Annotated in this window: 46 protein-coding genes and 1 tRNA gene; 33 read left to right on the top strand and 14 right to left on the bottom strand. The window is 65.5% G+C overall.

Going from position 1 to position 45,777, the window contains the following annotated elements:
• On the top strand, nt 1-2,119 hold a 2,119-nt coding region (locus E4L96_RS06005; protein WP_307721628.1), incomplete at its 5' end, for a putative bifunctional diguanylate cyclase/phosphodiesterase.
• A 101-nt stretch (nt 2,120-2,220) separates the two neighbouring features.
• On the opposite strand, the gene E4L96_RS06000 is transcribed toward E4L96_RS06005, so the two are convergent.
• Nucleotides 2,221-3,849, bottom strand: a complete 1,629-nt coding sequence (locus E4L96_RS06000; protein ID WP_135206310.1) for an electron transfer flavoprotein-ubiquinone oxidoreductase — start codon at nt 3,847-3,849, stop codon at nt 2,221-2,223.
• Nucleotides 3,850-4,062: 213 nt separating this feature from the next.
• Here E4L96_RS06000 and E4L96_RS05995 point away from each other — a divergent pair, with 213 nt between their 5' ends.
• Together E4L96_RS05995 and E4L96_RS05990 are read left to right on the top strand one after the other, a co-directional pair.
• Nucleotides 4,063-4,839: an SDR family oxidoreductase gene (locus E4L96_RS05995; RefSeq protein ID WP_135206305.1), complete on the top strand. Its 777-nt coding sequence runs from the start codon at nt 4,063-4,065 to the stop codon at nt 4,837-4,839.
• 71 nt (nt 4,840-4,910) lie between these two features.
• Nucleotides 4,911-5,300 (top strand): acyl-CoA thioesterase, encoded by a 390-nt coding sequence (locus E4L96_RS05990; RefSeq protein WP_135206309.1) that lies wholly within the window; start codon nt 4,911-4,913, stop codon nt 5,298-5,300.
• 57 nt (nt 5,301-5,357) lie between these two features.
• Here the strand turns inward: E4L96_RS05990 and E4L96_RS05985 are convergent, their stop codons facing one another.
• The 3 genes from E4L96_RS05985 to E4L96_RS05975 form a co-directional block, all read right to left on the bottom strand.
• Nucleotides 5,358-5,987 (bottom strand): phage tail protein, encoded by a 630-nt coding sequence (locus E4L96_RS05985; RefSeq protein WP_229414248.1) that lies wholly within the window; start codon nt 5,985-5,987, stop codon nt 5,358-5,360.
• A gap of 90 nt (nt 5,988-6,077) precedes the next feature.
• Nucleotides 6,078-6,806, bottom strand: a complete 729-nt coding sequence (locus E4L96_RS05980; protein WP_167758612.1) for a PEP-CTERM sorting domain-containing protein — start codon at nt 6,804-6,806, stop codon at nt 6,078-6,080.
• A gap of 197 nt (nt 6,807-7,003) precedes the next feature.
• Nucleotides 7,004-7,564 (bottom strand): LuxR C-terminal-related transcriptional regulator, encoded by a 561-nt coding sequence (locus E4L96_RS05975; RefSeq protein WP_135206303.1) that lies wholly within the window; start codon nt 7,562-7,564, stop codon nt 7,004-7,006.
• A gap of 116 nt (nt 7,565-7,680) precedes the next feature.
• Here E4L96_RS05975 and E4L96_RS05970 point away from each other — a divergent pair, with 116 nt between their 5' ends.
• From E4L96_RS05970 to E4L96_RS05960, 3 genes are all read left to right on the top strand, one after another.
• On the top strand, nt 7,681-8,376 hold the full coding sequence (locus E4L96_RS05970) for a CoA transferase subunit A (RefSeq protein ID WP_135206302.1): 696 nt from the start codon (nt 7,681-7,683) through the stop codon (nt 8,374-8,376).
• 29 nt (nt 8,377-8,405) lie between these two features.
• On the top strand, nt 8,406-9,056 hold the full coding sequence (locus E4L96_RS05965) for a CoA transferase subunit B (protein ID WP_135206301.1): 651 nt from the start codon (nt 8,406-8,408) through the stop codon (nt 9,054-9,056).
• A 149-nt stretch (nt 9,057-9,205) separates the two neighbouring features.
• A complete protein-coding gene (locus tag E4L96_RS05960) occupies nt 9,206-9,937 on the top strand; it encodes a CPBP family intramembrane glutamic endopeptidase (RefSeq protein ID WP_167758611.1) in 732 nt (243 codons plus the stop codon).
• Here E4L96_RS05960 and E4L96_RS05955 read toward each other — a convergent pair.
• The 5 genes from E4L96_RS05955 to E4L96_RS05940 form a co-directional block, all read right to left on the bottom strand.
• Entirely contained in the window at nt 9,934-11,235 is a 1,302-nt protein-coding gene (locus tag E4L96_RS05955; RefSeq protein WP_135206299.1) for a dicarboxylate/amino acid:cation symporter, read from the bottom strand. The genes E4L96_RS05960 and E4L96_RS05955 overlap by 4 nt on opposite strands.
• A 145-nt stretch (nt 11,236-11,380) precedes the next feature.
• On the bottom strand, nt 11,381-13,531 hold the full coding sequence (locus E4L96_RS05950) for a TonB-dependent receptor plug domain-containing protein (RefSeq protein ID WP_167758610.1): 2,151 nt from the start codon (nt 13,529-13,531) through the stop codon (nt 11,381-11,383).
• An 11-nt stretch (nt 13,532-13,542) separates the two neighbouring features.
• A complete protein-coding gene (locus tag E4L96_RS23560) occupies nt 13,543-14,277 on the bottom strand; it encodes a hypothetical protein (protein WP_167758609.1) in 735 nt (244 codons plus the stop codon).
• A gap of 86 nt (nt 14,278-14,363) precedes the next feature.
• Nucleotides 14,364-15,680: a M56 family metallopeptidase gene (locus tag E4L96_RS05945; RefSeq protein WP_229414246.1), complete on the bottom strand. Its 1,317-nt coding sequence runs from the start codon at nt 15,678-15,680 to the stop codon at nt 14,364-14,366.
• The gene (locus E4L96_RS05940) at nt 15,677-16,051 is read right to left on the bottom strand and encodes a BlaI/MecI/CopY family transcriptional regulator (protein WP_135206297.1); all 375 of its coding nucleotides are present in this window, start codon (nt 16,049-16,051) and stop codon (nt 15,677-15,679) included. Before E4L96_RS05940 ends, E4L96_RS05945 begins: the two co-directional genes overlap by 4 nt.
• 150 nt (nt 16,052-16,201) lie before the next feature.
• On the opposite strand from E4L96_RS05940, the gene E4L96_RS05935 reads away from it, so the two are divergent.
• Genes E4L96_RS05935 through bla form a run of 3 tightly spaced genes read left to right on the top strand, consistent with a single transcriptional unit; the run spans nt 16,202 to nt 18,454 of the window.
• On the top strand, nt 16,202-16,903 hold the full coding sequence (locus E4L96_RS05935; protein ID WP_167758608.1) for an SIMPL domain-containing protein: 702 nt from the start codon (nt 16,202-16,204) through the stop codon (nt 16,901-16,903).
• Nucleotides 16,904-16,922: 19 nt separating this feature from the next.
• Nucleotides 16,923-17,594 carry a purine nucleoside phosphorylase YfiH/LACC1 family protein gene (locus E4L96_RS05930; RefSeq protein WP_135206295.1) on the top strand — a complete coding sequence of 224 codons (672 nt, stop codon included), beginning with the start codon at nt 16,923-16,925 and terminating at the stop codon, nt 17,592-17,594.
• On the top strand, nt 17,591-18,454 hold the full coding sequence (bla, locus tag E4L96_RS05925; RefSeq protein ID WP_135206294.1) for a subclass B3 metallo-beta-lactamase: 864 nt from the start codon (nt 17,591-17,593) through the stop codon (nt 18,452-18,454). Before E4L96_RS05930 ends, bla begins: the two co-directional genes overlap by 4 nt.
• Nucleotides 18,455-18,476: 22 nt before the next feature.
• Here bla and E4L96_RS05920 read toward each other — a convergent pair whose 3' ends face one another.
• The gene (locus E4L96_RS05920; protein WP_135206293.1) at nt 18,477-19,763 is read right to left on the bottom strand and encodes a metal-dependent hydrolase family protein; all 1,287 of its coding nucleotides are present in this window, start codon (nt 19,761-19,763) and stop codon (nt 18,477-18,479) included.
• Between the two features lie 168 nt (nt 19,764-19,931).
• Between E4L96_RS05920 and E4L96_RS05915 the strand changes: the two genes are divergently transcribed.
• Nucleotides 19,932-21,170 (top strand): MFS transporter, encoded by a 1,239-nt coding sequence (locus tag E4L96_RS05915; protein ID WP_181017592.1) that lies wholly within the window; start codon nt 19,932-19,934, stop codon nt 21,168-21,170.
• Between the two features lie 9 nt (nt 21,171-21,179).
• Nucleotides 21,180-21,314, top strand: a complete 135-nt coding sequence (locus E4L96_RS24550; RefSeq protein WP_267874315.1) for a hypothetical protein — start codon at nt 21,180-21,182, stop codon at nt 21,312-21,314.
• Nucleotides 21,315-21,323: 9 nt separating this feature from the next.
• Here E4L96_RS24550 and E4L96_RS05910 read toward each other — a convergent pair whose 3' ends face one another.
• Entirely contained in the window at nt 21,324-22,118 is a 795-nt protein-coding gene (locus E4L96_RS05910) for a 3-hydroxybutyrate dehydrogenase (RefSeq protein ID WP_135206291.1), read from the bottom strand.
• Nucleotides 22,119-22,227: 109 nt separating this feature from the next.
• On the opposite strand from E4L96_RS05910, the gene E4L96_RS05905 reads away from it, so the two are divergent.
• The 8 genes from E4L96_RS05905 (at nt 22,228) to E4L96_RS05870 (ending at nt 31,438) form a co-directional block, all read left to right on the top strand.
• Nucleotides 22,228-23,100 carry an alpha/beta fold hydrolase gene (locus E4L96_RS05905; protein WP_135206290.1) on the top strand — a complete coding sequence of 291 codons (873 nt, stop codon included), beginning with the start codon at nt 22,228-22,230 and terminating at the stop codon, nt 23,098-23,100.
• A 28-nt stretch (nt 23,101-23,128) separates the two neighbouring features.
• Complete coding sequence (locus E4L96_RS05900) at nt 23,129-23,479, top strand: RidA family protein (protein ID WP_135206289.1); 351 nt, start codon at nt 23,129-23,131, stop codon at nt 23,477-23,479.
• Nucleotides 23,480-23,485: 6 nt separating this feature from the next.
• Nucleotides 23,486-25,714, top strand: coding sequence for a RelA/SpoT family protein (locus E4L96_RS05895; RefSeq protein ID WP_135206288.1), 2,229 nt, complete (start codon nt 23,486-23,488; stop codon nt 25,712-25,714).
• 195 nt (nt 25,715-25,909) lie between these two features.
• Nucleotides 25,910-26,713 (top strand): MlaE family ABC transporter permease, encoded by an 804-nt coding sequence (locus tag E4L96_RS05890; RefSeq protein WP_229414244.1) that lies wholly within the window; start codon nt 25,910-25,912, stop codon nt 26,711-26,713.
• Nucleotides 26,714-26,765: 52 nt separating this feature from the next.
• Entirely contained in the window at nt 26,766-27,725 is a 960-nt protein-coding gene (locus E4L96_RS05885; protein ID WP_135206287.1) for an MlaD family protein, read from the top strand.
• Nucleotides 27,722-28,360 carry a hypothetical protein gene (locus E4L96_RS05880; RefSeq protein ID WP_135206286.1) on the top strand — a complete coding sequence of 213 codons (639 nt, stop codon included), beginning with the start codon at nt 27,722-27,724 and terminating at the stop codon, nt 28,358-28,360. Before E4L96_RS05885 ends, E4L96_RS05880 begins: the two co-directional genes overlap by 4 nt.
• A gap of 70 nt (nt 28,361-28,430) precedes the next feature.
• Nucleotides 28,431-29,927, top strand: a complete 1,497-nt coding sequence (locus E4L96_RS05875; RefSeq protein ID WP_229414243.1) for an ATPase domain-containing protein — start codon at nt 28,431-28,433, stop codon at nt 29,925-29,927.
• The gene (locus E4L96_RS05870; protein ID WP_135206284.1) at nt 29,927-31,438 is read left to right on the top strand and encodes a hybrid sensor histidine kinase/response regulator; all 1,512 of its coding nucleotides are present in this window, start codon (nt 29,927-29,929) and stop codon (nt 31,436-31,438) included. The genes E4L96_RS05875 and E4L96_RS05870 overlap by 1 nt, the downstream gene beginning before the upstream one ends.
• Here the strand turns inward: E4L96_RS05870 and E4L96_RS05865 are convergent.
• Both E4L96_RS05865 and E4L96_RS05860 read right to left on the bottom strand, forming a co-directional pair.
• Nucleotides 31,435-32,349: an NAD(P)/FAD-dependent oxidoreductase gene (locus E4L96_RS05865; RefSeq protein WP_135206283.1), complete on the bottom strand. Its 915-nt coding sequence runs from the start codon at nt 32,347-32,349 to the stop codon at nt 31,435-31,437. The genes E4L96_RS05870 and E4L96_RS05865 overlap by 4 nt on opposite strands.
• Nucleotides 32,350-32,440: 91 nt before the next feature.
• The gene (locus E4L96_RS05860; protein WP_135206282.1) at nt 32,441-33,361 is read right to left on the bottom strand and encodes a cation diffusion facilitator family transporter; all 921 of its coding nucleotides are present in this window, start codon (nt 33,359-33,361) and stop codon (nt 32,441-32,443) included.
• A 114-nt stretch (nt 33,362-33,475) separates the two neighbouring features.
• Here E4L96_RS05860 and E4L96_RS05855 point away from each other — a divergent pair.
• The 13 genes from E4L96_RS05855 (at nt 33,476) to E4L96_RS05795 (ending at nt 44,641) form a co-directional block, all read left to right on the top strand.
• Nucleotides 33,476-33,552 (top strand) — tRNA-Val (locus E4L96_RS05855).
• A 295-nt stretch (nt 33,553-33,847) separates the two neighbouring features.
• Entirely contained in the window at nt 33,848-35,755 is a 1,908-nt protein-coding gene (thrS, locus tag E4L96_RS05850) for a threonine--tRNA ligase (protein WP_135206281.1), read from the top strand.
• Nucleotides 35,756-35,803: 48 nt separating this feature from the next.
• On the top strand, nt 35,804-36,355 hold the full coding sequence (gene infC / locus E4L96_RS05845) for a translation initiation factor IF-3 (RefSeq protein WP_370660726.1): 552 nt from the start codon (nt 35,804-35,806) through the stop codon (nt 36,353-36,355).
• 101 nt (nt 36,356-36,456) lie between these two features.
• Nucleotides 36,457-36,657 (top strand): hypothetical protein, encoded by a 201-nt coding sequence (locus E4L96_RS05840; RefSeq protein WP_135206279.1) that lies wholly within the window; start codon nt 36,457-36,459, stop codon nt 36,655-36,657.
• Complete coding sequence (locus E4L96_RS05835; protein ID WP_135206278.1) at nt 36,644-36,829, top strand: hypothetical protein; 186 nt, start codon at nt 36,644-36,646, stop codon at nt 36,827-36,829. The genes E4L96_RS05840 and E4L96_RS05835 overlap by 14 nt, the downstream gene beginning before the upstream one ends.
• A gap of 139 nt (nt 36,830-36,968) precedes the next feature.
• Nucleotides 36,969-37,166 carry a 50S ribosomal protein L35 gene (rpmI, locus tag E4L96_RS05830; protein ID WP_026354218.1) on the top strand — a complete coding sequence of 66 codons (198 nt, stop codon included), beginning with the start codon at nt 36,969-36,971 and terminating at the stop codon, nt 37,164-37,166.
• Nucleotides 37,167-37,187: 21 nt separating this feature from the next.
• Nucleotides 37,188-37,547, top strand: coding sequence for a 50S ribosomal protein L20 (gene rplT / locus E4L96_RS05825; RefSeq protein ID WP_135206277.1), 360 nt, complete (start codon nt 37,188-37,190; stop codon nt 37,545-37,547).
• A gap of 131 nt (nt 37,548-37,678) precedes the next feature.
• A complete protein-coding gene (gene pheS, locus E4L96_RS05820) occupies nt 37,679-38,695 on the top strand; it encodes a phenylalanine--tRNA ligase subunit alpha (protein ID WP_135206276.1) in 1,017 nt (338 codons plus the stop codon).
• A 37-nt stretch (nt 38,696-38,732) separates the two neighbouring features.
• Entirely contained in the window at nt 38,733-41,156 is a 2,424-nt protein-coding gene (pheT, locus tag E4L96_RS05815) for a phenylalanine--tRNA ligase subunit beta (protein ID WP_135206275.1), read from the top strand.
• 91 nt (nt 41,157-41,247) lie between these two features.
• The gene (locus E4L96_RS05810) at nt 41,248-41,595 is read left to right on the top strand and encodes an integration host factor subunit alpha (RefSeq protein WP_135206274.1); all 348 of its coding nucleotides are present in this window, start codon (nt 41,248-41,250) and stop codon (nt 41,593-41,595) included.
• Nucleotides 41,596-41,612: 17 nt separating this feature from the next.
• The gene (locus E4L96_RS05805; protein ID WP_135206273.1) at nt 41,613-42,038 is read left to right on the top strand and encodes a MerR family transcriptional regulator; all 426 of its coding nucleotides are present in this window, start codon (nt 41,613-41,615) and stop codon (nt 42,036-42,038) included.
• Nucleotides 42,039-42,226: 188 nt separating this feature from the next.
• Nucleotides 42,227-42,859, top strand: a complete 633-nt coding sequence (locus E4L96_RS05800) for a response regulator (protein WP_135206272.1) — start codon at nt 42,227-42,229, stop codon at nt 42,857-42,859.
• 228 nt (nt 42,860-43,087) lie between these two features.
• On the top strand, nt 43,088-44,641 hold the full coding sequence (locus E4L96_RS05795) for a CHASE3 domain-containing protein (protein ID WP_135206271.1): 1,554 nt from the start codon (nt 43,088-43,090) through the stop codon (nt 44,639-44,641).
• Here the strand turns inward: E4L96_RS05795 and E4L96_RS05790 are convergent.
• A complete protein-coding gene (locus tag E4L96_RS05790) occupies nt 44,541-45,344 on the bottom strand; it encodes a Crp/Fnr family transcriptional regulator (protein ID WP_135206270.1) in 804 nt (267 codons plus the stop codon). The genes E4L96_RS05795 and E4L96_RS05790 overlap by 101 nt on opposite strands.
• Nucleotides 45,345-45,567: 223 nt before the next feature.
• Between E4L96_RS05790 and E4L96_RS05785 the strand changes: the two genes are divergently transcribed.
• Nucleotides 45,568-45,777: response regulator transcription factor (locus tag E4L96_RS05785; protein WP_135206269.1), on the top strand; the 210-nt coding region annotated here is incomplete at its 3' end.

Below are 45,777 nucleotides of genomic sequence, written 5' to 3'. Positions count from 1 at the left end.
GTTCCAGCCCCCGGTGGGTCCGGGTGGCCGCCCCCCGGTGCTCAGCGACACCGACAGCGCGCTCTCGCCCGAACGGCTGCAACGCCTGCGCGAGCATGCCTGGTACAACGACTTGTTCCTGCTGGCTCCCGTCGGCTACTTCGTGATCGGGCTCGATGGCGTGGTCCTGCAAGCCAATATCGCGGGCGCCGAAATGTTCGCCATCGACCGCCGCACCGCGCCGGGCCGCAACTTCCGCACCTTCGTCGCCCCGCGCTTCCGCGAGGATTTCGACGGCTTCCTCAGCCAGGCCGTGAACAGCCGCGAGACCGTGCAGGTGCGCCTGGAGCTGGAACGCAGCCGTCCGGGCTGCGCCTTTCCCGCCACGCTGCTGGGCAGCGAGGATGGCAGCGCCCAGGCCTGCCGCGTGATCGTGGAATACGCGATGGGTCGGCTGGACGCGCTGGAACGCAGCGAGGCGCGCCTGCGCCGCATCGTCCACAGCGCGGTGGAAGGCGTGTGGGAGGTGGATGCGGATTCCATCACCAGCTTCGTCAACCCCGCCATGGCCGCGATGCTCGGCTATGGCATCGAGGACATGCTGGGCCGCCACCTGATGGAGTTCATCGACGAGGAAGGCCGCGCGCTGATGGAGCGCTATGTGGCGCGCCGCCGCCAGGGCGTGGCGGACCGCTATGAATTCAAGTTCGTGGGCCGCGACGGCGCGCCGGTATGGACCGCGCTGTCCACCAGCCCGATCTTCGATCACGCGGGCGCCTACCGCGGCGCGCTGGCGCTGGTCACCGATATCTCGGGCCGCCGCCGCAACGAGGAGCTGACCTGGGCCCAGGCCAGCTTCGACGCGCTCACCGGCCTGCCCAACCGCCACGTGTTCGCGGACCGCCTGCAGCAGGAAGTGCGGCGTACCGGCCGTGGGCGCGGCATGCTGGCGCTGCTCTACGTGGAGGTGGACCGCCTGCGCGACATCCACGACGGCCATGGCCCCGAGGCGCGCGACCGCGTGCTGCAGGAGGCCTCGCGCCGCATTGCCGCCTGCGTGCGCGCGTCGGACACCCTGGCGCGGCTGGAGGACGACACCTTCGCCGTGCTGCTGCCGGGCCTTGAACAACCGGCCACGGTGGAGCGGGTGGCGCAGGACATCGTGCAGCGCATCGGGCACGGGATGCCGCTGGCGGAAGGCCAGGCCGACCTCGCGCTGTCGGCCAGCATCGGCATCGCCGTCTGCCCCAAGGACTCGGGCCACGCCGAGGAGCTGCAGGCGTTTGCCGAACGCGCCATGCGCAATGCCCGCCGCGGCGGCGGCAACCGCTATTGCTACTACACGCCGGAGCTGCAGGCCAGCGCGCAATCGCGCCAGGCGCTGGCCGCCGGGCTGCGCGAGGCGATCGAGAAGGAGCAGTTCGAGATGATGTACCAGCCCATCGTCTCGCTGGCGACGGGCGAGGTGCACAAGGCCGAGGCCCTGCTGCGCTGGCGCCACCCGACCCGCGGGCTGCTGGAACCGGCGGAGTTCATCCCGTACGCCGAAGCGAGCGGGATGATCGTGCGGATCGGCGACTGGGCCTTCCGCCAGGCGGCGCGCCAGGCGGGCGAATGGCGCGAACGCATCGGGGACGGCATGCAGGTCACGGTGAATGCCTCCAGCGCCCAGCTGCGGCCGGGCATCGAGCCCTCGCGCGGGTGGCTGGGTTTCATGCGCGAGCTGGGGCTGGCGCCGGAGGCGATGGCCATCGAGGTCAAGGAATCAGCCTTGCAGCAGGACGCGAACGAGCGCCTGCGCCAGCTGCGCGAAGAGGGCATGCAGCTGCTGCTGGACGATTTCGGCACCGGGCTGTCCTCGCTGTCCAAGCTCACCGCCGGGGGGCTGGACTACGTGAAGATCGACCGCACCTTCGTTTCGCGGGTGGAGGAGGAGGGCAGCGAGCTGGCGCTGTGCGAAGCCATCATCGCGGCGGCGCACCGGCTCGGGCTCAAGGTCGTGGCGGAAGGCGTGGAGACGCGCGTGCAGTGCGCGCTGCTGACCGATGCGGGCTGCGACTATGCGCAGGGCTATCTGTTCTCGCCGCCGGTGCCCGCGCCCGAGCTGGAGGAGCTGGCGCGGGCGCGCATGCTGCACTGAGCGCGGGCTGCGGGGCCGAAAAAAAGCCGGCGGTGTGGGAACACCAGCCGGCTTTTCGTTTGCGGAGAATATGCAACCATTTGGTTGCATATTCATGCGAGTCACATATTCGGGTAGTTCGGCCCGCCGCCGCCTTCCGGCGTCACCCACACGATGTTCTGCGTCGGGTCCTTGATGTCGCACGTCTTGCAGTGCACGCAGTTCTGCGCGTTGATCTGCAGGCGGTCCTTGCCATCGTCGGTCTTCACGAACTCGTACACGCCCGCCGGGCAGTAGCGCTGCTCGGGGCCGGCGTACTGCGCCAGGTTCACGCCGACCGGCACGCTGTCGTTCTTGAGCGTCAGGTGGATCGGCTGGTCTTCGGCGTGGTTGGTGTTGGAGATGAACACCGACGACAGGCGGTCGAAGGTCAGCTTCCCGTCCGGCTTCGGATAGACGATCGGGCGGAAGTCCGCGGCCGGCTTCAGGCAGGCGTGGTCCGGCGTGGCATGGCGCAGCGTCCACGGCGCCTTCCCGCGCAGGATCACCTGGTCGATGAAGGTCATCACCGAGCCCACGATCAGGCCCTTGCTCATCCACGGCTTGACGTTGCGGGCGATCTGCAGCTCCTCCTTGAGCCAGGACTGTTCGAACGCTTCCGGATACGACACCAGCTCGTCCTGCTGGCGGCCGGCGCCCAGCGCGGCGAAGGCCGATTCCGCGGCCAGCATGCCGGTCTTGATGGCGGCGTGCGAGCCTTTAATGCGGCTCATGTTGAGGAAGCCCGCGTCGCAGCCGATCAGCGCCCCACCCGGGAACACCAGCTTGGGCAGCGACTGCAGGCCGCCCGCGGTGATCGCGCGCGCGCCGTACGAAATGCGCTTGCCGCCTTCGAAGAAGCCGCGGATGTCCGGGTGCGTCTTGAAGCGCTGGAATTCCTCGTACGGCGAGAGGTAGGGGTTCTCGTAATTGAGTCCGACCACGAAGCCCACCGCGACCTGGTTGTTCTCCAGGTGGTACAGGAAGGAGCCGCCGTAGTCCTTGGTGCTGAGCGGCCAGCCGGTGGTGTGGATCACCAGGCCTTGCTTGTGCTTCGCGGGGTCGATCTCCCACAGCTCCTTGATGCCGATGCTGTACGACTGCGGGTCCTTGTCCTTGTTGAGGTCATACTTGACCATCAGCTGCTTGCCCAGGTGGCCGCGCGAGCCTTCCGCGAACAGGGTGTACTTGGCGTGCAGCTCCATCCCGAGCTGGAAGTCGGGGCCCGGCGTGCCATCGCGGTGCACGCCCATGTTCCCGGTCGCGACGCCGCGCACGGCGCCCGTGTCGCTGTACAGGATTTCGGCGGCGGGGAAGCCGGGGAAGATCTCCACACCCAGGGCCTCCGCCTGCTGGCCGAGCCAGCGCACCACGTTCCCCAGCGAGACGATATAGTTGCCATGATTGGTCAGGCAGTTGGGCACCAGCGCGTCCGGCGTCTTGTAGGCCTTGTCTTCGGTGAGGAACAGCACGCGGTCTTCGGTGACCTCGGTGTTGAGCGGTGCGCCTTTCTCTTTCCAGTCCGGGATCAGCTCCGTCAGCGCGCGCGGATCCATCACCGCGCCGGACAGGATGTGCGCTCCGACCTCGCTGCCTTTTTCGAGCACGCACACCGAAACCTCCTGGCCCTTTTCGGCGGCCAGCTGTTTCAGTTTGATCGCTGCCGACAGGCCGGCGGGGCCGCCGCCGACGATGACAACGTCGTACTCCATCGATTCGCGCGGGCCGAATTCTTCGACCAGTTTGTTAGGCTCAGTCATGTGGATGATTGGGGGACAAAATAAAGCACGAGTGTGCGGGTTTTTGCCACGGATTGCAACTTCGCTCACGCGCAATCGACTAGATGCGGCAATCTAATGTGGCGATTTGTGTAAGATAGCCATTCGTGCTGAGTGAACGCGATGATCTGACCAAAGGGGGCGAGCGTGGGCATTGAAGTCAACTTCGAAGGCAAGATAGCGCTGGTGACCGGCGCATCCAGCGGGCTGGGAGCGCGCTTTGCGAAGGCGCTGGCCGGCGCGGGCGCGCAGGTGGTGCTGGCCTCGCGCCGCGTAGACCGGCTCAAGGAGCTGCGCGCGGAAATTGAAGCATCGGGCGGGGCGGCCCACGTGGTGACGCTGGACGTGACGGACCTCGCCAGCATCAAGGCCGCCATCGCCCATGCGGAGACGGAGGCCGGGCCGATCGACATCCTGGTCAACAACAGCGGCGTATCGATGACCCAGCGGCTGCTGGATGTGACCATCGAGGACTACGCCTACATCATGGACACGAACCTGCGCGGTGCCTTCTTCGTGGCCCAGCAGGTGGCCAAGCGCATGATCGCGCGCGCCAAGGGCGACCCGCGCAAGCAGCACCGCATCGTCAACATTGCCTCGGTGGCGGGGCTGCGCGTGCTGCCGCAGATCGGCGTGTACTGCATGAGCAAGGCGGGCGTGGTGCAGATGACCAAGGCGATGGCCGTCGAGTGGGGCAAGTACAATATCAACACCAACGCGATCTGCCCTGGCTACATCACCACGGAGATCAACGAGGACTACTTCGCGACCGAGCAGGGCAAGCGTCTGATCGAGATGCTGCCGCGGCGCCGGGCCGGCAAGCCGGAAGACCTGGACGGGCTCCTGCTGCTGCTGGCGGCGGAGGAGTCGCACTTCATCAATGGCGCCATCATCACCGCCGATGACGGGATGACGGCGCAGTAAAGGCTTTTTCAGTGACAGCAGCAGGCAACGACAGCTCCCAACTCGACACCCAACTCAAGCACGTGCACACCATGCGCATGGACATCCGCTGGGGCGACATGGACATGATGGGCCACGTGAACAACACGGTCTACTTCCGCTACATCGAATCGGCGCGCATCGCCTGGCTGGAAGCGGCGGGCGGTCCGCCGCACCCGGACGGCACCGGGCCGGTGATCATCAACGCGCATTGCACCTTCCTGCGCCAGCTGACCTACCCGGGGCAGATCGAGGTGAAGACCTACGTCGGCCGGCCAGGTCGTTCCAGCTTCGAGATGACCCATGAGATCCGCGCCATCGGGGCGGACGGGCAGGCCGGCGCGGTGCTCAACGCCACCGGCGGCGCCAAGATCGTGTGGGCCGACATCAAGGCCGAAAAGTCGGTGCCGCTGCCGGACTTCGTGCGCAGCGCGCTCGCTTAGTAGCCCCCGCATGAAAAAAGCCGCCCGGTAGAGCGGCTTGGCCGGGGCTGCGCCGTCTTAATCCCGCGACGGGAAAATGCCCTCCAGTGCGATCGCGCACGTCATCACGAGGTAGGGCGGCATGTTGGACACTGGCTGACTGCCGCCGACGATGCTGCTGGGCGTGGCCGCCATTGTGGTCGGGCTGTTGGCGGCATCCGTGTACAGCGGCGTGCGGCTCTTGGCGGCTGGGACCAGGCCTGCCGGCGAGATCGAGGTGGCATCGCTGTTGCTGGCAGCCGGGGCAACCATGTGCTGGTGCGCCGGCATGTTGGCGGTGGTGATCGTGGTGTTCTCGGTGCCGCTCATTTCGCCGATCGTGCGAGGCGCCAGTCCCGGGCCCTGGCCGGAGCTGAGCATCACGCGGCCGCGCATGTCCGGCAGCGCAAAGGTGGTCTGGCCGTTCCCGCCGTAGGTGGTGCCAATCAGTGCAAACAGTGCGGTGTTCTGGGCGATCGATAGCAGCTGGCCGTTCAGCGCGGCCCAGCCGCGCGGGACGAAGTTGTACGGGAAGCAGGAAATCTGCCCGATGAAAGGCTCGGCCTGGGCTGCGGCCGGCAGAGGTACGGCGCTGGCGGCGGCGAGGGCGCCGGCGATCATCGAGTGGAGGGCGAAGCGGCGTGCGACAGTGTGTGCGAAGAAGCGCATTCTGAAATCTCCGTTTTTCATATGAAGGGTGCGTCCCGGACCGGCGCGGCCCGGATCTGGTGCGGTGATGCGTGCGGGTCCCTGGCGCGTTCAGGTGCGGCGCGTGCGGCGGCGTAGGGCGCCCGCCGCGAGCGCGCCGCCGGCCAGCAGGGCCAGCGTGCCCGGTTCCGGCACATCGGTAGGCGGCTCGCGCTGGTCGATCGCGACCACCAGGTCGTCCACGTTGGTCGGGAACAGGCTGCCGTCGTCGGTGAAAAACTCCAGCGAGGCATTGCTGATGTTGACCGCCGTGGACACGAAGCCCAGGAAGTAGATATGTCCGCCGTCGTTGGTGGTCCCGGCCTCGGTGGCTGCATTGCCGACCGTGTTGCCGTCGATGACCAGGCGGATGTCGTCAGCCTGGATGCCGCTCGTGCCGATCACGAACAGTCCGAACGCCTGCGCAGGCGTGGTGAAGTGGATGGCCAGCCGGTCGCCGGTCTCGAAGGCGCCGTCCGGATTGTTCAGGCCCAGGTAATTGGTCCCCGAAGTCGTGCCGTACGTGTCGAGCACCGCCGGCTGGTCTCCATACGCGGTGCTCGGGCCCGTGAGGGTGAAGGTGTAGCCGGACGGCCCGGTCCCGGCACCGTAAGTGGTGCCCGCCGCGATGGCTTCGAAATCGGTGGTGGTGCGTGTCCAGCCCGCGATCGCGGTGTTGAACGCGGCCTGGCTCTGGTACCCCACCAGCGCCGCCTGCGCCGGAGCGGCGCCCAGCATCAGCGCGCCCGCAGCCATCCCTGCCAGGACGGCCCGCTGCGGCAGGCGGACACGCTTTGACATCCCATATGTCATGGTCGTTCTCCTTCTTGTATGCGCCACAAGGCGGGCGCGGCCGAAGGGGAGGCTTGCATAAAACATGCCTCAGGTATGCACAAACAGGAAATCTGCGCCTTATCAAAGGCTTAGTAGGAACGCGTCAAACCCACGTGTCCGAAACTGTAAGATTAACCGACAATTAATCTTGGCAAGTTTGCATTTCAGCGGGAAACACCCATGAGCTTATTGACAAGTTCCGACGAGGTTGACGCCTGGAACTTTTTCATCAGCTTGGCGCGGTGCATCTCGACCGTGCGCGGCGACAGGGAGGTCTCGCGGGCGATCGCCTTGCTGGTGCGTCCCTCGACCAGGAAGGCGGCGATCTCGCGCTCGCGCGGCGTCAGCGCGGCCGATACCGGGCGCTTGGCGCTGACGTCTTCGAAGGTCCAGACGCCCGCGCCGAGGGGCTGTTGCGGATCCAGCGCGCGGCCGCTGACGTGGCACCAGAACAGCTCCCCGCTGGCGCGCCGCATGATGCGCTCGTCCGAATACACGCCCTTGGCATTCATGATCGGCACGATGCGGTCGCCGGTGCGCAGGAACTCGTCCATGGTGGGGTACAGGACCTGGAAGGACTGGCCATCGAGCGCGCCGCGGGCGTAGCCGAACATGGCGTCCAGCGTATGGTTGGAGGATTGGATAACGCGGTTCTCCGATATGCACATGCCCACCGGCGCATGCTGGAAGATGGTCTCGTAGTCGATCGGGCGCGCTGTGGTCATCGAAAAGGATGCAAGTAGTTCTACGGTATTGTGCAACGGTGGTCCGTATTTTATGCTGAGACTCTTCTCAGCTGTAAGCTCCATAAACTCAATAAACGAGAGACAAGGGACGGGTAATGAACAAAGTCTATCCTGATGCAGCGTCGGCGCTGGCCGGCGTGGTGGCAGACAACCAGACCATCGCCGTGGGCGGCTTCGGCCTGTGCGGCATTCCGGAAGCGCTGATCGCGGCGTTGCGCGATTCGGGCGTCAAGGGCCTGACCGCCATCTCCAACAACGCCGGTGTGGACGACTTCGGCCTCGGCCAGCTGCTCACGACCCGCCAGATCAAGAAGATGATCTCGTCCTACGTGGGCGAGAACAAGGAGTTCGCGCGCCAGTACCTGGCCGGCGAGCTGGAACTGGAATTCACCCCGCAAGGCACGCTGGCCGAGAAGCTGCGCGCCGGCGGCGCCGGCATCCCGGCCTTCTTCACCAAGACCGGCGTGGGCACCATCGTCGCCGAGGGCAAGGAAGTGCGCGAGTTCGACGGCGAGCAGTATGTGATGGAGCGGTCCCTGGTGGCCGACGTGTCGCTGGTGAAGGCCGCCGTGGCGGACAAGGCGGGCAACTGCATCTTCCGCAAGACCGCGCGTAACTTCAACCCGAACGTCGCCATGGCGGGCAAGGTCTGCATCGTGGAAGTGGAAAAGCTGGTGGAGATCGGCGAGATCGATCCGGATGCCGTGCACCTGCCGAGCATCTTCGTGCACCGCATCGTCGTCAACGCAAACCCGGAAAAGCGCATCGAACAGCGCACCGTGCGTTCCTGACCCTCACCACAGAATCGGAGACTACTGACATGGCATGGACTCGTGACGAAATGGCCGCGCGCGCGGCGCAAGAGCTGCAGGACGGCTTCTACGTCAACCTGGGCATCGGCTTGCCGACCCTGGTGGCGAACTACGTCCCGGAGAATATCGAGGTGTTCCTGCAGTCCGAGAACGGGCTGCTGGGCATCGGCCCCTTCCCGCGTGACAGCGAGGTGGATGCTGACCTGATCAACGCGGGCAAGCAGACCGTGACGGCGCTGCCCGGCGCGGCCTTCTTCTCGTCGGCCGACTCGTTCGCGATGATCCGCGGTGGGAAGATCAACCTGGCGATCCTGGGTGCGATGCAGGTGTCTCAAAAAGGCGACCTGGCCAACTGGATGATCCCCGGGAAGATGGTGAAGGGCATGGGCGGTGCGATGGACCTGGTGGCGGGCGTGAAGCGCGTCGTGGTCCTGATGGAGCACGTGGCGACCGCCAAGGATGGCTCGACCTCCCACAAGATCCTCGAGAACTGCAACCTGCCGCTGACCGGCGTGGGCGTGGTGGACCGCATCATCACCGATCTCGGTGTGATCGACGTGACCGAGACCGGCCTCAAGCTGGTGGAACTGGCGCCCGGCGTGACGGTGCCGGAAGTGCTGGCCGCCACCGGGACGGAGCTGGACGTCTCGGCGTTCTAAGGTTTCGCTCTCGCGCAGACGAAGGCGCCCCGCAGGGCGCCTTTTTTGCATTCCAGGTGCGTATTTGCGCGGCCTGTCGCGCGGGCATGGTGGTTGTGTGGGCGGATGAGCAGAATGCGCGCCATAACAACACCGAGAGAGAGCCACACATGTCCCAACGTCCCGTCCTCGCCGCCATCTTCTGCGCCGGCTTGCAATTCATTCTCACCGTCGCCATCCTCAAGCTGGGCGCCTTGTATGCGCCGCCCGCGGCCTTCGGCAAGGTCAAGCTGGTGGCCTTCGCCTCGACCATCATCCTGCCGCTGGTGCTGGTGCAGGTGTTCGGCCTGTGGTCGCGGCTCGGCCTCGGTGTCGCGCAGCTAAAGCCGACCGGCTTCTTTGCGGCCAGCTTGCTGACCGCCGCGCTGTTCCTCCCCTGGGGCTATCATGCGCCGGATAGCGTCGCGGGTACGCTGACCATCCAGTTCTTCAACGCGATCGGGGAAGAACTGCTGTTCCGCGGCGTGATCTTCGCGCTGCTGCTGCCGCTGCCAATGGGCCGTGCGATCGTGCTCAATGGGGTGCTGTTCGGCGCCATGCACCTGATCCATGGCTTCATGGGGGCTCCGTGGGATGTCGCACTTGGCAAGGCGCTGGTGACGGCGGTGTGCGGCATGATGTTCACCGCGGTGCGGTATCAGACCGGCAGTCTCGTGCTGGTGATCATTCTGCACATGGTCTTGAACCTGTGCATGATCTTCTCGAACATCGAGGCCTCGGCTGGTCCGGCGGTCACGTTTGGCGTGGAGCGCGTGGCGAACGTCATCGAACTGGCGCTGGTGGCCTGGCTGCTGCTGGCCGGGCGGCGCTCGGCGGCGGCCCTGCGTGAGCTGAGGGCTTAACGCGCTTCGCGCTCCGGGAACAGCTCGCGGTCTTCCTCTTCCACGTGGTGGCCCTTGAGCTGGCGGTCCATGGTCTCGTGGTCGAGCTCCTTCTCCCATTTGGAGACGACCACCGAAGCCACGCCGTTGCCGATGATGTTGGTCAGCGCGCGGCACTCGCTCATGAAGCGGTCGATGCCGAGGATGAGCGCCATGCCCGCCACCGGCACTTCCGGCACCACGGCCAGCGTGGCGGCCAGGGTGATGAAGCCCGCGCCGGTGATGCCCGAGGCACCCTTCGACGTCAGCATTGCGACCAGCAGGATGGTCAGCTGGTGGCTCAGTGTGAGGTGAGTGTTGGTGGCCTGCGCCACGAACAGCGCGGCCATGGTCATGTAGATGTTGGTGCCATCCAGGTTGAACGAATACCCGGTCGGCACCACCAGGCCCACCACGGACTTGGAGCAGCCCAGGCGTTCCAGCTTGCGCATCAGCGACGGCAGGGCGCTTTCGGACGAACTGGTGCCCAGCACGATCAGCAGTTCCTCCTTGATGTAGGCGACAAAGCGGAAGATGTTGAAGCCCACGAAGTACGCCACGGTCCCGAGCACGATGAACACGAACAGTGCGCTGGTGAGGTAGAAGGACCCGAGCAGGCGCAGGAGCGGGAGCAGCGATGCAAGCCCGAATTTACCGATGGTGAAGGCCATCGCGCCAAACGCACCGATGGGTGCAGCCTTCATCACGATGCCGACGATGCCGAAGATGACGTGCGAGATTTCCTCGATCCCGCGCGTGATCGGCCGCCCGCGCTCACCGAGCATGGATAGCGCCACGCCGAACAGGATGGCGATCAGCAGCACCTGCAGGATGTCGCCCTTCGCGAAGGCATCCACGAAGGTGTTCGGGATGATATTCAGGAGGAAGTCGATGGTGCTCAGCGACTTGGTCTTGGCCGTGTATTCGGCGATCGCCTTGGTGTCGAGCGTCGCCGGGTCGGCGTTGAAGCCCGCGCCGGGCTGCACCACGTTGGCGACGATCAGGCCGATCGCCAGCGCGAAGGTGGAGATGATCTCGAAGTAGAGCAGCGCCTTGCCGCCCACGCGGCCGACCTTCTTCATGTCCTGCATGCCCGCGATGCCCGCGACCACGGTGCAGAAGATCACCGGCGCGATGATCATCTTGATCAACTTGATGAAGCCATCGCCGAGCGGCTTCATGGCCACCGCCGATTGCGGGTAGAACACGCCCAGCAGCACACCCACCAGGATGGCAAACAGGACCTGCACGTAGAGGATTTTGTAGAAGGGTTTTTTCACGACGCAACTCGCACGGAGGCCGCGGCAGCAAGGCCGCACAAGTCCTCATCATCGCGCGGTTTCGGTCAACGCGCCAATTGTGGACATCCACACGTGCGCAGGTTTCTGTCTCGCATTATCCGCGTGCGCAGCGGCGTGCGGCGCCTCACCAATGCGCGCTGTATTGCAGGCGCAGGACGGCCCATGTCGGCCGCCAGTTCATGCCGGTCCAGGTGCCGCTGGCGTCCTCGTGGATGTCCATGGAGCGGTCGGTGGTGCGCAGCAGATTCGATGCTGAGATGCGCAATGTGCCCGCATGGGCCAGTGTGAAGCTGGCATACGCGTCGAGGGCATGGCGCGTGTTGGTCCAGCCGCGATTCTCGATGGAGCTGCGGGTCCAGCCGCCCGCCACCGAAGCCAGGGTGGCACCCGCGGACCACGCCGCACCGCGGTAGTCCGCGCCAATGGTCGCGCTCCAGCGGGGCTGACCGTCCAGCCGGTTGTCCGGACCGGGGATGCCGTCCACCGATGACCAGTTGCGCACCCAATTCGCGCGCAAGTCCACCTTGGGCGCGGCGGCCCAGAGGATGTGCAGCGGAGCCTTCGCTTCCACTTCCAGTGTGTGCACATCCGCATGCCCGATATTGGCGGGCGCCGAGACCCAGCGCGAGCCTTGCAGCGTAATGCGGTCGCGGATCAGGTTCGAAATAGCGCGCTCCGATGCGCTGACCACCAGCGCGGTGCCTTCGCTCCAGTACCACTCGACGCCTGCGTCGATGCCGCGTGCGGTCTCGGGCTGCAGGTTCGGGTTCCCGTCCTGGTCGGGCGAGATGGGCGTGTTATCGGTGGTGTAGAAGTAACCGCGCGTGATGCGTGCCAGCGGTGGCGCGCGGAAGGTGCGTGTGAGTGCGAGGCGCGCCTGCCTCCGTTGCTTGCCCGGCAGCTTCCACAGCAGCTGTGCGATCGGGCTGGCGATGCGGTAGCTGCTGATGTGCGCATCGCCTGCTTCGGTGGAGGTGGTCCGCACGCGCAGCGCCTCCGTGCGCAGGCCGAGGTAGGCGGACCATTGCATGTCGATGTCCCATTCGTTCTGCGCGTACAAGGCCAGGCGGTCGAGGCGGGCGTCGATGCGAGTGTCGTAGTCGGTTTCCGGTATGCCCGGGAGTGGCGCGTCCTGCTGCACGTCCTGCGAGGTCATGACGGTGTGGCCCGCGTCCCAGCCGGCGACCGGTGCATGGCCGCTGGCGGTGGTGGCAGCGGCGAACTTCCCGGTCCAGGTGGCGCCGCGTTCATGCACCTTGGTGAGGAAGTCGCGGTCCAGCAGCAGCAGGCCGCCGGTGTCGGTCGCATCGCGCCACATCCAGCGGTCCGAGATGGATGTGAAGGCCGCGGCTTTGGTCTCGGCGCGCGCGCCCGATGCGAAGCGCCGGGTCCACCCGGCCTCCGTGCGAAGGCTGGCGTTGTCGATGCCGAAGCCCAGGTTCAGGTTGGGGTAGGCCTGGCCCTGGCCGGTGATGGTCTCGGAGGTCTTGTCGCTGCCGCCGCGCGAGCGCCCGGCGTTGAGGGTGGTCTGCCAGTCGACGTTGTCGCCGCTGGCGAGCGTCCACGTCAGGCGCGGCTGCAGGTTCAACGCGGTGTAATGGATCTGCTGGTCGGTGTGGACGGTCGAGGCATCGGCCAGCACGCCGCCGCGGCGCTGCTCTTCGCGGTACTCGTAGGTCGGATGCAGCTCCAGGTGGCGCAGCGATGCAGTGAGCTGGCGGCTGCCGCCAGCATCCTTGGCCGACCAGGTGCCGGTGATGGACGGCTCGCTCTGGCGGCCCGCCAGGCCGTTCGCCAGTTTCAGCTCGCGCCCGTCCTTGCGCGGCGCCTTGCGCAGCACGATGTTGATGGTGCCCGCGATGGCCTGCGTGCTGTATTCGGCGGTGGCGGAGCGGATGATCTCGATGCGCTCGACCAGGTCCGGGGCCAGCCCGTCCAGCGTGAACCCGGCGGGGGCGGGCTGGCCGTCCACCAGCAGCTGGGTGTAGCCGCTCCCCAGGCCGCGCATGCGCACGCTCGTGCCGTTCACCGTCACGCCGGGCAGGCGCTTTATCGCATCGAGCACACTGGCGTCGCCGTAGCGCGCGATCTCTTCGCGGTTGATCACCTGGCGGTTGGCCGCGTCGTTGCGGCGTGCGCTGTCGGCGGTGGATTTGACTTCGACGGTGGCGGTGGCAGGCGTCGGCGTGGCTGCGGGCTGCTGGGCCAACGCCGCAGCGCAGGGCAGGGCGGCGCAGACTGCGGTGGCAGTCAGGGTGAGGCGATAGGCTTTCAAAGCGGGTCCATTCAACGTTGGGCGGCGAGGCGGGCGTCCAGCAGACGGCGCACCTCTGCTTCGGACAGTGGAGCCGCAAACAGCTGGTTCAGGCTGCGGCCACCTTCGTGCAGCATGAAATCCACTTCCAGCTGGTAGCGCTGGTAGTCGCGTGGTGGGTTCTCGAGCGCGCCCGCCCGGTACAGGCCACGCTGCCTGCCGACGTCCAGGTCCGGGCCCTTGGCGACGTAATCCGCATAGCCTTCCGTGAGCCACACCGGCAAGCGATAGCCGGACAGCGGGCCGTGGACGCGCGCCGTCAGCGCATGCGTGCCTTCGTGCGCGATGAAGTAGGAGAGCGTACGGACCTCGGCGTCGTACAGAGGGCGGCCGGGGGGCATGCGCAGGGCATTGGCCTTGATGTCGGCGGCGTGCAGGAAGATGTGCCGCGTGAGGAAGGAAGTGCCGCCGCCCATCGTGGTATTGAAGCGCTGGCCGAAGAACCAGAGCCGCCACGGCGCATTGCAGATGAAGAGGCGCATGCCTTCCCGCTCGTCGTACCACGGCGAGCGGCGCAGGCGGCGGTGCGCGTCGTCCAGCACGGCCGCAATTTCGGCGGGGATCGGCTCGTCAGACCAGATGTCGTCGCTGCCGTAGCGGACGTGGTGGGCAAAGGCGGGCTGCGGGTAGATGACCGCGGCGGCATACAGGGCGGCCATAACGAGCAGGATTTTCAGCGCGAACAGGGGCAGGCGGAGCAAGGGCATGGACTGGGCGATGGGCAGACGACAGGCAAAAGGAGTCCCGTCCCGGCGTGTACGCCGGGTCCGGGAGGGATCAGATCAGGGGAGGTTTAGTCCAGCGTCCAGACGTATTGGACGTAGGTGGTGGAGGCGATGGCGCGGCCCCGCTTGAGCGCAGGCTTGAACTTGCAGAGGGCGATGGCGCTGCGGGCGGCTTCGTCCAGCAGCGGGTGGCCGCTGCTCTTCTTGACGGTGGCGCTTCCCACGTCGCCGGTAACCGTAATGTCGAAGGCCAGGGTCACGGTGCCGGTTTCCAGCTTGGCCAGCGACTCATGCGGGTAGTTCGGCTTAGAGCAGCTGGCAAAGTCCACGACGGCCTGGCGGTCGCCAGTCACTCTGGACGCGTCCCGTTTCCCCTGCGCGGAGGACGCACTAGGCGTACCCGCTGCCGGGTTGGCGACGGACGCTTGCAGCAGAGGCGCGGCGCCCAGCGTCGCGACCAGGATCAGTGGCAGCAAAGCGTTCCACGCTGCGGGCCGCTGCTGCGGGCGTACCAGCCGTGCGATGCGGTCGACCAGGTCTCCACCATCGGCACCCAGCGCCAGATTGCGGCCGCTAAACTGCATCTTCTCCAGTTCCGACAGTGCGCGTGCCAGGCGGCGCGGCTCGCCCAGGTGGCGAGCCGCCAGGTCGTCCGCGATCTTTTCACGCTCGGCGCGCACCTGGCGCGAGATCCACCACACGGCCGGGTGGTAGAACAGCACCGTCTCCACCAGGTGCTGCACCAGGTTGACTACATAGTCCATGCGCTTGACGTGCGCCAGTTCGTGCGCCAGCAGGGCCTCCAGCAGGTCAGTGGGCATGCGGGTCGCCAGCGATGCCGGGATCATGATGATGGGCTTGAGCCAGCCCGCCGTGATCGGGCTCTGGATGTTCGCCAGCACCCGCACGCGCACCGCGCGGCCGATGCCGAAGCGCTCGGCCAGGGCGTCCAGGCGGCGCTGCAATTCCGGGTGCGCTTGACTGTCCTCGTTGCCCGCGCGGCCGATCCAGGCGAGTCCCAGCAGCATGCGGCCCGCCATCAGCAGTGCACACAAGGCCCATGCGCCCACGATCGCCGGCAAGTGATCCTGCACCAGGCCTGCCAGGCCCGCGGTGGACGTGGCGATGCCGCCGCCGGCTGCCATCATCGAACGCACGCTGGCGGCAGTGGCAGGGCCGTCCGCCAGCCGCGCCATCAGTTGCAGCGCGGGCCAGGCCATGCAGGCCAGCAGGCCCGCGCAGGCCACAAGGTAGCGCTGGCGCGGACCGGCGCCGCGCATGGTAAGCAGGAGCAGGGCGGTGATCACGCCGATCACCGCGCCCTGCCAGGCGAAATCCACGAGGGTCCAGCCGACGACTTCGATGACGTTGTTCATGCCGCTCATTTGCCATCCTCCCGCAGAAGTTTTTCGATTTCGTCGCGCTCCTTGCGCGAGATGCCGCTCTTGAGCGCCGCCAGCACCAGCGCCTTGGCGGAGCCGGAGAAGGCGCGGTTGATCAGGTCCTTCAGCAGGTTGGTCTGGAGTGAGTCCTGCGCCTGCGCCGGGGCGTACACGTGCGAGCGCTGGCTTTCATCGCGAATCAGCAGTCCTTTGCCGTGCATGATCTGCATGAGACGCAGCACGGTGGCGTAGGTCACCTCCGGCTTCTCCTTCTGCATCGCTTGGTGCACCTGCTTGGCGGTGGCGGAGCCGAGCGGCCACAGGACCTGCAGCAGGTCCAGTTCCGCCGGTGTGGGCTTAATCGCGTCGGGCATGTACCCTCCTCAGTGTCTATGTGTAGAAGACGTTGTCTAGTGTTTTTATAAGGACGTGTGCTGGCATGTCCATGTCGCCAGAATATCCGAACTAGACATCGATGTCTACATTGTTTTATGCTGCGGTCTCACACAACTACGGGAGTCCCCATGAAGACCCGCATCGCCGCAGCCCTGCTGACCGTCTCTGCCTCGCTGTCCCAAGCCGCCGAACTGCCCAACTATCCCTTCATCCATGCCAATGGCCGTGCAGAGATCAGCGTGGCATCCGACGAAGCGACCCTCGATTTCGAAATCGTCGCCAGCGATGCCAATGCCGAAACCGCGGCTGCCACCGTGGGCACCCGCGCCGGCGAGATCAAGGCGCTGGCCGCGTCGATCGGCATCGCGGCGGACGATGTGACCATCGCCGACCCGCGCCGCGACGTGCGCAAGGACGGCACGGGCTGGGACATCAAGGTCGGCGTGCGCATCCTGGTGCGCGACATCTCGGTGTGGGCCGCGCTGGTGCAACCGGTGCTGGGCATGCAGAATATCGAGGGGCTGGCGGTCGATTTCGGCAGCACTCAGCGGCACCAGCTCGAAATGCAGCTGTTGGCGGACGCCGTGCAGGACGCGAAAGTGCACGCCGAGGCGCTGGCGAAGGGCGCGGGGAGAAAGGTCGGCGCGGTGGCGGGCATCAGCTACGCGCCGGTGAAGAATTTGAGCACGTCCATGGGCTTCGTCGAGTCCGACTTCCGTTACACTAGGGACCGCGCGCCCGCCAGCGCACCGCGGCCCGCCAGCGAATACCTGGCCGTGCAGGCGGTGAAGCTGCAGCAGCAGGTCGATGTGGTCTACCGCATCAAGTAAGGAACAGAAGGAGTGAAGTTTGATCGTCAGCAGTCTGCTCGCCGCCATCCCCGGCGTCGTGCATGGATTCGGGACCGCCACTGAGCTGGTCCCTGCGGCCTTGCAGGAGGCATGGGACCTGCGGCCGCTGAAGAAGCAGGTGCATGGCACGCATGCCGCCCGCGTCGTGACGCACCGCCAGCCGGTCGGCGAGGCGGATGCGTTCCACACGTCCGAACCCGGCATTCCCGTCAGCGTGATCACCGCGGATTGCGTGCCGCTGCTGCTGGCGCGGCGCGATGGCACGGCGGTGGCGGCGGTCCACGCGGGCTGGCGCGGGCTGCATGCCGGGATCATTCCGCAGATTCTCACGGAGCTCGGCGCGGAGCAGGGCGGCTGGGTCGCGGCGATCGGCCCCACCATCTGTGCGCCGTGTTATGAGGTGAGCGAGGAACTGGCCCAGGACTTCCTGCGCCGCTTTGCAGACATGCCGCCGGAGCATGTGCTGCCCACGCCGCGCCATTTCGACCTGCGCGCAGTGGCCGAACACCAGCTGCGCGCAGGCGGCATCGAGGCGCTCGAACATGTCGGCGGCTGCACCTGCTGCACGCGCGGCGCCGATAGTGAATTCATCTACCGCAGCTACCGGCGCGGCGACCGCAACTCCCAGCAGCATGCGGGGCTCATCATCACTTCCCAAGGACACTCATGAAGATCAAATTGGCGCTCGGCGCCGCCGTATGCGCATCCGCTTTGAGCGCTGGGCAGGCCGCCGCTGCGGACTGGGACGCGCCGCAGCAACCATTCAAGGTGCATGGGAATACGTACTACGTCGGCCCGGGCGGCGTGAGTGCGGTGCTCGTGACGTCGCCCGCCGGCCATGTGCTGATCGACGGCGGCACGGGGAAGTCGCCGCAGCAGATCGTCCCGCACATCCGCCAGCTCGGGTTCAAGGTCGGGGACATCAAGTACATCCTGATCTCGCATGCACATTTCGATCACGTGGGCGGCATCGCCGAGCTCCAGAAGCTCAGTGGCGCGACGGTGGTCGCCAGCACGCTGGCCGCGCCGGTGCTCAAGACGGGCAAGCCGACGGCGGACGATCCGCAGTACGCCAACCTCGTGGACATGCCGTTTGCACCGGTCGGCACCCTGCATACCGTGAAGGATGGGGAAGTGCTTAGCGTCGGCCCGCTCAAGCTGACCGCGCACTATTCGCCGGGTCACACGCCCGGTGGCACCAGCTGGACGTGGCAGTCGAGCGAGAACGGCAAGGCGCTCAACATGGTCTACGCGGACAGCGTAACGGCCTACGGTGACGACAGCTTCCGCTACGGCGGCGACCCGCGCTGGCCGGGCGCCAAGGCCGGGCTCGAGCACACGCTGGCCATGCTCGCGGGTCTCCAGTGCGACATCCTGATCAGCGCACACCCCGATGCCAGCGGCTTGATGGAGCGCCAGGCCAAGGGTTCGTTTGTTGATACGAATGCCTGCCGCGCCTACGCGGCCAAGGGCCAGGAGCGCCTCGCCGCGCAGCTGGCGGAAGAGGCGCAGCGCCCGGCGAAGAAGTAATTTCGCGCGGGAACGCGGGCGGTTACTGGTTGCGGTACACGGTCCCGTTTTTCATCACGAAGCGGACCTTGTAGAGCGTTCCGATATCCTTGGTCGGGTCGCCTTCGACCGCCACCAGGTCCGCAAACGCACCTGGCTTGATGGCGCCCAGGTCGTTCTGCTTGTCGAGGACGCGCGCGGCCACCGTGGTCGCCGCCTGCAGCGCCTCGGTCGGCGTCATCCCCAGCTTGACCAGCCACTCCAGTTCGCGCGCGCTGCTGCCGTGCTTGAACACGCCCACGTCGCTGCCGCAGCCGATGATCACGCCCGCCTTGCGCGCGCGGGTGAAGGCGTCGATGGCCTCCTGCATCGCCGGCGTTGGCGCGGAGCCGCGCACGTGCTTCTGGAAGTATTCTCCGATCGCTTCCGGCGCGGTGAGCGTGGGCAGGAAGGCGACCTTCTTCTCGGCCATCAGCTTGAAGGTGGCGTCCGAGCCGCCGTAGCCATGCTCGATGGTGTCCACGCCCGCCAGCACGGCCATGCGCATCGCTTCGTCGGTGCTGGCGTGGACGGCGACCTTGCGGCCCGACTGGTGGGCGGTCGCGATCAGCGCCTTCACTTCCTCGAACGTGAAGGTGGGGCGCGCCGAGCCATCCGCGCCGGTGCGGTAGTCGCCGTAGTACTTGATCCAGTCCGCGCCGTGGCCCGCCTGCTCGCGCACCGCGCGCACCACTTCGTCGACGCCGGTCGCTTCCTGCGCGCCTTTCGGGAAATCGAGGTCGTAGCGGTAGCTCTTGGCCGATGGGCCGTAGCTGCCGCTGGCGACGATCGCCTTGGTCGCCACGAACAAACGCGGTCCCGGGATGGTGCCGTCGTCGATGGCACGCTTGATGGCCACGTCGGCGTAGCCCGCGCCTTCCGTGCCCAGGTCGCGCAGAGTGGTGAAGCCGGATTGCAGGCTCTCGGCTGAGTGCTTGGCCGCTTCCAGCACGCGGTATTCGACGGGCTCCTTCAGCACCTGGTCGTCCCAGGTGGTTTCGTTGTAGGGGTGGAGCAGCACGTGCGAGTGCAGCTCGATCAGGCCGGGGATCAGGGTCTTGCCGGGGAGGGCGAGGCGCTGGGCGTTGGCGGGGACTTGCAGCTGCGCGGCGGGGCCCACGGCTGTGATGCGGTTGCCGGTGACGAGCACCGACCACCCCGCGTGTACCGCGCCGTCGCCCGTCCATACGGCGTCCGGCGTGACCAGCGTGGCTGGCGCGGGCTGTGGCGGCTGGGCGCTGGCGGTGACGGCGGCGACGGACAGGGCCAGGGTGGTCAGGCGGCGTTTCATGCGGGCTCCTTCAGGCAGCGAAATGGACGCGGCATCATAGCCCATCGTTTGGGCGCATGCCACGGTGCCATGCGCGGCGCGCATGCGTAGGATGCGAATTTTGCGCTTGAGGGCGGGGCGGGGCGCGTGAATACTGGGGACCAGTATTTCAACTGGGACGAGGCAATGATGACGCGACGCTGGCACTTCTCTCCACTGCTGCTGGTGCTGTCCGGCGGCGCGATCATGGGGCTGGCCCTCGGCATCCGGCACGTGCAGGGGCTCTTTCTGCTCCCGCTCACGACGGCGCATGCGTGGACGCGGGCTGACTTCGCGTTTGCGCTGGCGCTGCAGAATCTTGTGTGGGGCATTGCCCAGCCGTTCACGGGCATGGTGGCGGACCGGTTTGGTTCGCGGCGCGTGATCTTTGCGGGCTGCCTGCTGTACGGTGCCGGGCTGTATGCGATGGCGCGCGCCACCACGCCGGGCGAGTTTGCGCTCAGTGCGGGGCTGGTGATCGGGGTGGCGCTGTCGTGCACTTCGTTCGGCGCCATCTATGGGGCGCTGAGCCGCATGCTGCCGCCGGAGCGGCGCGCATGGGGGTTGGCACTGGCGGGAGCGGCGGGTGGCCTGGGGCAGTTCGTATCCGTCCCCGCCGCGCAGAACGCGTTGGCCGCCCTCGGTGCGCAGGGCGCGCTGGTGCTGCTGGCGGTGGCCATCAGTTGCCTGTGCGTGTTCGCGCTGCCGTTGCACGACGCCCCGCCCGTTGGCGGCGCGGTCAGCGCAGCCGCTGATCCGCGCCCCAACGCGCCGCAGTCGATGCGCGCGACCCTGCGGGCTGCGGCGGGCCATCGCGATCTCTGGATGCTGGGGATCGGCTTCCTGGCCTGTGGCTTCCAGCTGGCCTTCATCGCCACCCACCTGCCGGCCTACCTGCTCGACAAAGGCCTGGACGGCCGCAGCGCGATGGCGGCGCTGGCCATCATCGCGATGGCGAATGTGGCGGGCACTTATGTCTGCGGACTGCTCGGCGCAAAACTGAGCAAGCCAAAACTGCTGGCGGGACTCTATCTGGTCCGTTCCGCCGCGATCGCCTTGTTCGTGCTGGTGCCGCTGAGCGAAGCCACGCTGTATGCGTTCGCCTTTGTCATGGGCCTGCTCTGGCTGGGCACCGTACCGCTCACCACGGGCATCGTGTCCCGCATCTTCGGCGTACAGTACCTGTCGACGCTGTTCGGCTTCGTCTTCCTTGGCCACCAGATCGGCAGCTTTCTCGGCGTGTGGCTCGGCGGCGTGATGTTCGACGCCACCCAATCCTATGATGCTGTCTGGCTGTGCGCCATCGCCGTCGGCATCGGCGCCGCCGCGCTGCACTGGCCGATCCGCGAGCAGCCGGCCCCCATCATGCTGCGCGCGCAGATGGCGTAAAGACCGGCCATGCGACCCGCCACCCGGCCCCTGCGCACCTTGCTGCTGTTCGCTGTCTTCGCCTGGGCCAGTCTATGGGCCTTTCTCGAAATGCTGCGGCCGGAGGCCGTCCTGTCCCTGCTGGCCGCCTTCACGCTGTGCTAGCGCTGCTGATTACTGCGCCGCCCAGCCGCCGTCCATGTTCCACGCCACGCCGCGCACCTGGTCGGCCGCCGGGCTGCAGAAGAACACGGCCAGCGCGCCCAGTTCCTCCGGTGTGACGAATTCGCCGGACGGCTGCTTTTCCGCCAGCAGCGCCTTCTTGGCCGCTTCCATCGGGATGCCGTCGCGCGCCGCGCGGTCGTCCACCTGCTTCTGCACCAGCGGGGTCAGGACCCAGCCCGGGCAGATCGCATTGCAGGTCACGCCCGAATGCGCGTTCTCCAGCGCGGTGACCTTGGTGAAGCCCACCAGCCCGTGCTTGGCTGCGACATAGGCCGACTTGCCCGCCGAGCCCACCAGACCGTGGACCGACGCCAGGTTGACGATGCGGCCCCAGTTCTTCTGCTTCATCCAGGGCAGGGCGAGACGCGTGGTATGGAAGGCCGAGGTCAGGTTGATGGCGATGATCGCGTCCCATTTCTCGACCGGGAAGTCCTCCACGTTGGACACGTGCTGGATGCCAGCGTTGTTGACCAGGATGTCTACGCCGCCGAACTGCGCGGCCGCCATGCGCATCATCTCTTCGATCTGCTCCGGCTTCGACATGTCTGCGCCGCTGTAGGCCGTACGTACGCCGAATTCCTTGGCCACGCCGGTGTGCAGCTGCTCGATCTGGGCGGCGTCGCCAAAGCCGTTGAACACGATGTTGGCGCCCTGCGCCGCCAGCGCGCGCGCGATCCCCAGGCCGATGCCCGAGGTGGAGCCGGTGACGAGTGCGGTCTTCCCGCTTAACATGGTCGAGTTCATGGTGTCCTCAGAGTGAATGGGTCTTGTAAAATGTGAATGATAAGCGCAACGCCCAGTAAAATGTCGGGTGCCCGTAGTTTTACGGTATGGCTCAATTTGGAGAAGCGTAGTGACCGAACCGAGGATCAAAACCGTCCAGTGCATGTCCCCCAGCGGCTTGCATGACATCGTGTACAAGGAGTGGGGCGACCCCTGCAACCGCAAGGTCCTGATCTGCTCCCACGGCGTGACCCGCGTGGCGGACGATTTCGACGCCCTGGCGCGCGCGCTGTGTGGCCACTACCGCGTGGTCTGCCCCGACACCGTCGGCCGCGGACGCTCCGGCAAGCTGCGCAACCCCGAGCACTACCGCATCCCGCAATACGTGAGCGACATGGTGACCCTGATCGCGCGCGTCACGCAGGAGCACGACCAGGTCGACTGGTTCGGCACCTCGATGGGTGGCCTGATCGGCATGGGCCTCGCATCCCTGCCGGGCAACCCGGTGCGCAAACTGGTGCTCAACGACATCGGCCCCACGCTCGACCCCACGGCATTGCAGCGCATCGGCGACTACATCGGCCAGGACCTGCGCTTCCCAAGCTTCGAGACCGCCGCCAAGTTCGTGCGTGAAGTGTCGCTGTCCTTCGGCGAGCACTCCGAGGACGAATGGCACAAACTGGCCGCCGACGTGCTGCGCCAGGACGACAACGGCCAGTGGGTGCGCCACTACGACATGGGCCTGGCGCAGCCCTTCCGCTCCGCCACGCCGGAGACCGCAGAAGCCGACCAGGCCATGCTGTGGGCCGCCTATGACGCCATCCGCTGCCCCACGCTGCTGATCCGCGGCGAGCAGTCGGACCTGCTGTCGCGCGAGACCGCGCACGCCATGACCCAGCGCGGCCCGCGCGCCCGGCTGGTCGAGATTCCCGGTGTCGGCCATGCGCCCACCTTCATCCATGACGACCAGATTGCGGTCGCCAGGGACTTCCTGCTGGATTAATAGTTGAAGATTTAAAGAGCTCTCCATCATGACCATTGAACGCTTCCACGTTGGCAAACGGCTTTCCGAAATCGCCATCCACAACCAAACCATCTATCTGGCCGGCCAGATCGCCGAAGACACCACCCAGGATATCGTCGGCCAGACCCGCGAGGTGCTGGGCCACGTCGACCGCCTGCTGGCCGAAGCGGGCAGCGACCGCACCTGCATCCTGATGTGCCAGATCTACATCAGCGACATGGCCAACTTCCCCGGCATGAACTCGGTCTGGGACGAATGGGTACCGCAGGGTCACACGCCGCCGCGCGCGACGGTGGAAGCCAAGCTTGCCAACCCAGCCTGCCTGGTCGAGATCTGCATCACCGCCGCCGTGCGCTGATCCGCCATGGTGTCGATCGCCGCGCTGGGCAGCGCCACGACGCAGGTCGTCCAGGGCCTCGCGCCCGAGGACGCGGCACGGGTGCGCGCGGCGCTCGAATACGCGAATGAAGCCTACGAGGGCAAGACCTGCACCTCGGGCGAGGGCGCGTTTGAATTCGCGCTTGGCGTGGCCAGCACGCTGGCGATGCTCAACCTCGATGCCGAGTCGCGCATCGCGGGGATGCTGTTCGAGCTCACGGTGCTCGATCCTTCGGCCGCCACCAACCTGGAGACGCGCTTCGGCAAGGAGGTGATGGACCTCGTGTCCGGCGTGCGCCAGCTGATCCGCCTGCGCGACATGACCGTGGGCCAGCAGAAGCGCGATACCAAAGCCGGCTCGCAGCTGGAATCGCTGCGCAAGATGCTGCTGGCGATGGCTACCGACATGCGCGTGGTGATGATGCGGCTGGCGTCCTGCGTCACCACGCTGCGCTGGTTCGCGGACCAGAAGATCTTCAACGAGCTGACGCATGCCTACGGCAAGGAAGTGCTGGACCTGTATGCGCCTCTGGCTAACCGGCTGGGGATCTGGCAACTCAAGTGGGAGCTGGAGGACCTGGCCTTCCGCATGATCGAGCCGGAGACCTACCGCCGCATCGCCAAGATGCTGGAAGAGAAGCGCATGCTGCGCGAGAGCTTCGTCAAGTCGTCGATCGAGCGGCTGGAAGCGGAGCTCAAGAAGGAAGGCATCCAGGCCGAGGTATTCGGGCGGCCCAAGCACATCTTCTCCATCTGGAACAAGATGCGCGGGAAGGAGCTGGACTTCTCGGAGCTGTACGACGTGCGCGCCTTCCGCGTGATCGTCGACGACGTCAAGACCTGCTATACGGTGCTGGGCGTGATCCACAATATCTGGACCCCGATCCCGAAGGAGTTCGACGACTACATCTCGCGGCCCAAGCCGAACGGTTATCAATCGCTGCACACGGTGGTGACGGCGGAAGACGGTCGGCCGCTGGAGGTGCAGATCCGCACGCAGGAGATGCACCACTTCGCCGAGTACGGGGTGGCGGCGCACTGGCGCTACAAGGAAGAAGGCGGCTCCAACTTCAAGGGCCAGCAGTACGACGAGAAGATCGCGTGGCTGCGGCAGCTGCTGGCGTGGAAATCGGACGTCACTGAGACCGTGGTCGGCGAGGAGCAGCAACAGCAGCGCGAGTGGGTTGAGAAGCTCAAGTCCGCGTCGCTGGATGACCGCATCTTCGTGCTGACGCCGCAGGCGCGCGTACTGGAGCTGCCGGCCGGCGCCACGCCGATCGACTTTGCCTACCACCTGCACTCGGAGGTCGGCCACCGCTGCCGCGGCGCGCGCGTGGATGGCGTGATGGTGCCCTTGAATACGCCGCTGAAGAACGGGCAGACCTGCGAGATCATCACGGCGAAAGGTGCGCCGGGTACCGCCGGACCGTCGCGCGACTGGCTGAGCCCTGGCTATACGGTCAGTCCGCGCACGCGGGCCAAGGTGCGGGCGTGGTTCCATGCCATCGAGCTGCAGGAGACCCTGGCGCATGGGCGGGCTCTGGTCGAGAAGTCGCTGCAGCGGGAAGGGAAGACGGCGGTCAACCTGGAAGCGCTGGCGCATAAGCTGGGCTTCGACAAGGTGGACGACCTGTTCATCTCCGTCGGCAAGGACGAATTCTCGCTACGCCATGTGGAGCAGGCCTTGCACGCGTCGGGCGAGCCGCCGCCGCCCGAGGTGGACGCGGTGGTGCTCAACAAGAGCCGCGCGTCGAGCACGGAGCAGGGCGCCAAGTCCGGGGTGCTGATCGTCGGGACGGATGGTTTGATGACGCAGCTCGCGCGCTGCTGCAAGCCAGCGCCGCCCGATCCGATCGTCGGCTTCGTCACGCGCGGGAAGGGCGTGTCGATCCACCGGACCGCTTGCAAGAACTTTGGCGAGATGCGCGCCAAGAATCCGGAGCGCGTGATCGATGCCGACTGGGGTGCGCAGGAGACCAGCACGGTCTACCCGATCGACCTGTTCATCCTCGCGAATGACCGGCAAGGGCTGCTGCGCGATATTTCCGAGGTCTTCTCGCGCGAGAAGATCAACGTGATCGGTGTGAACACGCAAAGCGCCAAGGGCACGGCGCGCATGACCTTCACCGCCGAGATCAGCTCCACCGCCCAGCTGCAGAAGGCCATCGCCGCCATTTCCGAAGTCACCGGCGTGCAGGAAGCCCGCCGCCAGTAATCCCTTTCCCGAAATCACGAAACCGCTATCAACCCTTGATCTGCCACCCCCTTAGGGGTCAGGCCTGCCACTTCCCGTAGGGGTCAGGCCCCAACGGTTTCTGTTCCAATAAAATCAAGGACTTAAGATGGCGGGGTCTGACCCCATGCCGAATCGGGGAGGCCTGACCCCGGTGGGCTTGGTATGATGCCGGGCATGCAACATGTGACTTCGTTTATGCGGACCAAGCCGCATCACTGGGGACTGCTGATCCGGCGGATCGTGCGGGGGTGGTGGTACACCGTCCATCTGGGGGCGGTGGCGCTGGTGCTGGCGCTGTCGCCATCGACCTATCACCGTGACATGCGGCTGTCCACGGCGCGCCACCTCTACGTCAACACCTGGCAGGTGCTACCCTGGTTTACGCTGCTCGCCTCCCTCGTCAGCCTGGTCATCATCCGCATCGTGGTCGTCACGGCCATTAGCTATGGGCTCTCGCATTACGCCATCGAGATGGTGGTGCGGGTGCTGGTGCTGGAACTGATTCCGCTCACCGCGGCGCTGTTCGTGGCGATCCGCGCGGGCTTCCAGTACCATGCGGCCGACATCCTCGCGGTGGCGGCCAAGGCGCCGGACGATTCGGCCGCGCTGCAGGCGCGCCTGCAGCGCGATCTCGTGCCGCAGGTGCTGGCGAATACCTTTGCGGTGCTGTCGCTGGCGATGGTCAGCAGCGTGGTGGTGCTGGTGCTCGCGTATCTGGTGCAGTTCGGCTTTTCGCCGTGGGGTATGGGGGACTATACCCGCACCGTGGGGCGGGTGTTCGATCCGACGGTGACCATCGGCTTCGTGTTCAAGACGGTGTTCTTCGGCCTGTCGGTGGCGGTGATTCCGACGGCGGCTCAGTTGGAAGCGCAGCGGCTGCGGCGGGCGCGCAAGTCGAACGTGCAGCCAGGCGCGGTGGGCCTGCTGTTCGTCCTCTTCATGATCGAGGCGGCTTCGCTACTCATCAAGTACATTTAGAAATTCAGAGATCCGCGGCGCTCCACCGCCGCGAAAAACGTAAGGAGCTCCCATGCAGGACCCGAAGGCCGATGCGCCTGTCGAACGAGTCGAACGTGCCGAACCCGTGGCCAACGTCGAAGTGAAGGCGGTGATCCTGCTGGTGCTGATGTCGGCGCTGATCGTGCTGTTCGTGCTGTACGTGATGTATGCGCGCGGGGTGTTCGAGCCGACCCAGCGCCTGGTGCTGGTGTCCGACGATTCGCAAGGCGTCACCGTGGGCATGGACATGACCTTCTCGGGCTTCCCGATCGGCCGCGTGGGCCAGGTGGAGCTCGGCCCGGACGGCAAGGCGCGCATCCTGATCGACGTGCCGAAGAAGGATGCCAAGTGGCTGCGCAGCTCCAGCATCTTTACGCTCGAACGCGGCGTGGTGGGGAGCACCCAGATCAAGGCCTTCAGCGGGGTGCTGACCGATCCGCCGCTGCCGCCCAACTCGGAGCGCACGGTCCTGGTGGGTGACACCAACGCCGAGATCCCGCGCCTGGTCGCCAGCGCCCGCGCGCTGCTGGACAACCTGGAGGCGATGACCCGCACCGATTCGAGCATCAACACGGCCCTGTCGAACATCGCCACCACCACCGGGCGCCTGAACGGCAAGTACGGCCTGCTGGGCAGTGCGCTGGGCAGCGACGACGAGGCCCGCAAGTTCATGCTCACGCTCGACCGCGTGAACGCGCTGCTGGCCAAGACCGACCAGCGCATTTACGGTCCAAAAGGCGTGATGAACGACGTGCAGGCCAGCGTGCAGGAGCTGACCCGCGTGCTGCAGGATGCGCGTGGCAGCCTGCAGAAGATCGATGCGGTGCTGGTGGAAGCCCAGGGCGCGGCAGCCAACGTCAAGGCCGGAACCAAGGACCTGGGCGTCTTGCGCAGCGAGGTCGATGCCAGCCTGCGCAAGGTGAACCAGCTGGTGGACGAGATCAACCGCAAGTGGCCGTTCGCCCGCCACAACGAGGTGAAGCTGCCATGAAAAATACATTCGCCTGCGTGATCGTGGCCGCCGCGCTGGCCGCCTGCGGCAGCAAGCCGGTGCCGCCGCAATGGCAGGCCAACGCCTACAGCTCCGTCACCAGCTTTACCACCGCCTACCTGCGTGGCGAGTCCAGCGTGGCCGACACGGAATTTGCAAGGGCCCGGTCCGAGATGGCGAGCACCGGCCGCCCCGACCTCGTTGCCAAGGTGGAGCTGGTGCGCTGCGCGGCCCAGGTGGCGGCGCTGGACATCGGCGGGTGCCCGGGCTACCGCGCCCTGGAACAGGATGCGAGCGCGGAGGAGCGCGCGTACGCGGCTTATATCGCTGGCCGCTTCAGTGACGTGAACGTGGCGGCACTGCCCGAACAGCACCGGCCGGTGGTCGCCACCGGCTCCATCGCGGGCGTGGCCGATCCTCTCGGGCGGCTGGTCGCGGCAGGCGCGCTGCTGCAAGCGGGGCGCATAACGCCCACCGACATCAAGCTGGCGGTGGACACGGCGTCCGAACAGGGCTGGCGCCGCCCGCTGCTGGCGTGGCTGGGCGTGCAGCTGAAACGGGCCCAAGCCGCTGGCGACACCACGGCGGCGGCGCTGATCCAGCGGCGTATTGACCTGGCCGGTGCCAGCCCGTGATACCAACCGTGTGCGACTATCCGCGAGGATTGGGTTTAATAGGGAAAAGTTGATGATTGGAACCCATCCCGTGAACACACAAAATACCTTGAGCACGGAGTTCATCTCCACCGGCATCCCTGGTCTCGACAACATCCTCGGCGGCGGTTTGACCAAGGAGCGCCTGTATTTGCTGGAAGGGGATCCCGGCTCCGGCAAGACGACGATCGCGCTGCAATTCCTGCTGGAGGGCGCCCGGCAGGGTGAAAAGGTCCTGTACATCACGCTGGCCGAGAACGAGGTCGAGCTCCGCGCGGTGGCGGCGGCCCACGGCATGGACATGGACGGCGTCACTGTGTTCGAGGTCATTCCCGAAGAAAGCTTGCTGGACCCGGATGAGCAGTACACGGTGCTGCATCCGTCCGAGGTGGAGTTCAGCGAGACCAACAAAATGATCCTGGGGATGATCGAGAAGATCAATCCCCAGCGCGTGGTGCTCGATTCGCTGTCCGAGCTGCAGCTGCTGTCCGGCAGCGCGCTGCGCTACCGTCGCCACGTGCTGGCGCTGAAGCAGTATTTCGCGCGGCGCGCCTGTACGGCGCTGCTCCTGGACGACAAGACGGCCCTGCGCGGCGACCAGCAGGTGCGCAGCGTGGCCCATGGGGTGATCACGCTGCAGCACACCGATTCGGAGTACGGCGCCGAACGGCGCGTGGTGCGGGTGCTGAAATACCGGGGCGTGGGGTTCCGGCGCGGCCCGCACGACTACTCGATCATCACTGGCGGAGTGATTGTGTATCCGCGCATCGTGGCCGCCGAAACCCGAACCCTCGCCCAGCGCGGGCAGGTCAGGAGCGGCCTCCCGCAGTTCGACGTTTTGCTCGGCGGCGGCATCGAGGCGGGATCGAGCACCTTGATCTCGGGACCGCCCGGCAGCGGCAAGTCGAGCCTTGCGATGCAGTTCGTGAAAGCGGTCACGGAGCGGGGGCAGAGGGCCTCCATGTTTCTGTTCGAGGAATCATTCAATACGCTGCTCAATCGGGCGCGGGGCATCGGCATGGACCTGCAAACGCCCTTCGATGCCAAGCTGCTGACGGTGCACCAGATCGACCCGGCCGAGATGTCTCCGGGCGAATTCACGCATGCCGTGTGCGGAGCCGCCGACCGCGGGGCCGAGGTCATCGTGATCGATAGCCTGAACGGCTACCTGAATGCGATGCCGGAGGCCAGCTTCCTGGCCACGCACCTGCACGAGGTGCTGACCTACCTGGGGCAGCGCGGCGTGGCCACCTTCCTGGTCGGGGTGCAGCAGGGCATGCTGGGCAACATGTCGACGGGGATGGACGTGAGCTATATGGCCGATAACGTGCTCCTGCTGCGCTACTTCGAGGCGCGGGGCGATGTGGAAAAGGCCATCTCGGTGTTCAAGAAGCGCGGCAGCGCGCACGAGACCACGCTGCGCAGCTTCCGCATCAGCGCAGGAGGGCTGCAGGTGGGCGAGGTGCTGCAGGGGTTCCAGGGCATCCTGTCCGGAGTGCCGGAGCTGCTGGATCAGCGCGACCGGCGCAACGGCGACCTTTCCGCCTGATGGAACACCGCATCCTGATCCACACGCCCACCGGCAAGGATGGCCGGCTGATCGCCACCGTGCTGGCCCGGAACGGGATGCAGGGCGTGGAGTGCACGACCCCGAGCCAGCTGCTCGATGAGATGGGACGGGGCGTGGGGGCGCTGATCCTGGCCGAGGAGGTGCTGGCGCGCGAGTTCACCCAGCGTCTCAGCCAGTACGTGGAGCAGCAGGACACCTGGTCCGACCTGCCGGTGATCGTGCTGACCCGGCGCGATCCGAACGCCGAGCACCTGCGCAGCTATCCGCAGCTGGGCAATGTGACGCTGCTGGAGCGGCCGGTCAACAGCGTGACCCTGAGCAGCGCCGCGCAGGCCGCGCTGCGGGCGCGGCGCCGCCAGTATGACATGCGCGATATCGACCGCCGCAAGGATGAATTCCTGGCCATGCTGGCGCACGAGCTGCGCAACCCGCTGGCGCCGATCAGCGCCGCCGCGGACATCCTGCGCCTGGCCGCGGCCGATCCGGCCCGGGTGCGCCAGACCAGCGAGATCGTCTCACGCCAGGTCAAGCACATGACGGCGCTGATCGACGACCTGCTCGATGTGTCGCGGGTCTCGCGCGGGCTGGTGGAGCTGGCGATGGCGGACGTCGACGCACGCGGCTTGCTGACCCACGCAGTGGAGCAGGTGCGCCCGCTGATCGAACGGCGGCGCCACCGGCTGACCGTCACCAGCTGGCCGGAGCCGGCGCTGGTGCGGGCCGATGCCAAGCGCCTCATCCAGATCGTGGCGAACCTGCTGAATAACGCCGCTAAGTACACGCCGGAGGGCGGTTCCATTACCCTGGCGCTAAGCGCCGACGACAGCCAGGTGGCGCTGACCGTGGAGGACAACGGGATCGGCATTCCGGCGCGCCTGATGCCGCACGTGTTCGAGCTGTTCTCCCAGGCGGAGCGCAGCCCTGACCGCTCGCAGGGAGGGCTGGGCATCGGCCTGGCGCTGGTGCGCAGCCTGGTCAAGCTGCATGGCGGCAGTGCCGAGGTGGAAAGTGCGGGGGAGGGGCAGGGCAGCCGGTTCACCGTGCGGCTGCCGCGGCTCGTATCACGCGCCCACAGCGAGCAGGCCGCGGCCAGCGCGCTCACGCTGCCGCCGGGCCAGCACCGCAAGCTGCTGGTGGTCGACGATAACGTGGACGCGGCGCAGACCCTGTCCATGTTCCTGGAGGCGGCCGGGCACGACGTGACGGTGGAGTATTCCGCCAGCGCGGCGCTACGCGTGGCGCACGAGCGCGATTTCGATGCCTGCCTGCTCGATATCGGTCTGCCGGACCTGGAGGGCACGGAGCTGGTCAAGCGCCTGCGGGTACTGCCGCGGCTTGCAGATGCGACCTTCATCGCCGTCACGGGCTATGGGCAGGAGCAGGACCGGAAACGCACCCGTGAAGCGGGTTTCCAGCATCATTTCGTGAAGCCGGTGGACCTGGCGCGGCTGATGCAGGTACTGGCGGCGGGGACGACTCCCGCCACCTAGGCGTAGCGCGCGGGCAGGGCGTTGTGGATGGCGGTGGCCGCGACGGCCGCCTGGCCGTTGGCGACGCTGATCTGGTTCAGGCCCCGCACCACATCTCCCACCGCGAACAGGCCCGGGACGCTGGTCTGCTGGTGGTGGTCCACGATCAGTTCATTGCAGTCCGCCACCTGGGCGCCCAGCGCCAGCGCCAAATCCGAGCGCGCGGTCTCGCCGAGCATGGGGTACAGCACATCGAAGCCCCAGTTCTCGCCGTCCTCGGTGTGCAGGGTGATGCTCTTGTCCTGGTTGAAGGTGGCGCCCACCAGCGGGGAATCGATGTGGCGGATCTGCGCGGCCTTCAGGCGTTCGCGTTCGGCATCCGTGAGCGGGGTCTCGCGCTCGCGGTCGAACAGGGTGACGTGTTCGGCGAAGGAGCGGATGAACAGCGCGTGGCCGACCGCGTTTTTCTGGCCGGAGACCACGGCCACGTTGCGGCCCATGACGTCGTAGCCGTCGCACACGGGGCACAGGCGCACGGCGCCGCAGCCGACCGCGTCGCGCCAGCCTTCCATCGGCATGCCGCCATCGGCGATGCCGGTGGCCAGCAGGATGGTGCGGGCGCGGATGAGGCCCGCGCTGGACTCGGCCACAAAGCCCTCGCTGGACTTGTCCAACGACGTGACTTCGCCCTCCGTGACCTCGCCTTCGTAGCGGGCCAATTGCTCGCGCAGGCGCGCGAGCAGGTCTTCGCCGTGCACGCCTTCGGGAAAGCCGGGGTAGTTATGGCTGGTCGGGATCAGCGCGAGGCGGCTGTGGCCTTTGTCGACCAGGGCCACCTTGCGCCGGAAGCGGCACAGGTAGATCGCGGCGGTCAGCCCCCCGGGGCCGCCGCCGACGATCAGGCAATCGTACAGGTCATCGCTGAGTGGCATGCGGGGATTATCGTGCCGCGTCCGCCGCGCGCGAATCGGTGCGCCTGCTGTGCTGGAGTCGGAGCAGGCCTACAGCAGCTGCCGGCGCAGCTCAGTGGCGCGCTTCCGGCTGCAGGGTGATGTGGTCGATGCCGTGGCGGGTGCGCAGCACATCCTTCACCTCCTGCAGGATGGCCGGCCATTCGTCCAGGTCGCGGATCTCCAGGTGGCCGATCAGGGCGGGCTGGCCGGGCGACATGTCCCACACGTGCAGGTCATGGACGGAGACCACGCCGGGCACCTGGCCAAGGTCCTGGCCGACCTGCAGGTAGTCGATGTGGTGCGGTACGCCCTCCATCAGGAAGTGATAGGAGTCGCGCAGCACGCCGAAGGTCGAGCGCAGGATCAGCAGCGCCACCAGCACCGACAGGATCGGGTCGATGCGATACCAGCCGGTGTACGAGATCACCAGGCCCGCGGCCAGCGCGGCCACGGAGCCGAGCAGGTCGCCCATGACGTGCACTAGCGCGGCGCGCGTGTTCACGCTGCCCTGGTCGCGCGACAGCAACCAGGCCACGCCGATGTTGATGAGCAGCCCGATGAAGGCGACCACGGTCACGGTACCGCCTTCCACCTGTTCCGGGTGCGAAAAGCGGCGCGCGGCCTCGAAGCTGATCCAGCCGACCACCGCCAGCATGGCGAGGCCGTTGACGAAGGCGGCCAGCGCCTCGGCGCGCACGAAGCCGAACGAATGGCGCGCGGAGGGCGGACGGCGCGCGATCAGCTGCGCGAGCAGGGCCAGGCCGAGCGAGGCGGCATCGGTCACCATGTGGCCCGCATCGGAAATCAGCGCGAGCGAATTGGAGACGAAGCCGAACACCACCTCCACGCCCGCGAAGAACAGCGTCAGGCCGAGTGCCCACGCGAGCAGGCCGGGACGGCGGCCCTCAATATAGTGGCCGTGCTGTGCGTCCCCTTCATGGTGGGCGTGCAGGTGGGCGGAGGCGTCGGTGGAAGGCGCGGACTGGGGCATGGACAGGGCGGAATGTCAGGAAGGCGCCAGTGTAAGCGATCTCGCCGTGGAGAAAAAATTCAAAAAGGCCCTAGCGCAAATGAAATTTAGCGTCTATAATTTTGCTTCTTCGTTAGGCGCGTAGCTCAGCTGGTTAGAGCACTACCTTGACATGGTAGGGGTCGTTGGTTCGAGTCCAATCGTGCCTACCAATTCCTCGGAATTGGATGCGAAGAGAAAAAACACCGCCCACTGCCGGCGGTTTTTTTTCGTCCAAATTCTGGTATGATCGGGATTCCTGTGAATCTTCAGTAAGAGCGAGAAAGGCACGACGGTTATGACACCGCGAACTACCACCACGATGGAGTTGAATCGACACTAGTCGGGTGGATCTGTTCGTCTTTCGAACTTGAAGAAAACGCGGCTGGTGGCCGCGTTTTTTTTTTACCCGAATTCTTTTTGATGTGAGTTACGCGCCGGCCCGCCGCCGGCAGCATGGAGCAGATAATGATTTCAGTCCGACTTCCCGATGGTTCGCAGCGCCAGTTCGAGGCGCCGCTGACGGTGGCCCAGGTGGCCCAAAGCATCGCCCCCAGCCTGGCGAAGGCCGCGCTGGCCGGCAAGGTCGATGGCAAGGTGGTCGACACCTCGCACCTGATCGACAAGGATGTCGCCCTGGCCATCGTCACCGACAAGGACCCCGAGGGCCTGGACGTGATCCGCCACTCGACCGCCCACCTGCTGGCCTATGCGGTCAAGGAACTGTTCCCGGAAGCGCAAGTGACCATCGGCCCGGTGATCGAGAACGGCTTCTACTACGACTTCTCGTACAAGCGCCCGTTCACGCCGGACGACCTGGCGGCGATCGAAAAGAAGATGGCCGAGCTGGCCAAGAAGGATGAGCCGGTCACCCGCACCGTGCTGCCGCGCGACGAGGCCGTGGCCTACTTCAAGTCGATCAAGGAAGACTACAAGGCCGAGATCATCAGCTCGATCCCGGCCAATGAGGACGTCTCGCTGTACGCCGAAGGCAATTTCACCGACCTGTGCCGCGGGCCGCACGTGCCCTCGACCGGCAAGCTGAAGGTGTTCAAGCTGATGAAGGTAGCCGGCGCCTACTGGCGTGGCGACTCCAGCAACGAGATGCTGCAGCGGATCTACGGCACCGCCTGGACCAGGAAGGAAGACCAGGAGCAATACCTGCACATGCTGGAGGAGGCTGAGAAGCGCGATCACCGCAAGCTGGGCAAGCAGCTGGACCTGTTCCATTTCCAGGAAGAGGCGCCGGGCCTGATCTTCTGGCATCCGAAGGGCTGGACCATCTGGCAGCAGGTGGAGCAGTACATGCGCCGCGTGTACCAGGAGTCCGGCTACAACGAAGTGAAGGCGCCGCAGATCCTGGACCGTTCGCTGTGGGAAAAGACCGGCCACTGGGCCAACTACCGCGACAACATGTTCACCACGGAATCGGAAAACCGCGCCTATGCGCTCAAGCCGATGAACTGCCCGGGCCACATCCAGATCTACAACAGCGGCCTGCGCTCGTACCGCGACCTGCCGCTGCGCTTCGGCGAGTTCGGCCAGTGCCACCGCAACGAGCCGTCAGGCGCGCTGCACGGCCTGATGCGCGTGCGCGGCTTCACCCAGGATGACGGCCACATCTTCTGTACGGAAGACCAGATCGCCTCCGAAGTGGTGGCCTTCCATGCGCAGGCGATGAAGGTGTACGAGGACTTCCAGTTCCAGAACATCGACGTCAAGATCGCGCTGCGTCCGGACAACCGGATCGGCACGGACGAGACCTGGGACCGCGCGGAAGAAGCGCTGCGTTCGGCGCTGCGCTCCTGCGGCGTGAGCTGGACCGAGCTGCCGGGCGAGGGCGCGTTCTACGGGCCGAAGATCGAGTATCACCTGAAGGACAGCCTGGGCCGTCCGTGGCAGGTGGGCACCATGCAGGTCGACTTCTTCATGCCCCAGCGTTTGGAAGCCGAGTACGTGGCGGATGACAACACCCGCAAGATTCCGGTGATGCTGCACCGCGCGGTGGTGGGGTCGCTGGAGCGCTTCATCGGCATCCTGATCGAGAACTTCGCGGGCGCCATGCCGCTGTGGCTGGCACCGGTGCAGATCGCGATCCTGAACATCTCGGACGCGCAGGCGGACTACGTCAAAACCGTGGCGGACCAGCTACGGCGGGCCGGTTTCCGCGTCCACGCTGATTTGCGGAACGAGAAGATTACTTATAAAATACGTGAACATTCCGTCCAAAAATTGCCATACATCCTGGTGGTGGGTGACAAGGAGCGGGATGCCAACACCGTGGCGGTTCGTGCCCGCGGCAACGTCGACCTGGGTACCATGAGCGTCGACGCACTGTTGGAGCGCCTCAAGCAGGAGCTCGAATCCAAGGCGTGATAGACTGTATCGCGTGCCGGGCCCGGTGTCTTTTGACCAGACGGCCCGATTCTTCAGACTTTAAAAGGAAAAACCATAGCTACTGATAAGTCGTCGCATCGCATCAATGGCGAAATCACCGTCCCCGAAATGCGTTTGAACGGGGTCGACAATGAGCCGCTGGGCATCGTGAGCCTGGCCGAAGCGTTCCGTCTCGCGGAAGAGGCGAACGTGGACTTGGTGGAAATCGCTCCGACCGCGAATCCACCCGTATGCCGTCTGATGGACTACGGCAAGTTCAAGTACGCGGAACAGAAGAAGGCCCACGAAGCCAAGGCGAAGCAGAAGGTCATCTCGGTGAAGGAAGTCAAATTCCGTCCCGGTACTGATGACGGTGACTACAATATCAAGCTGCGCAATCTGGTGCGGTTCCTGGAAGAAGGCGACAAGACCAAGATCACGCTGCGCTTCCGCGGGCGCGAGATGGCGCACCAGGATATCGGCATGCGCATGCTCGAGCGCCTGCGCACCGACCTCGACGCGCACGGCCAGGTCGAGCAGTTCCCCAAGATGGAAGGCCGCCAGATGGTCATGATCCTGGCGCCCAAGAAGAAGAAATAAGCCGTCCTCCGGCTCAGCAAAAAAGGCAGACTCCGGTCTGCCTTTTGTTTTTTGAACCTCGTCGGCTGCGAACGGTCCAATCTCATTTAAAGGAGGTGGTCATGCGGCATTCGATCCTGCGCTTGCAAAGGACGTTTTGGCGTTTGCGTGCCGAGTGGCGGGCGCTCGCAGCACTGCTCGGGGAGGTCAATAGCGCGATGGAGCAAAGCATTGAGCTTGCTGACGAGGCGATCGCACATTGCCGGAAAGTCGGCGCCCGCGCCGACGAGATGCTTGCTTGGGGCCGCCATGGGCGTACTTAATGGAGCTTTTGGCGTGATCCGGGACTTCTTGCGGACGAGCGACCGGCTTGACTCGCTGTCATCGACCAGCGCCGCTCATGGCAGTCGCATACTCGACCTGACCGAACGGGGCACCCGGCTGGAAGTGCAAGTGGACCTTCTGATCCGCCTGCTGATGCGGCGGCTGGAGTGAAGGCCATTGTCACCGGTTGGCAATTCTGTGGTACACTCTCCGGCTCCCGTTCTTCTGGACGGGAACGCCGTGGGAGCAGGCACCGAAAAGCGTGGCACAGGGCCACCACCTGCAACCCGGTCACATTTGGAGCATTCACATGCCAAAAATGAAAACCAAAAGCAGCGCGAAGAAGCGTTTTCGCGTCCGCCCGGGTGGTACCGTCAAATCGGGTATGGCTTTCAAGCGCCACATCCTGACCAAGAAAACCACCAAAAACAAGCGCCAACTGCGCGGCACCCGTAACATCAATGCGTCGGACGTCACCAGCGTCTACCGCATGATGCCGTCTGCTTAATCTCACTATCAAGGAGCTACTATGCCTCGAGTTAAACGTGGGGTTACTGCACGTGCCCGTCATAAGAAAGTCCTCGACCTCGCCAAAGGTTACCGCGGCCGCCGCTCGCGCGTGTATCGCGTTGCGAAGCAAGCCGTCATGCGTGCTGGCCAGTACGCATACCGCGACCGCCGTAACAAGAAGCGCGTGTTCCGCGCCCTGTGGATCACCCGTATCAACGCGGCCACGCGTTCGCACGGCGTGACCTACAGCGCCTTCATGAACGGCCTGAAAAAGGCTGGCATCGAGCTGGACCGTAAAGTCCTGGCCGACATGGCGGTGATGGACAAGCCGGCTTTTGCAGCCATCGTGAACACGGTGAAAGCGAAGCTCGCAGCTTAAGCGCGACCATAGTTATCCGCTGCCTTCAACAGCAGCGGCGTGACGAAGCGGGGCATCGGTTCACACCTGTGCCCCGTTTTCATTTACGGTTTCTGATTCACCCCGATACTTCATACCCGAAGACCTATTCGATGACCTCCCTCGACGAACTTGTCGTCTCCGCGCAGGCTGATTTCGCCGCCGCCGCAGACGCCGCCGCACTGGAAAACGCGAAAGCCAAATACCTCGGCAAGACCGGCCAGATCACGGAACAGATGAAGGGCCTGGGCAAGCTCGAACCCGAGCAGCGCAAAGCCCAGGGCGCCCTGATCAACGCCGCCAAGGAGCGCATCGAATCGGCCCTCACCGCGCGCCGCGACGCGCTGGCCAACGCGCAGATGGAAGCGCGCCTGAACGCCGAAGCGATCGACGTGACCCTGCCGGGCCGCGGCCGCGCCAAGGGCGGCATCCATCCGGTGATGCGCACCTGGGAGCGCGTGGAAGAGATCTTCCGCTCGATCGGCTTCGATGTCGCCGACGGCCCCGAGATCGAGACCGACTGGTTCAACTTCACGGCGCTGAACAGCCCCGAGAACCATCCGGCCCGGTCGATGCAGGACACCTTCTACGTCGAGGGCAACGACAGCACCGGCAAGCCGCTGCTGCTGCGCACCCATACCAGCCCGATGCAGGTGCGCTACGCGCGCACCCACCAGCCGCCGATCAAGGTGATCGCGCCGGGCCGCACCTACCGCGTCGACAGCGACGCCACCCACTCGCCGATGTTCCACCAGGTTGAGGGCCTGTGGATCGCCGAGAATATCTCGTTCGCGGACCTGAAGGGCGTGTACCTGAACTTCGTGAAGGCGTTCTTCGAGACGGATGACCTGCAGGTGCGCTTCCGCCCCTCCTACTTCCCGTTCACCGAACCGTCGGCGGAGATCGACATCGCCTTCGGCAGCGGGCCGCTGAAGGGCCGCTGGCTGGAAGTGTCGGGCTCGGGCCAGGTGCACCCGTCGGTGGTGCGCAACTTCGGCCTCGATCCGGAAAAATACATCGGCTTCGCGTTCGGCTCCGGCCTGGAGCGCCTGACCATGCTGCGCTACGGGGTCAACGACCTGCGCCTGTTCTACGAAGGCGACCTGCGCTTCCTGAAGCAGTTCAACTAATCGATCATCGACCCCATTCGCCAAGGCTGACAAGAACATGCAATTCTCCGAACAATGGCTCCGTACCATGGCCAACCCCCAGCTGTCCTCGGACGAGCTGGCGCACCTGCTCACCATGAGCGGGCTGGAAGTCGAGGAAGTCGATGCGGTCGCGCCGCCGTTTAACAACGTGGTCGTCGCGCAGATCGTGGAAGTGGCCAAGCACCCGGATGCGGACCGCCTGAACGTGGTGCAGGTGGACGTGGGCACCGGCACGCTGCTGAACATCGTCTGCGGCGCGCCGAACGTGCGCGTGGGGATGAAGGCGCCGTGCGCGATGGCCGGCGCGGTGCTGCCGCCTGGCGCGGACGGCAAGCCGTTCGTCATCAAGGTTGGCAAGCTGCGCGGCGTGGAGTCGCAGGGCATGATGTGCTCCGCGCGTGAGCTCAAGCTGAACGAAGACCATGGCGGCCTGCTGGACCTGCCCGCCGATGCACCGGTCGGCACCAACATCCGCGATTACCTGGCGCTGGACGACCGCAAGTTCACCATCAAGCTCACCCCGAACAAGGCGGATTGCCTGTCGGTGCTGGGCGTGGCGCGCGAGGTGTCCGCCCTGACCGGCGTGGCGCTGAACGTGCCGACGAACGCGATCGTCCCGGTGACCATCGACGACAAGCTGCCGGTAAAAATCTCGGCGCCGGACCTGTGCGGCCGCTTTGCGGGCCGCATCATCCGCGGCGTGAACGGCCGTGCACAGACGCCGGACTGGATGAAGCAGCGCCTCGAACGCAGCGGTCAGCGCCCGGTGTCCGCGCTGGTGGACATCTCCAACTACGTGATGCTGGAGATGGGCCGTCCCTCGCACGTGTTCGACCTGGCCAAGATCCACGGCGGCATCGACGTGCGCTGGGGGCGCAAGGGCGAGCAGCTCAAGCTCCTGAACGGGAATACCATCGAGGTCGATGAATGGGTCGGCGTGATCGCCGACGACAGGGAGATCGAATCGCTGGCGGGCATCATGGGTGGCGACGCCACTGCCGTCAGCGACGACACCACCGACATCTACCTGGAAGCCGCGTTCTGGTGGCCGAACGCCATCCAGGGCCGCGCGCGCCGCTACAACTTTTCGACCGATGCGGCGCACCGCTTCGAGCGGGGCGTTGACTACGCGACCGTGGTCGAACACATCGAGCGCATCACCGCGCTGATCGTCGAGATCTGCGGGACCGCGGAGACCAAGGTGGGACCGGTGGACGACCAGATTGTCAACCTGCCCAAGCGCGCGCCGGTGACCCTGCGTACCGCGCGCGCCGAGAAGGTCATCGGCGTGACGCTGACCGACGCCACCATCGCCGATATCTTCACCCGCCTGAAGCTCCCATTCACGCAGGAGCCGGGCCTGTTCCAGGTGACCGCGCCGAGCTACCGCTTCGACATCGAGATCGAGGAAGACCTGATCGAGGAAGTGGCGCGCGTGTACGGCTTCGAGAACATCCCGACCCGGCCGCCGGTGGCCGAGAACCGCATGCTGATCGCGCCGGAAGACACCCGTTCGCTGTTCGCGGTGCGCCACCAGCTGGCCGACCTGGGCTACCAGGAAGTGGTCAACATGAGCTTCGTGGAAGCGCAGTGGGAAGCCGATTTCGCGGCCAACACCCATCCGATCAAACTGCAGAACCCGATCGCCTCCCAGCTGTCCGTGATGCGCTCGACCCTGATCGGCAGCCTGGTCGCCAACGTGCGCTACAACCTGAACCGCAAGGCAGGCCGGGTGCGCGTGTTCGAAACCGCCGCCGTCTACCTGCGCGCACCGGACACCCAGGACGGACCGCTGGCCGTGGCCGGCTACGCCCAGCCGAAGAAAGTGGCCGCCATCGCCTACGGCCCGGCCGTGGACGAGCAGTGGGGCCTGCCCACGAAAAACGTCGACTTCTTCGACGTGAAAGCCGACCTGGAAGCCCTGTTCGCCCCGCGCACCCTGCGCTTCGCCAAGGCCGAGCATCCGGCCCTGCACCCGGGCCGCAGCGCCCGCGTGGAGCTGGACGGCCAGCCCATCGGCTGGATCGGCGAACTGCACCCGCGCTGGATGCAGCAGTACGACCTGCCGCTGGCCCCGGTGGTGTTCGAAGTGGACGCCGTTGCGCTTCAGCAACGGCCGCTGCCGGTGTACGAAGAGATTTCCAAGTTCCCGGCCGTCACCCGCGACCTGGCCCTGGTGGTCCAACAAAACGTCCCCGCACAGGCACTGCTCGACCGTTTTGTTGAAGCGAAGAAAACAAATCCTGACTGCAACATCGTGCAAGCCATTGTTTTGTTTGATGAATATCGCGGCAAAGGACTCGAGGCGGATGAAAAATCCCTTGCTTTCCGCTTTGCCTTGCAAGATACTCAAAACACTTTGCAGGACGACGCCGTGGAAGCCGTGATGGCCAAGATGGTCGCCGCCGCAGCGGCCGCCGGCGCGAAGCCGCGTGCGTAAAACGGCCGGTTTGTAACTCACTTCAAGGCAGGGCTGTAAAATTAATAACAACGACCTCGATTCCGCCGTCTTGGCCAACCTGCAGCAGGCAATGCAGGCGTCCAAATCGCGGCAGGCGGCGGAAAAAGACTTGCCGACCTTGACCAAGGCCGAGCTGGCCGAACTGCTGTTCGAGCAGGTCGGCCTGAACAAGCGCGAAGCCAAGGACATGGTGGAGACGTTTTTCGACGAAATCCGCAATGCCCTGGAGCGCGGCGAATCGGTCAAGCTCTCCGGGTTCGGCAACTTCCAGCTGCGCGACAAGCCGCAGCGGCCCGGCCGCAATCCCAAGACCGGCGAGGAGATTCCGATCACGGCGCGCCGCGTGGTGACCTTCCACGCCAGCCAGAAACTCAAGAGCATGGTCGAGGAATCGAACCCGCTCGCCCGCGCCGCCTGATTCCCGCCTCCTGACCCATGAACGACCGCGCCATGAAGGCCGAGCTTGTCACGTTGCCGTCGATCCCGGCCAAGCGCTATTTCACGATCGGCGAAGTGAGCGAGCTGTGCGGCGTGAAGCCGCACGTGCTGCGCTACTGGGAACAGGAATTCACCCAGCTCAAGCCGGTCAAGCGGCGCGGCAACCGGCGCTATTATCAGCACCACGAAGTGCTGCTGATCCGCCGCATCCGCGAACTGCTGTACGAGCAGGGCTTCACCATCAGCGGCGCCCGCAACAAGCTGGACGGCCGCATCGGCGAGAGCGCGCCGCACCTGCCGGACGTGCCCATCGTGCTGGATGCGGCCCCCGCCGAGTCCGCTCCCGTTCCGTCCTCTGCGGTCGACTGCACCTTGATCCGGCGCGAGCTCGCCGCCATATTGGACCTGCTCAAGAACGGCTGAGTGCGGGCTCCGGCCCGGCGCCGTTCCAGGCCGTTGAAACGGATGAGCAAGCGTGTGTTGTACAGGCCACGCGGGGTGCTAAAATAGACAAGATGCAGCAGGACCGATCCAACGCACGCAGTCCCCATGCGAACAACAAGTGCTCGGCGAGGGACGCTTTCCTATCCAGGAAAATTTAAGGGAAGACAATGATACGCGTTGCCATTTGTGACGATCATCAGATAGTACGAGCTGGCTTTAAACAGATTTTCTCTTCGTCCGACGAATTCACCGTGGTGGCCGAAGGCGCCACCGGCCGCGAGGCCCTGGACATTGCACGCCGCGAAATCTGCGACGTGCTGCTGCTGGACATAGCGATGCCCGACCAGAGCGGCATCGACATCCTCCGAACCATCCGCCAGGGGCAGCCGAACCTGCCGGTGCTGATCCTGTCCGGCTATCCGGCGCAGCAGTACGCGCTGAACCTGTTCAAGATGGGCGCCAACGGCTACCTGAACAAGGAATGCGATGCGGACGAGCTGAAGACCGCCGTGCGCACCGTGTACCAGGGCCGCCGCTATGTCAGCTCGACGGTGGGCGAACTGCTGGCCCAGAGCTTCGACCGCGACCCCAACACGGCGCTGCACACCGAGCTGTCGGACCGCGAGTTCCAGGTGTTCCTGCGCCTCGCCAAGGGCGCGACCGTGTCGGACATCGGGCAGGCGCTGTCCCTCTCCATCAAGACCGTGTCGACCTACCGCACGCGCATCATGGAGAAGATGGGGCTGCAGTCCAATTCGGATCTGACCTACTACGCGATGAAGAATAATCTTCTCGATTAATCATCGATTGATCATCGATTGATCGGTATACCGTTGATTTTTCAAGAATAATCACATCCGTTAGTGGTCCGATAAGCAAAAGGGGCGTGACATTCGTGAGAATGTTATGCCTCTTTTCACAGGTGTCGCGTCGTACGCACGATTGCAGCCGAGCTTGGCTGCACGCAACATCGTCGCGTTCTATAATCCCTTTCCAGGCAGCGTATTTGCGGCAGACAAGGAACGGGGATGTACATCACAACGCACTCGACAGAACGGCCGCGGCTCCCTTTGTACGCGACGCTGCTATGCCTGATCTGTGTGCTGATCCTGGTGGCCAACGGCGTGAGCCTGTTCCACAACATGCAGTCGCTGCGCGAGGCCAACGCCCTGCAGACGCAGAGCGCGCGGGTGAACGACCGCCTGCAGTACCTGAACGTGGTGGTGACCGATGCCGAAAGCAGCGTGCGCGGCTATTTCCTGTCCGGCTCGGACGCCTATCTCGGTCCCTGGCGTGCGGCGCCGGGCGAAGTCAACGACGCCCTGCAGGAACTGAACAAGCTGCTGGCGGACAGTCCCTCCCAGCAGAAGAACCTGACCCAGCTGCGCAATCTCCTGCTCCGCAAGATGGGCCTGCTCGGCGATGCGGTCAACGTCTACAAGGATGGCGGGCTGAACGAGATCGTCAAGATTTCCGAGGCCACGGACGGCAAGTCCATCATGGACGAGGTGCGCCTGCTGGTCGTCATCATGGTCAAGGAGCAGAACGAGCGCCTGAACGCGCGCGCCGCGACCTTCTACAAGGAATACCAAGAAACCATTGCGATGGGGATCGGCATCAGCGCCGGCGCCATCGGCACCTTGCTGCTGTTCTACCAGCTGGTGCGGGCCAGCTACGCGACCCGGGTGGAAGCCGAGCGGGCGCTCCAGCATGCCAACGAGAACCTGGAACACATCGTCGAGGCCCGCACCGAGCAGCTGTCCGTGCTGTCGCGCCACCTGATCAGCGTGTCCGAAGTGGAAAAGGCGCGCCTGGCGCGCGAGCTGCACGACGAGATGGGCGCCAACCTGACCGCCATCAGCATGCACATCATGGCCGTCGCGGCCAAACTCAAGTACCCGCAGCCGGAACTGGCCAGCACCCTGGAGCGCGCCCGCGCCGTGCTCACCGACACCGTCGAGCTGAAGCGCCGCATTGTCGAAGACCTGCGCCCCAGCCTGCTGGACAACCTGGGCCTCGGTGCCGCGCTGGACGCCTATTGCAAGGATTTCGCCGCCACCACCGGGCTGGCGTGCGACGTGCTGATCACCGGCGACGTGGACGCCGCCGCGCCGGCCAACGCCATCGCGGCCTTCCGGATCGTGCAGGAATCGCTGAACAACACGGCCAAGTACGCGCAGGCGCGCAATGTCACGGTGTGCCTGGAGCGCGAAGACGAAACGCTGACGCTGGAAATTTCCGACGACGGGGTGGGAATCGATGCCGACGCCGCCAGCAAGCCGAAATCCCACGGCCTGATCGGCATGCGGGAAAGGGCTTTGCTGCTGGGAGGGAGTTTGAAGGTGCAACGCGGGGTCAACAACGTGGGCACCAGTGTGATCGCGGAGATTCCGCTGGGGGCGCCCGGCGGCTCGGCGGCGGGCGGGACGACGGTGCTGGGCCCGGCGGGTACCACATTGGCACCCACCGCGGCCGAACTGCTCAGCGAGCTACATCCGTCAGCAGGCGATCATATTCCGTCTTCGCCACCTTATAGCACTCGCCGGCATACTCTTCCAGACCTTGACGGTCAAGTACGGTGATGTTGCCGCGGCGGTAGGTGATCAGGCCATCGTCCTGCAGCTTGCCGGCGGCGGCGGTGATCGACTCGCGCCGCACGCCCAGCATGATGGAGATGAGCTCCTGGGTCACTTTCAGTTCGTTCGACGGCGAGCGGTCCAGGCGGTCCAGCAGCCAGCGGCACAGTTTCTGCTCGATCGAGCTGTGGCGGCCGCCGACGGCGTTCTGGGCCATCTGGGCGAACAGAGCGTTGGTGTAGCGCATCATCAGCTGGGGCAGGGCGCCGCCCTTGGCGAAGGCATCGCGCAGGAACTGGGTCTTGAGGCGGTAGCCGTAGCCTGCGCTCTGCACCACGGCCGAGCACATCGCGCGCTCGCCCATGAACAGCGACACGCCGACCACGCCTTCATGGCCGACCACGGCGATCTCGGTGGTGGCGCCGTCTTCCATCACATACACCAGCGAGACGATGGCGGTGGTGGGGAAGTAGACGTATTCCAGCTTGCTGCCGTACTCGAACAGCTCCTTGCCGAATGGCATGTTCACCAGCTCCAGATGCTCGAACAGGGCTTCGAGGTCGGGGCGAGGAAGGGCAGCCAGCAGTTCGTTCTGCTGGGTCCCGCTGTACGAGACAACGGGCTTGGACGCAACTTTGGGTTCCTGGGAGCTGACAGGCTGGACCGAATGGGATTTCTGGGCGGTACCACCAAGTTGGGTGCTATTCATGATTTCCTCACTATCTTTTTCGTGTACTTGCAGGGCGATTCCGAAAGGACTCTCGCGATGTGTGTACATTAAATCCATAGTGTTCCATCGAACATAAGATTAGCAGTCGCCCCCGTGTAGGCTGCTTGCATGATATTTTGTCAGCTCAGTCCTACTTGAAGAGGTGGCGGTAAACGTGCCCTCAGGACATGTTTCCTCCGCCCGCCTCGGGTAGAATCCGCCCATGCACATACTCCTGGTTGAAGACGACGCCGTGCTCGCCGACGGGCTCAGCCGTGTTCTGGCGGCCCAGGGCATGGCGGTCGAGGTGGTCGGCGACGGCCTGCTGGCCGATGCCGCGTTGCAGCGCCCCGAACCGGCGGTCGCGGTCGCCGTGCTCGACATCGGCCTGCCCGGCATCGACGGCTTCGAGGTGGTGCGCCGCCTGCGCGCC

The sequence above is a fragment of the Zemynaea arenosa genome (genome assembly GCF_004614185.1).
Lineage (GTDB): Bacteria > Pseudomonadota > Gammaproteobacteria > Burkholderiales > Burkholderiaceae_D > Telluria > Telluria arenosa.
The sequence above is the reverse complement of the archived record's forward strand: the minus strand, read 5'-3'. Positions and strand labels throughout refer to the sequence as shown.

Excerpts from the sequence above, each read along its gene's own strand:
- E4L96_RS05970 (WP_135206302.1), top strand. The coding sequence starts at position 7,681 with ATGAACAAAGTCTATCCTGATGCAGCGTCGGCGCTGGCCGGCGTGGTG.
- E4L96_RS05795 (WP_135206271.1), top strand. The coding sequence starts at position 43,088 with ATGTACATCACAACGCACTCGACAGAACGGCCGCGGCTCCCTTTGTAC.
- E4L96_RS05810 (WP_135206274.1), top strand. The coding sequence starts at position 41,248 with ATGCAGGCGTCCAAATCGCGGCAGGCGGCGGAAAAAGACTTGCCGACC.
- E4L96_RS05860 (WP_135206282.1), bottom strand. The coding sequence starts at position 33,361 with ATGCCCCAGTCCGCGCCTTCCACCGACGCCTCCGCCCACCTGCACGCC.
- rplT (WP_135206277.1), top strand. The coding sequence starts at position 37,188 with ATGCCTCGAGTTAAACGTGGGGTTACTGCACGTGCCCGTCATAAGAAA.
- E4L96_RS05805 (WP_135206273.1), top strand. The coding sequence starts at position 41,613 with ATGAACGACCGCGCCATGAAGGCCGAGCTTGTCACGTTGCCGTCGATC.
- thrS (WP_135206281.1), top strand. The coding sequence starts at position 33,848 with ATGATTTCAGTCCGACTTCCCGATGGTTCGCAGCGCCAGTTCGAGGCG.
- rpmI (WP_026354218.1), top strand. The coding sequence starts at position 36,969 with ATGCCAAAAATGAAAACCAAAAGCAGCGCGAAGAAGCGTTTTCGCGTC.
- E4L96_RS05990 (WP_135206309.1), top strand. The coding sequence starts at position 4,911 with ATGCGCATGGACATCCGCTGGGGCGACATGGACATGATGGGCCACGTG.
- E4L96_RS05895 (WP_135206288.1), top strand. The coding sequence starts at position 23,486 with ATGGTGTCGATCGCCGCGCTGGGCAGCGCCACGACGCAGGTCGTCCAG.
- E4L96_RS05890 (WP_229414244.1), top strand. The coding sequence starts at position 25,910 with ATGCAACATGTGACTTCGTTTATGCGGACCAAGCCGCATCACTGGGGA.
- E4L96_RS05865 (WP_135206283.1), bottom strand. The coding sequence starts at position 32,349 with ATGCCACTCAGCGATGACCTGTACGATTGCCTGATCGTCGGCGGCGGC.
- E4L96_RS05790 (WP_135206270.1), bottom strand. The coding sequence starts at position 45,344 with ATGAATAGCACCCAACTTGGTGGTACCGCCCAGAAATCCCATTCGGTC.
- E4L96_RS05935 (WP_167758608.1), top strand. The coding sequence starts at position 16,202 with ATGAAGACCCGCATCGCCGCAGCCCTGCTGACCGTCTCTGCCTCGCTG.
- E4L96_RS05880 (WP_135206286.1), top strand. The coding sequence starts at position 27,722 with ATGAAAAATACATTCGCCTGCGTGATCGTGGCCGCCGCGCTGGCCGCC.
- E4L96_RS05885 (WP_135206287.1), top strand. The coding sequence starts at position 26,766 with ATGCAGGACCCGAAGGCCGATGCGCCTGTCGAACGAGTCGAACGTGCC.
- E4L96_RS05910 (WP_135206291.1), bottom strand. The coding sequence starts at position 22,118 with ATGAACTCGACCATGTTAAGCGGGAAGACCGCACTCGTCACCGGCTCC.
- pheT (WP_135206275.1), top strand. The coding sequence starts at position 38,733 with ATGCAATTCTCCGAACAATGGCTCCGTACCATGGCCAACCCCCAGCTG.
- pheS (WP_135206276.1), top strand. The coding sequence starts at position 37,679 with ATGACCTCCCTCGACGAACTTGTCGTCTCCGCGCAGGCTGATTTCGCC.
- E4L96_RS05960 (WP_167758611.1), top strand. The coding sequence starts at position 9,206 with ATGTCCCAACGTCCCGTCCTCGCCGCCATCTTCTGCGCCGGCTTGCAA.
- E4L96_RS05840 (WP_135206279.1), top strand. The coding sequence starts at position 36,457 with ATGCGGCATTCGATCCTGCGCTTGCAAAGGACGTTTTGGCGTTTGCGT.
- E4L96_RS05975 (WP_135206303.1), bottom strand. The coding sequence starts at position 7,564 with ATGACCACAGCGCGCCCGATCGACTACGAGACCATCTTCCAGCATGCG.
- E4L96_RS05915 (WP_181017592.1), top strand. The coding sequence starts at position 19,932 with ATGACGCGACGCTGGCACTTCTCTCCACTGCTGCTGGTGCTGTCCGGC.
- E4L96_RS05800 (WP_135206272.1), top strand. The coding sequence starts at position 42,227 with ATGATACGCGTTGCCATTTGTGACGATCATCAGATAGTACGAGCTGGC.
- E4L96_RS24550 (WP_267874315.1), top strand. The coding sequence starts at position 21,180 with ATGCGACCCGCCACCCGGCCCCTGCGCACCTTGCTGCTGTTCGCTGTC.
- E4L96_RS05985 (WP_229414248.1), bottom strand. The coding sequence starts at position 5,987 with ATGCGCTTCTTCGCACACACTGTCGCACGCCGCTTCGCCCTCCACTCG.
- E4L96_RS05920 (WP_135206293.1), bottom strand. The coding sequence starts at position 19,763 with ATGAAACGCCGCCTGACCACCCTGGCCCTGTCCGTCGCCGCCGTCACC.
- E4L96_RS23560 (WP_167758609.1), bottom strand. The coding sequence starts at position 14,277 with ATGCCCTTGCTCCGCCTGCCCCTGTTCGCGCTGAAAATCCTGCTCGTT.
- E4L96_RS05945 (WP_229414246.1), bottom strand. The coding sequence starts at position 15,680 with ATGAGCGGCATGAACAACGTCATCGAAGTCGTCGGCTGGACCCTCGTG.
- bla (WP_135206294.1), top strand. The coding sequence starts at position 17,591 with ATGAAGATCAAATTGGCGCTCGGCGCCGCCGTATGCGCATCCGCTTTG.
- E4L96_RS05870 (WP_135206284.1), top strand. The coding sequence starts at position 29,927 with ATGGAACACCGCATCCTGATCCACACGCCCACCGGCAAGGATGGCCGG.
- E4L96_RS05980 (WP_167758612.1), bottom strand. The coding sequence starts at position 6,806 with ATGTCAAAGCGTGTCCGCCTGCCGCAGCGGGCCGTCCTGGCAGGGATG.
- E4L96_RS05965 (WP_135206301.1), top strand. The coding sequence starts at position 8,406 with ATGGCATGGACTCGTGACGAAATGGCCGCGCGCGCGGCGCAAGAGCTG.
- E4L96_RS06000 (WP_135206310.1), bottom strand. The coding sequence starts at position 3,849 with ATGGAGTACGACGTTGTCATCGTCGGCGGCGGCCCCGCCGGCCTGTCG.
- E4L96_RS05835 (WP_135206278.1), top strand. The coding sequence starts at position 36,644 with ATGGGCGTACTTAATGGAGCTTTTGGCGTGATCCGGGACTTCTTGCGG.
- E4L96_RS05940 (WP_135206297.1), bottom strand. The coding sequence starts at position 16,051 with ATGCCCGACGCGATTAAGCCCACACCGGCGGAACTGGACCTGCTGCAG.
- E4L96_RS05900 (WP_135206289.1), top strand. The coding sequence starts at position 23,129 with ATGACCATTGAACGCTTCCACGTTGGCAAACGGCTTTCCGAAATCGCC.